The organism is uncultured Sphingomonas sp. (genome assembly GCF_937859915.1).
Lineage (GTDB): Bacteria > Pseudomonadota > Alphaproteobacteria > Sphingomonadales > Sphingomonadaceae > Solisphingomonas.
This window is the reverse complement of sequence record NZ_CALMAW010000001.1, coordinates 1-44287: the sequence shown is the minus strand read 5'-3', so window position 1 is coordinate 44287 and position 44287 is coordinate 1. Positions and strand designations below refer to the sequence as shown.

Here is a 44287-nt window from a genome sequence, read left to right as displayed (position 1 = left end):
CTGTCAAGCTAACCCACTGATACCACTCACCTTGGTTTCGGATCAGACACTCAGATAACCGCAAATGGGTCTTGCCGCCGCAAAGCGTCCCGCGGAGACCGCAGCAGCTGCGGCCGTTTCCGAGGTTTTCGTACGATGGACACGCCGTGTCTGCACTGGCCCCGAAGACACCGCGCACAGCCTATTTATATTAAGAGCGTTAGCTATTTCGACAGCGCAGGAATTAGTGACAGATAATAGGTGATCGCCGGCCGCAGGTTGAACAACGGGGTGCGCTCGTTGAGCCCATGGCTGAAATCTTCCGACGCCTTGATGAACACCGGGCTCGCGCCATAACTCGGCACATGATGATAGCGGAACCACATGCTATCGCTGGCCCCGGAGGATTGGGTTGGGAAGACCGGGACGCCCGGATAGACCTGATGGATGGCCGTCTCGACCGCGGCCGTAAAGTCGGACCTGAGCGGCGAGGCGTCGTTCGGTACCGAGCCTTCGGTGACGTCCGCAAACGCGATTGCGGGATCGGCGGCGGCGGCTTGAAGCTCAGCTATGATCGCGGACGGCGCGTGGCCCGGAAAGATCCGGCAGTTGATGTTGGCGGTCGCCCGCTGCGGCAAGGCATTCTCTGCATGGCCACCGCTGATCAGGGTGACGACGCAGGTCGTGCCGATCTTGCCGACGGTCGCCGGATTCGCGGTAAGCGTCGCGATGGCCTTTGCGTCGGCTGGGTCGGCTACGAAGGCGCGCAGCGCAGCGCTTGTTTGCGGATCCTCGAACCGCGCCTCCTGCGCGAGCGAAATCCGCGTTAGCGGGCTGAGCTCCGGCTTGAAGGGATGCGCCTTGATCCGCAGCAATGCGGCCGCCAGTTCGTCGATCGCGTTGACCGCGCGTGGTTCGGAGGAGTGACCGCCTGGGTTGGTGACGGTCAGCCGGAAGTCGGCATAGGTCTTCTCGGCCCCCGACCAGGTGAAGAAAGCGGGTTTACCCGTCGCTTCGTCCAATTGCCCGCCGCCGCCGTCGATGTTCAGCACGAGGTCGGCATCGGCCAGCTTGCCCGCGATGATCGCTCCGGTCTTCATCGCCGTCTCCTCGTCCCCCGAAAATTCGATGACGATATCGCGCCGCGGCTTGTACCCCTCTCGCCTGAGCTCGATCAGCGAGGCAATGGCGAGCGTCCCGTCCAGCTTCATATCGGTGGCGCCGCGGCCAAACAGATAGCCATTCTCGACCACCGGGGTGAAGGGATCGCGTTGCCAATCGGCCGGCTTGGCTTCGACGACGTCCATATGACCGGAGATTACCAGCGGCTTGAGCGACGGATCACTGCCGCGCCAGCGCGCGATCAGATAGGCGGTGTCGTCGACCGGCGTGATGGTTACGTCGGCATCGGAAAAGTCGCCGGCGACGAGCGCGGACTTGTAGAGGGCGGCGACCTGCGGCGTCTGATTGCCCGGCCCGCGAACAGATCGCAGCGCGATAGCCTGTTTTGCGAGATCGAGGGCCTGTGTTTCGGCCCGAGGGTGCGCGACCATCTCTGCCTGTGCTCCCGCCGTGGACGCGATTGTCAACGCCATTGCCATCGCGACGTGCATCAAACAATCTCCTTGCTGCATGTAACGGCGTAGAGCGCAATTTGCGCTATAGTCCAATCATTGCACGTCGATCCTTTCGAGACGATCCGGGTAGCGTGGCGCCCGACGAAATGGCGTAGCGCTTGTGCGGCGACCCATCGGACCGTTAGATCGCCCGCACCGAGGTGCCCGTTGGCGAGTCTCGCATCGCTGGAGTATGATGATGAAGCGCCTCGCTTTCTTGCTGACCTGCAGCACCCTGTCTGGCACCCCGGCGCTGGCCGCTGACAATCCCTTTGCCCAGCCCAGTACACTGCCCTTCCAAGCGCCGCCTTTCGACCGGATTACCGATGCGGATTACCAGCCGGGCTTCGATCAAGGTATGGCACAGCAGCTCGATGAAATGCGCGTGATCGCCGACACTGCTGCCGCACCGACTTTCGACAACACCATCGTTGGGATGGAGCGCTCGGGCATGATGCTGCGACGCGTATCGGCGGCGTTTGGCGCGGTCAATCAGGCCGACACCAATCCCGCGCGCCAGGCGGTGCAGAAGGCCGAGGCCACCAAGCTCGCTGCCCATAATGACGCGATTTATCTCGACGCGAAGCTTTTCGCGCGCGTCCACACCTTGTACCAGAACCGTGCGCGCCTCGGCCTTAATCCCGATCAGCTCCAGGCGCTGACGATCACGTACCAGCGCTTTATCCGTGCCGGCGCGCAACTGTCGGATGCCGAGAAGGCGAAGCTGCGCGACCTGAACGCGCAGCTTTCGACGCTGCAGACCGCGTTTGTCCAAAAGCTCCTCGCGGGCACCAAGGCGGGTGCGCTCGTCGTCGATGCCCCGAAGGCACTCGATGGTCTGAGCGAGGGTGGGATCGCCGCCGCGGCGCAGGCGGCGAAGGCGCGCGGGCTCGACGGCAAATGGGTAGTGCCGCTCCAGAACACGACGCAACAGCCGGCGCTTCAGTCGCTGTCCGATCGAGCAGTCCGGGAGCAGTTGTTCCAGCAGAGCTGGACGCGCAGCGAGAAGGGCGATGCCAACGACACGCGCGATATCGCCGCGAGCATTGCGCAGCTTCGCGCCCGGAAGGCGGCTTTGCTCGGCTTCCATGACTGGGCGAGCTACGTGCTCGAGGACCAGATGGCCAAGACGCCGCAGACCGCGGAGGTGTTCATGGCGAAGCTTATCCCGGCGACCACCGCACAGCAACACAAGGAGGCTGCGGAGATCGACGCGGTGATCAAGCAGCAGGGCGGCAACTTCACGGTGAAGCCTTGGGATTGGGATCGCTACGCAGAACAGGTTCGCAAGGCCAGGTTCGACCTCGACGAGAACGAGGTGAAGCCCTATTTCGAGATCGACGCGGTGCTGCAGAAGGGCGTGTTCTTCGCCGCCAACCAGCTTTACGGCCTGACCTTCAAGGAACGCCACGACATTCCGGTCTATAATCCGGACGTGCGCGTCTTCGAGGTCTTCGACCACGACGGCAAGCATCTGGCGCTCTGGTATTGCGACTATTTCAAGCGCGACAACAAGCAGGGCGGCGCCTGGAACAGCAGCTTCGTGAATGAGTCTGGTTTGCTTGGCACGAGCGCGGTGATCTACAATGTCGCCAACCTGCCCAAGCCCGCCCCGGGGCAACCCGCGCTCATAAGCTTCGACGACGTGACGACGATGTTTCACGAATTCGGCCATGCGCTACACGGCTTCTTCGGCCAGCTGGCTTACCCCTCGCTCGGCGCCTCGGCGCGCGACTTCGTGGAATTTCCATCGCAGTTCAACGAGCATTGGGCGCTCGATCCCAAGGTGTTCGCGAACTACGCGGTGAACTATAAAACAGGTGCACCGATGCCGCCGGCGCTCGTCGACAAGATCAAGCAGGCGGCCAAATTCAACCAGGGCTATGCGCTGGGCGAGCTTATTGCCGCGGCCGAACTCGACATGCAGTGGCATGCGCTGCCGGCTTCCGCGCCGAAGCAGGACGTCGACCTGTTCGAGGCCGCAGCATTGGCGAAAACGGGCCTCGATGTGACCGATGTGCCGCCGCGTTATCGCAGCAGCTATTTTCAGCACATCTGGTCGGGCGGCTATGCCGCCGGTTACTACGGCTATCTTTGGACGCAGATGCTCGAGAATGATGCGTTTGCGTGGTTCACAGCGCATGGCGGGCTGACGCGCGCCAATGGCGATCGTTTCCGCGCGCTCGTGCTGTCTCGCGGGCACGCGGAGGATTACGATACGATTTTCCGCAGCTTTTACGGCAAGGATCCTGATATCGGCCCAATGCTCCAGGATCGCGGGCTCATGCCGACGTCGAAGTGAATAGCCGTCACAGGACAAGCCTAAGAGCTTATCAAGCGACGGATCCAACCTGACGGCTGACCTTTCCGATAACCTGAATGGAGGTCGGGTTCCGGGAAGCCGTTCGCTGCCATTGAGTGTCTCTATGTGGGTCTTCGCCGCGGCCGAGCGGAGGCGGCTGTCGACCAGTTCTAGCCATTCTGCCCACAGCGCTTGAAGGTCAGCTAATGCCCGATCCGGTCGTTCGCACGCCGTGGTGGTGTGCGGATGGCAAAGCGACTAAATGTAAACCTGCACAGCATCCTTGGCAAAAGCCGCCGTCCGTTCATTCGTACCGCGGCGGAAGTGAGACGCAAATATCACAAGTGATGTCAGGCACACGGTCGGCGGCGCGGCGCAGTTTAAAGGTGGGAGTCGAACCAATTCAGAACGCGTCGCTGCACGTCCTCCTGGTGCGCCGGTTCGTGGAACCAGTGCGGCTCGCGCGGATAACGGATCATCTCGGCCTCCTTGCCGAGCATCTTGAGGCCGCGATAGAATTCGAGGCCCAGCGTCGGGGGCACCCGCGGATCCTGCTCGCCGTGCAGCACGAGCACCGGCGTCGTGACACCAGCGTCGAGCGCGCGCACCGAACTGGTCCGGTCGAGATCGGCGAGATGATCCTCGACCGCCCCGAAATAGCCGAGCGGGAAGTCGGGCGTGTCGGTGATCCGTGCCATCGCGGTCATGTCGGTCGGCCCGGCGCCGACCACCGCCGCCTTGAATCGGTGGTCGTGCGTCACCGCCCAGGCGGCGAGGAACCCGCCATAGCTCCAGCCGCCGATGCCAAGCCGCGCGGGGTCGGCAATCTTCTTTGCGACCAGCATGTCGATCCCGTCGACGACATCCTGATAGTCCATCCCGCCCCAGTCGTGGCCGACGGCACGCGCGAAGGCGGTGCCCTGACCGTCCGAGCCTCGTGGATTGGGGAGGAAGACGACATAGCCGTGCGTCGCCAGCATCTGTGCCCATTCGTGCCAGCTGCCAAGCCAGCCCGACCACCATGCCCATTCGGGACCACCATGGCCCTGCACGACCATCTTGGTCGGCGTGCCGGGCACGTAGCCCGGCGGCGTCACCAGCACGCCGTAGACGGTCTGGCCGTCCCTGCTGTTCTTCCAGGCGACTTGCTCGACCTTGCCGAGCGTCCAGCCGGCGACCTGCGGATTGATCCGCGTCACCGCCTTCGCCGTGTTCCCGGTTACCGTCCACACGTCGGCCGGACGATCCGGACTGGAGAGCGCGACCGCCAGATGCTTGCCGTCGTGGCTGGCGGTCACGTTCGACGCCTCGCCGTCGAGCGCGACGATCGGCGTCACGCGGCCGTCATGCGGATCGATGCGCACCAGTTTTGAGCGGGTCTGCTCGAACGACAGGGCGAGGATCGAGCGGCTGTTCGGCGCCCAGGCGGCCTGGGTAAGTTCGCCGGGATAGGTGTCTGCGAGCTTGGTTATGCGGCCCGTCGCGATGTCGATCGTCCGCACGCCGATGCCGATGAAGCCCGGCGTCAGTATCTCGGTGACGAGCAGCGAGCGACCGTCGGGCGACCATTTCGGACTGCCCGCGACATGATCGTACAGCGGCGCGCCCAGCGTGCCGGTGGCAGCGTCGAGAAGCTCGAGCTTGGCATGAGAGAAGGAGTCGTTGATGCGGGTGCTGTCGGTGACGGTGACCGCCAACCGCTTGCCGTCGGGCGACCAGTCCATCGCGCCGATGTTGACGCCATCGGACGAGATCCGGCGCGCGCTGTGGTTGGCGAGATCGAGGATCCACAGCCGCGTGAAATGGAGCGGTTTGTCGACCTCGACCCAGTCGCGCTTGGCAGCCTTGTCGGCCTTCTCCTTCGCGGTCGGCGGATCCGCGCTGAGAAAGGCGATGCGCGTGCCGTCGGGCGACCAGGCGATGTCGCCGACGTCTCCGGGCAGCGCCGTCAGCGGGATCGCCTCGCCGCCGGCGACGGACATCAGCCAGACCTGACGCGAGGGTTCGCCGGCGGCTTCGGTCTCGGCCGGTGGCGTTGCCTCGCTCGGTTTGCCGGGCTGCGAGGCGGTATCCGCCTTGAACTCGAAGCCGGTGTCGGCGCCGCCCGACAGCGGGTTCTTGCGGTTGGAGAGGAAGGCGATCCACTGACCGTCTGGCGACCAGCGCGGATTGTCGTCGGCACCCGCGCTGACGATGAACCGGCGCGCCGGCGCATGGCCGTCGGACGGCACCGACCAGATCGTCGAATGTTCGGGCGCGAAGGTCGAGATCTGCTGCTGAACGGTGAACAGGATCGTCTTGCCGTCGGGCGACATCTCTGCTTCGCGCATGTCATGCAGCTTCATGATGTCGGCGGGCGCGATCGGCCCGCCGAGATCGGCACTCGGTGCGACAGGTGTTTCCGGCTGCGGCGCCGCCGCGATGATGATCGTGGCGGCGGCCGCGAGCAGGAAAGCCTTCATCAGATGCTCCAATCGACCCGCAGACCGAAGGTGCGCGGCCGGATGATCGAATAGGCCGGCGTCGTCTGGGCTGAGAAGGGCCCGCTCAAGATGCCATATTTGTTGGTCAGATTGTCGATGAAGCCGGTGAGGCGGAGATGCTCGCGCGGCGTGACAGACACGCGGGCGTCGAAGATGTTGTACCGGCCGCGGTAGAAAGGCGTGTCGAGCGACGTGTAGAAGGCGACGGGCGCCTGCGACAGATAACGATGCGCCAGCTGCAGAGTCGGCTTGAGCGGCAGGTTGTCGAGCGAATAATCGATATTGTTCGAGATCGACCATTTCGACGAGCCGGGCAGGGTGGTGCCGGGGTAATAGCCGACGCCGTTGGCGGCGAAGGCATAAGGCAGGATCGAGGTCAGCTTGGCATCTTCATAGGTGATGCTGGTGCTGAGCGAGAGCTGCCGCGTCGGCCGGATCGTCGCCGCGATCTCGACGCCGGTGACGTCGGCCGAGCCCGCATTCTCGACATAGGAATAATATTCCGGTGCCGGGCCGAACTCGCGCGCCTGGATGTTCTTCCACACCATGTCGAAGATGTCGGCATCGAGGGTCAGGGCGCCGTTCCACAGCGTCGTCTTCACCCCGACCTCGTAATTGTCGACGCGGTCGCTCTTATAGCTGTTCTGGATGCTGGGCAGCAGGCCGGCATTGGGGTTGATGCCACCGACGCGGTAGCCGCGCGAATAGGTGAAATAGGCGAGCATGTGGCTGTTCGGCCGCACCGAAATCGTCGCCTTCGGCGTGAAGCCGCTTTCCTTCTGATTGACGTGGCCGGCAAGATCGACCGTGCTGCCACTCACATAGCCTGCGAGGTTGTCGACATCGCCCTCAGCGCGCGTCCGGTAATAGCGGCCGCCGGCGGTGAGTTCGAGCCCCTGCACCGGCTTCCACGTCGCTTCGCCGAAGACGCCGAAGTCGGTGTTCAGCGTGTTGGTCAGATAGCCGTAAATGCGGTTATTGGGTGCGAGCACATTGCTCGAATAAGCGAAGTCGCCCGGATTGGCGCTGATGAAGGCATCGGCGCCCGGGGCGTACATCTGGTCGAAGGAATATTTGGTCGAGCGGATGTAGCTGCTGCCGACCAGCCAGCGGAACGGCCCGTCATTGTCCTTGGAGGCGAGCCGCGCCTCGATCGTCTTGATGTTGGCGTGCGCATGGGTGTCGTCGAACGCAACATTGGGGCCGGCGACGACGCCGGTGACATAGCCATAGGGATCGGTGAAGCGCGTGAAGTTGGTCTTCTTGTCGACCGAACCCAGCACGCTCAGCGTCGCAAAATCCGAGACGTCCTGGTCGAGCCGCAGGCTGTTGAGGAAGAAGCTCGTATTCTGCGGCTCCTCGATGCCGGTCGAGCGCTGATAGGTGCGGTCGTAGGAAATATAGGTCTGATCGTCGAGCTTGGTGTCCTGATAGGCGCCGAGATAAGTGATCTTGGTGCCCTCGAACGGCGTGAAGACGACCGAGCCGCGGACCGCGCGCGTGCGGAAGTCGTTCGTCGCCTTCTTCTCCGGCGTCAGGCCGACATTGTCGATATAGCCCGCGTCGAAACGCTGCAGCGCCATCACGCGCACCGCAAGCTTGTCTTGGATGATCGGGATGTTGACCATCGCCTTGCCGGCATAGTTGAGCTGCCCGCTGGCATTCTTGGTCGAGCCGACCAGGCCTTCGCCGGCGAGATCGAATTTGGAGGCGTCCGCGGTCTTGGCGACGTAGTTGATCAAGCCGCCCAGCGCCGAGGAACCGAATAACGTCCCCTGCGGCCCGCGCAGCACCTCGACGCGATCGAGATCGAAGGTGTCGATGTCGGGAATCGCGATCGGGAAATTGGGCTCCTCGATGTCGAACTCGTTGAGATAATAGCCGACGGTGGTCTGGCCCTGCTCGTGATAGGTGGTCGCGCCGATGCCGCGGATCACGACCTCGGAAACGCCCGGCTGATAGTCGTTGAACACCACACCGGGCAGGCGGGTGATGTAATCCTCCAGGCTGTTCGCGTTCATCCGGGCCAACTGATCGCCCGAGACGGCGCTGATCGGCGCGGCGATCTGCATGATGCTCTCGTTGCGCTTGGTCGCGGTGACGACAATGTCGGCCTGGCCGCCGGCCGGAACGACGGCATCGGAATGGGTCGTATCCTGCGCCACGGCCGAACTGGCGAGCCCGATTGCAAGCGCGCCGGTAGCAGCGGCTGCAATCAGCCCATGTCGCGAAATACGCATCGATCAATTTCCCCAAACATCCGCCCGCAGCCCCGCGCCGCGTGCCGTATGGTCCTCCCCGCGCACGGCCGGGTCGCGTCGTGCACGTCCGGTCCGCCTAGCCGGCCGCTCGTGCGGCCGTGTCGGACAGGAGCCTGCCCGATCGCGGTGCTACCAAAACATCCAAAATACCGATGTCGAGGGGACCAAGGCGTTGGACCCTTCGATGGTCGCGGATTGGATGTTTCGTCAGGGCCGAGCTAGGCGGATCGTGTCCGTTTGTATGATGAGGAGACCGCCATGTTGAGCCGCCGCCTGTTCGTCGGAGGCGCGTCCGCCGCGGCCTTCGCCCTGGCCGGTCGGCTGGATGCGCTGGCCGCCGAGCGCGGGCTCGATATCGCGCTGATCAACGCCAATGTCTGGACGGGGCGGGTGGGCGCGCCGCGCACCGACGCGATCGGCATCCTCGGCGACCGTATCGTCGCACTGGGGGCGGGCGCGGTCCGTCAGCGGATCACCCGGTCGACGCGCGTGGTCGATCTCAAGGGTGCGTTCGCGATGCCCGCCTTCACCGACGGCCATACCCATTTCCTGCGCGGCGCCACCAACCTCATCCAGCCCGATCTGCTCGACGTCCGCTCGAAGGAGGAGTTTGTTGCGGCGGTCGGCGCCGCAGCGCACGCGCGGCCGGGCCAGTGGATGCTCGGGGGGCCGTGGGACGAACAGCGGATGGGCGGCGTGCTGCCGAGCCATGACTGGATCGATGCGGTCACCCCCGACACGCCCGTCGCCATCCCGCGCACCGATCTGCACAGCTATTTCCTCAACGCGGTCGCGCTCAAGCTCGCGGGCATCACCCGCGACACGCCCGATCCCGCCGGCGGCCAGATTGTGCGCGACGCGCAGGGCAATCCGACCGGCGTGGTTAAGGACAATGCCAAGCTGCTGATCGACCGGATCGTGCCACCGCTGAGCGACGCCGAGACCGACGCGATCATGCGCAAGGGGATCGCGCACGGTCTCAGCAAAGGCGTCGGCCAGGTCCACAATCCCGAGATCGACTGGACCGTCTATCCGTCGCTCCGCCGCCTACGCGCCGCGGGCGAGACCGACATGCGCTTCTACGCCTTCGTGCCGATCGACGGTTGGGCGCGGATGGCGAAGATCGTCGCCGAGGAGGGGCGCGGCGACGACTGGGTGCGCTGGGGGGCGTGCAAGGCACTTGCCGACGGCTCGCTCGGCGCGCGCACCGCGCTGCTCTACGATCCCTATACCGACGTGCCGAGCCAGCAAGGGGTGCGTGTCACGAGCCTCGCGAACCTGCGCGAGTGGATCGGGCAGGCTGACGCGCACGGTCTGCATGTCGCAACGCATGCGATCGGCGACCGCGCCAATGACGACATCCTCGACATCTATGCCTCGGTCGCCGCCGCCAACGGCGCCAAGGATCGCCGTTTCCGCATCGAGCATGCGCAGCATCTGCGGCCGTCGACGATCCCGCGCTTCGCCCGGCAGAAGGTGATCGCCTCGATGCAGCCCTATCATGCGATCGACGACGGGCGGTGGGCGGTCAAACGGATCGGCGAGAAGCGGCTCGACGGCACCTATGCGTTCAAGTCGATGATCGAGAGCGGGGCTATGGTGGCATTCGGCTCGGACTGGCCGGTCGCACCGCTCGATCCGCTGACCGGCGTCTATGCAGCGATCACGCGTCGCACGATCGACGGCGCCAACCCCGGCGGCTGGCTGCCCGGCCAGAAGATCACCGCCGAGCAGACGCTCCACGCCTACACCGCCGGCAACGCCTATTCGGGCTTCATGGAGGATCGCACCGGCTATTTGGCGCCTGGCTATTATGCCGACATCGCGGTGTTCGACGCTGACCTGACCGCGATAGATCCGCTCACGATCCCGAAGGTGCAGGCGCTGCATACGTTCGTCGGCGGCAAACAGCGGTTCACCGCCGGGATCTAGGCAAGCTCTACATCCGCGCGGCTTTGCCGAGCTTCGCCAGCGCCGCGCGTGCCTCGTCCTCACGCAGGCTGGCGAAGCCGAGCCGCAGCCCGCGGTCGCCCGCCTCGCCGACACGGAACGAGCGCGAGTCGGCGAAGCGCACACCCAGCGCGGGCGCGCGCGCCTCGATCCGGTCGAGCATCGCAGGATCAAGAAAACGCAGCCAGAAGGCGAGGCCACCGCCCGGCACACGGAATTCGGCGACGCCGTCGAGTTCCGCACGCAGGCCGTCGGCGAAGGCCAGGCGACGCTGAGCGTAGATCTGCGACACCTTGCGCGTGTGGCGACGAAGCTCGCCCTCGTCGATCAATTCGGCGGCGACCTCCTCGGTCAGCGTGTTGCCCATGCCGTCGATCAGAGAGACCCCATGCGCGAAAGCGTCGATCAGCGTCTCGGGTGCCGCGACATAGCCAATGCGCAGCGCCGGCAACATCAGCTTGGACAGCGAGCCGACATAGACGATCCGATCCGGCGCATAGCTCGCCATCGGCAATAGCGGCTGCGATTCGAAATGGAATTCGTGGTCGTAATCGTCCTCGATGATCGCGAAGTTGAATTGCTGGGCGAGCGCCAGCAGCCGCAACCGTCGCTCGGGCCGCAACGATACCGTGGTCGGGAACTGATGGTGCGGGGTCAGGAAGATCGCGCGGACGCGGTGCGCGCGACATTGGCGTTCGACGTCCTCGACGTCGATGCCCTGCTCGTCGATGCGGACCGGCACCACCTTGGCGCCGCACGCCTGGAAGGCGGCGACCGCCGGCTCGTAGGTCAGCGCCTCGACCAGCGCGACGTCGCCCGGCGCGATTAATGTGCGCACCGCGAGGAAGATGCCGTTCTGGCTGCCCCGCGTGATGCAAATGTTGTCGGCGGTGACGGCGAGGCCGCGCTCGGCCTTGAGCATCGTCGCGATGCTTTCACGCAGACGCGGGGCGCCGCGCGGATCGCGGTAGAGCAGGCGGTTGTCGCGCGTGGCGCGGCGGATCGCCGAGCGATAGGCCTGGGTCAGGATCTCGGCGGGGAAGATGCGCCCGTCGGGCGATCCCTCGTCGAGCTTGACGCCGGTGCCCCCTTGCAACGCGAGCGGACGTTCGGGCGGCGGCTGAAAACGGAAGGCGGGTTTGTCGAGCCGCTCGTCGGCAGCGCTCTGCGTGCTGCGCGGCGCGGCCGGCCGGCGATCGGGCAGGGTGTCCGACACCATCGTCCCGCGTGTTCCGTTCGAGACCAGCCAGCCCTGCGCAATCAGATCTTCATAGGCGAGCACGACCGTCTTGCGGTTGACGCCGAGCAGCTTCGCGAGCTCTCGGCTGCTCGGCAGGAAGGCGCCCGATGGCAGCCGGCCGCGCTCGATCTCGTGAATCAGCGCATGAACGATCTGCAGATAGATCGGCATCGATCGCGACGAATCGATCCGCTCGCCGAGCACGACTTTCCACGGACGCAACATGGTCCCCCCTTTGACTATGTTCCGCGAGCATAGGCGGGACCATTGCCGATCGCCATCCCGCCGCGTCGCATTCTCTTGGCCCCCGCCCCAAATCGAAACTGGCGCTTGCCCCGGCCGTGCGAGATGCGGATGTTGGCGACGACGTCATCGCGGCGTGGGGCCGCCACGGGGGCGATTTTGAACGACGACGCCATCGCCAACGACGCTCGCTCGCCGGACGGGGCGGGACGCCTCGACCAGGCGTCGCCCTTCGCTCGCTATCGCGATGCCGACGCGATCGACCTGATCGCGCAATATCCTTTGGCCTGGGTCTGCCCGTCGGATGCAGATCCGGCGCTGCCAGCGTTGTTGCCGCTGCTCGTCGAGAGCGATACGGCGGGGCGGCCGATCGCGCTGATCGGGCATATGGCACGCCGCAATCCGCTGTTCGCCGCGCTGCAGGCGAATGCCGAGATGCTCGCGCTGTTCACCGGGCCGCAGGCCTATGTATCCCCGGCGCACGTCTCCGATCCGGCCTGGGCGCCGACCTGGAACTATGCGCAGCTCCGGATCGCGACGCGGGTCGCGTTCCTGCCCGAGGGCGGTGGCGCTGCGATCCAGCAGCTGATCGATGCGATGGAGCGCGATCGGCCGATCGGCTGGACGACCGCGACGATGGGCGATCGCTATGCGCCGATGGTCGATGCAATCATCGCCTTCCGCGCCGAGATCCTCCGCATCGAAGGCCGCTTCAAGCTTGGGCAGGACGAGACGCCCGAGCGGCTGCGCGAGATCCTCGCCCGCCATCCGGACGCAGCGCTTGTCGATTGGATGCGGCGCTTCAACCATGGACGCTGCGAGGAGCGCGCCGCGCAGGACGGCGCATCCGGCGGCGCTTGAGCCAGAGATAGACGCCGGTTCCCGCCTGCTCGAGCGTGGCGAGCCCGAGCACGACATCGAGCGCGATGCCGGGCGCGCCGATCATCTGGCCGGTATGCAGCGGATAGAGTGCCCGCGCCACGCCGAGGCCGGCGCTGTCGTCATAGGGATTGTCCTCATATGCGAAGCGGCCGGTGGGCACGTCGAACCAGTAGGTGACCGGCCCGAGCCCGCGATAGGTCTCGCGCCCGGTCGCAGTGAAGCGGACGCCGGCCAGATCGCGATCGGGCTCGAACTGGTAGACCGCGGGCTGCCAGCCAAGCCGTCGTGCCCGCGCGCAATCGGTCGCGCGGCGCAGCACGGCGCGCATGTCCGGCGGCGCGGACGGCGCGGGGCGGATCGGCGGCCGGTCGAACGGTGAGGGGCGCGGTGGCGAAAGGCGCGCGATCGCCGGCATCAGCGCCTCACCGTAGAAGCTCATCGCCGCCGAGGTGAAGGCGAGCACGGCGATCGGCGCCAGCAGCCACAATCCGCTCGCCCGGTGGATATCGAGCAGCAGCCGGGGCAGCGGGCTCGAGCGCCTGAACTGCCAGCTTCGCTTCCAGCTCTTCCAGATCGGCGGACGCGTCGGCCAGGTGAGATAGACGCCGACCAGATTGCTCAGCAGCCACAGCACCGCTGCCGTCCCCATCAGCCAGCGGCCGATCGTCCCGGCCAGCAGATTGCAATGCAGCTCGTATATTCCGCGCACCAGATGCGCCCGGTCCCAGCCCGCACCCGATTGGCGCGCGCCTGCCCAATGCCCGTCTCCGGCGTCGAGCAGCACCTCGTCGAAGGCGAGCAGCATCGTCCCGCGCGGCGCGACCCGGACCGCGATGTTGCGGCCTGGCTCGGCGCGAACCGGATAATAGGTCGCGAGCAATTCCGGGTGCATGCGCTCCAGCGCCGCGACGGCGGTCAGCGGATCGGCGCGGCCTGGACGGCTGGGCGCGAACAGGTCGGGATTGAGCCAGGCGTCGAGCGGGCGATCGAAGCTCAGCACGCATCCGGTCAGCGCGGCCACACCCAGGAACAGCGTCATGGCGAGCCCGGCATAGCGGTGCAGCGCGATCCAGAATGGTCGCCCGGAGGGTTTCATCGTCCGTTTCTCCCTGGTCCATCACCAGATGGAGCACGAAGCGCCGGGCGTCGCCAACCAGTTCGACGAAAAGCCGGGTGCCAACCGGCTGCCACCGGATCGATTGCGGATCGATCGCAGACGACGCACAGCCGGTATCGCCCAGCAGAGGAGATCATGCGGTGAGGCCCGAACTCGATCCGGATATCGCGCGCTTCGTCACGCAGATGCAGGCGGCCTGGGCCCTCCATCCGCCGTTCGCCACGCTGCCGCTCGCCGAGGCGAGGGCGATCGCCGAAGAGGTCCGTCGGCCATGGCGAACCGGCGGCCCGGTGATGGTCGAGACGACCGAGCACCACGTGCCTGTAGGCGGGGTAGGCACGTTGCGCGTTCGCGTCTACGATCCCGGCGTCGCTTGCCCGGCGCCGGCGCTGATCTACCTCCACGGCGGCGGCTTCACGCTGTTCAGCCTCGACACGCACGACCGGCTGATGCGCGAATATGCCGCGGCGGGCGGGTTTGTAGTGATCGGGGCGGACTATCCGCTGTCGCCCGAGGCGCGCTACCCGGCCGCGCTAGACGCGATCGTTGCCCTCGTCGATTGGCTAGGTGGTGAGGGAGCCGTGATCGTCGGCTGCGATCCGGCCCGCGTCGCAGTTGACGGCGACTCCGCTGGCGCCAACCTCGCGCTCGCAACCGCACTCCGTCTGCGCGATCGCGGTGCGCCGGATCGGCTGCAAGCGTTACTGTTGAACTACGGCGCGTTCGGTGCGCGTTGCTCAGATGAGGCAGAGCAGCGTTTCGGTGGCCCGGGATCGGTGCTCGACCGCGCCGAGATGGAGTATTATTTTGACAGCTACACCGGCACCGAGGATCGCGTGCTCGACGATCCCTATGCCCGCCCTATCATCGCCGATCTCACAGGTGTGCCTCCGTGCTTTCTCGTCATTCCCGACTGCGACATTCTGTCCGAGCAGAGCCATGCCATCGCAAAGCGGATGCGCGTCGCGGGCGTCGAGGTGCTCGACGTGGTCTATGCCGGCGCGACGCACAGCTTCCTCGAGGCGATGTCGATCGCCGAGCTTGCAAGGCGTGCGATAGCCGACGGGGCCGCATGGTTGCGGACCAAGATCGTTTAAGCGCCTGCATGAGCGCTTCCGTTCTGCGCAAATTATCGGGCCGACCGACGCTACCATTGATCTATGCGGCGTTGCACCCTGTGCTTTGACGATGTCTCCATAAGATAAATGCTGCCGTTCGCCACTGCCGTCGGGAATGACTGGTAAGTCCCATTTCACGTCATCTCCTCGACCAGATCTGGTAGAAGCGAATCGACCAAAATGTTGCCGTTCTGCCTGATCTGGGAGTCGGTGCGAGTCCTGAAAAATCTTGGTGGCCAACTCGGGGCCACGTGACGAACGCACTGAATACTATGGTTCTATTTCAGCCGGTTAGAAAGCCGGGTCGAGTCCTGTAGGCGCACCATTAACCAGTCCATCTGGTTCCCAAAATCTTCGAAAAACGCCGGGGAATCGGGTTTCTTGCGCCGTCGACCGTCCGGTGCCGTCCACGCGTCTTTGTACCCGTCGGCACCAAAATGTGGGCCTCTTGGGGGCTTCATGAAGCCCTCAATATGACGAGGCGTAAAGCCGCCGACACCCAGCGACGTGTGCAAGCCGTCCCAAATTCGCAGCCTTACGAGTTGGCCGACGCAAAGGAGCTTGTGCCAAGACCCGACCGACCGGCGCAGATCCAGGACGCTTCGGTAGCGATTTGGTCGATTGGGAAGATGATCGCCGCTTGCCCAAATGGACGGCCGATCTCACCACCGACGACTGCCATCCGATCGGCGACAGCGTGACCGCCTTTGGCCTCGTCGACACGACCTGCGGACCAGGCAGACTTTGACGATCACGCTTGACCCGCGGGCGGAGGAAGGTGCCTATGCGCCGGTCAACGCCCGGCTTAACCCGCAGCTCATGCACGGCGGGCCGCACCTGCAGGCATGGGATCAGAAGCTCGTGAACCGGAGCTGTTGCATCAACCTTCCGGGCCTTACCACGTCGACGGGCGCCGCCTGGGCTATCCCGGCGATCCGCGCACCGTCGGCGGCACGGTGCGTGTCTTTATCTGAGGACGGACCTGGATGGTGATCGCACTGCTCGGTGCTGCGGTCGCGATCCTGTCGCTTCAGGCGAGCGAGCTGCGGCGCCTGCCGACACGCGATGCGGATCAGGGCGTCGCGTCGCGACGGCACGACCTCTATGCGGTCTCCAACCACGTCATCGCGCGGATCGACGCGGCCAGCGGGCGCGAGGCGACGCGCTGGCAAGGTGATCCCGCGCTGTTCCCGCATATCAACAGCTGCACCGCCGATCGCGCGACGCTGGTCTGCGCCGCGTCGAATTTTCCGGCCGTGCCGATGGACAGCCGGATCGAGCGCTTCGACGCGCGCACGCTGCGCCATCTGTCGACGCAGCCGCTTGGCCACGGCTACGGCTCGCTGACTTGGGCGATGCGTCACGGCGGCGCGTGGTGGGCGTGCTTTGCCAATTACGACAAGCATGGCGGCGAGCTCGGGCGCGACCATCGCTTCACGACGCTGGTCCGCTACGATCGCGACTGGCGCGAGCAGGCGCGGTTTCGCTTCCCCGACGACATTCTCGACCTGATGGCGCCCAAGAGCGCGTCGGGGGGCGCCTGGGGCCGTGACGGGCTGCTCTACGTCACCGGTCACGACCGTCCCGAACTCTATGTGCTGCGCGTGCCCGCCGAGAGCGGCGTGCTCGTGCATGTCGCCACCGTCGCGCTTCCCACCGACGGGCAGGCGATCGCCTGGGACGCGAAGGATCCGCGGTTGCTCTGGTCGGTCGAGCGATCGACGCGCGAACTCGTCGCCAGCCACATACCCGTCATCGACGCGCGATAGGCTGTAGGATCATCCGTGCGTGCCGGCAGGCGCGCGGCGAACGCATAGCGCAGAGGACCGGTCTCCATGTCCGACATCAACCGCCGCCATCTGATCGGAGCAGGCCTCGCCGCGCCCGCGCTGCTGAGCATCGGTAGTCGGGCGGATGCCGCCAGCGCCGCCGATCCGTTCACGCTCGGCGTGGCCTCGGGGGAGCCGGTGCCCGACGGCATGGTGCTGTGGACCCGGCTCGCGCCCAGGCCGCTCGAGGGCGACGGCGGGATGCCGCCGATCGCGGTGCCGGTTCGCTGGGAGATCGCCCAGGACGCGCGGTTTGCGAACATCGTGCGGCATGGCCAGGCGATCGCCGATCCGGACTGGGGGCATAGCGTCCATGTCGAGGTCGGCGGGCTCAGGCCCGATCGCCGCTATTGGTATCGCTTCATCAGCGGTGGTGTCGTCAGCCCGGTCGGCCGCACGCGTACTGCGCCGCTGCCCGGCGCGCCGGTCGACCGGCTTCGCATCGTCTTTTCGTCCTGCCAGAAATATGAGGCGGGCTATTATGCCGCCTGGCGCCACGCGGTCGCCGACGATCCCGACCTGATCTTCTTCCTCGGCGACTATATCTATGAGGCGGCGCCGGCCGACGGCGGCGTTCGCAGGCATCTCAATCCCGAGCCGTTCGACGTCCCCGGCTACCGCGTCCGCTATGCCACCTACAAGCTCGACCCGCTGCTGCAGGGTGCGCATGCCGCGGCGCCCTGGGTGGTGACCTGGGACGATCACGAGGTCGCCAACGACTATGCCGACGATCTCGACGAGCATAATGGCGACCGCGCCGCCTTCCTGCGCCGGCGCGCGGCGGCGTACAAAGTCTATTGGGAGCATATGCCGCTGCGCCGCTCGGCGCGCCCGGTCGGACCCTCGGCGCGGCTCTATCGCACGCTCGACTGGGGCCGGCTGGCGCAGTTCCAGATCGTCGACGACCGGCAATGGCGCTCGGGCCATCCCTGCCAGCCGCCCGAATTACTGGCACAGCATCGCGACTATAAGACGCTGGTCACCGATTGCGCCGAGCGCCACGATCCCGCGCGTACCATTCTCGGCGCCGAGCAGGAGGCGTGGTTGGGCGAGGCGCTGGGGGCTACGCGGGCGCGCTGGAACCTGCTCACCCAGCAGACGCTGATGACATCCTATGCGCGGATCGATCCGGCGCATCCCGACCAGGGCCCGCAATATTGGAGCGTCGACAGCTGGGGCGGCTATCCGGCGGCGCGCGAGCGGATCCTGCGGCGCTGGCGCGACGCCAGGACGCCCAATCCGCTGGTGCTGAGCGGCGACATCCACTCCTTCGCCGCCACCGACATGGCCGATCCCGACGCACCGGAGCGGCTGCTCGCCTCAGAGTTCGTCGGCGGCTCGATCACCTCGCTGTTCCACGACGCCGTGTTCAAACAGAGCACCATGCTCAACCCGGGTTTTCGCTTCGCCGAGAACGAGGTGCGCGGCTACGGCCTCGCCGAGCTCAGGCCCACGCATGCCACCATCGACTTCCGCGGCCTCCGCGACGCGCGCGATCCGAATTCGCCGATCTCGAGCATCGCCCGCTTCGCGGTCGAGGCCGGCAAGGCCGGCCTGTCGATCGCTTGACGATGCCATGATCGATCGCCTGGCGCGCGCCGCCCGATCAGCCTGGGCGATGTCCGCGTCGTCGATGCGCGGGGCTGAGCGGCGCCGGCCGCGGCCGCGATGTCGCTGACTGGACGGTAGGTATGGCTACGGACCGCGCCTTCGTCGTGGCCGGCCTCTAGGCGGCTAAGCGGCGGACGCGGTGACGGGCAGCGAGCGCAGCAGGCGGACCATGCCGTAGGCGGTGGCGAGCAGCCCGACGAGGCACGTCACATAGGCGACGTCGCACAGGAACGGCGTCCAGCGCAGCGAAACATGGGCGAAGTTGCGCACCAGCAGCAGCGCGACGCTGCCGACATAGCCGCAGGCGTCGGCGACATAGATCAGGAAGCCCGCATTGCCCGCGGATCCGGTCGCGGCGATCATGCGGTCGAACAGCAGCGCGTTGAACGGCGTGTAGGCGAAATACAGACCCGCGCCGACCGCGATCATCCAGGTCACCGGGCCCAGCCAGCCAAGCTGAAAGCCGAGCGTCGACAGCCCCATCACCGCCAGCCCGAAGGCGATCAGCACCAGGTTCCAGATCACCCCGCGACGATTGTCCTTCACCCGGATCAGCAAGGCGAGCGCGGCGAGCACGATCACCGCCGTCGGCAGCTCGGACCAGGTGAAGATCCCCGCTTCGCCGGCATAGCCGAGCTCGCCCCAGATCTCGGCGGCGAAATTGTCGCGGAAGTCGCGGAAGGCGGTGAGCATCACATAGACGCCGATCAGCGCGATCAGCCCGGCGGCGTGCTGGCGGAAGAAGCGGCGGCGATGCCATGATCGGCGACGATGACGAGGTCGGCATCGATATGCCGCGCGGCGAGGCCGGCGGTCAGCCGTCCGATCGCGGCATCGACATGCTGCGCGGCGGCGTCGACCGCGGCGCTGTCGGGCCCGTCCTTGTGCCCATTATGGTCTACCTCGTCGAAATAGAGGGTGAGGAATTCGGGGGGCTTGCGCCCGCCTAGCCAGGACAGCAGCCGGTCGACGCGCTTTTCGGCGGGCAGTGTGGCGTCGAAGCGGCGCCAGTGCGTGGGGCGGACGCCGTGGATCGCGGCCTCTGATCCTGGCCAGAACATCGTCGCGGTCGGGATGCGGTGTTTCTCGGCGGTCACCCAGATCGGCTCGGCCTGGTCCCACCAGCGGCGATCGCGCGTCGTCGTGCGATCGCTCAGCCTGAAGGTGACGCCCGGGATCGCGGCATCCTCCATCGTGTTGCCGACGATGCCGTGGCGATCGGGGCGCAAGCCGGTCACCAGCGTATAATGGTTGGGGAAGGTGATCGACGGGAAGGCGGGCGACATCGCGGCGCGCACGCCGCCGGCGGCCAATGCGCTCAGATGGGGCGTCACGCCGCGATCGAGATAATCCGCGCGAAAGCCGTCGATCGAGATCAGGATGACCGGCCGCCGGTGCGGCGCCGGATCGGGTTGCCGGACCGATGTCTCGCGAGCGGTGGAACAGCCGGCCAGCAGCAGCAGCGAGAGAAGCAGGATACGCAACGGGGTACCTTTACGCGGTCGAGGTCATGTCGGACGACCCGGTGCCACGCCTATGTTACGGTTCGTAGAGCGGCACTCGCAGCGCGCCTGGCGGATCGGGCGGCGTCGGTTTCCTCCCGGCGCACCGGTGCTGGCCGGTCGGATGCGCAGGGCGAGAGCGTGGTTGAGGGTCTGTTAACCGCCTAATTGTATAATGGGGCGCCCAACGAGTTGCGAGGCGTGCCCGTGTTGCAAGACGACCGTCCCAAGGTCTCTATTGCGCTGATCTCCGGATTCATTCTGATCCTGTGCTGCGCCGCTTTCACCTTCGTCCTCTCGCACGAACAGCGGGTCGCCGAAGGCTGGGTGCGGCACACCTCGGATGTCGAGGATCACCTCAGCCGCGCTCAAGTCTATACCGCCCGCGCCGAAATCCAGCGGCGCGGCTTCCTGCTGACCCGCGATCCGCATGCGCTGCAGATGCTCGGCGCGATGCGGCTGGCGGTGGTGCCCGAACTCGACCGGCTGCTGATCGCGGTCGCCGACAACCGCCCGCAGGAGGGCCGCGCCCGCGCGCTGCGCGCCGCCATCCTCGGCAAACTCGACGAGATGCAGGGCTCGATCGACCTCGAGACCGGGGGCGATCATGATGGCGCGGTCGGGATCGTCGCCAGTGCGCAGAGCCGCGCCGCGACCGCGCATCTGCTCGACCTGATCGACCGGATGCACGCCAACGAGGAGGATCTGCTCGCCCGCCGCCAGGCGCGTGCGGACCATCTCCAATCCGGCGGGCGCTACGCGCTCGTCCTCTGCGCATTGCTGATCGTCGCCTTCGCGCTGCTGGTCGCGCATGACCGGCGGCGCCGGCTGCTCGCGCTGGCCGATGCGAACCTCAAGCTCGAGGCCGATATCGCCGAGCGCAAGCTGCTCGAGCGCGAACTCGATCAGGCCCGCCGGCGCGCCGAGGCGCTGGGCGACGCCAAGTCCAGCTTCCTGGCGCAGATGAGCCACGAGATCCGCACCCCGATGAACGGCGTCATCGGCTTCACCAAGCTGATCCTCGACGGCGAGCTGAACGACTCGCAGCGGCGCCATGCCGAGCTCATCGCGGATTCGGGGCGCGCGATGATGCGGCTGCTCAACGACATCCTCGACCTGTCGAAGATCGAGGCGGGGCATCTGCGCGTGCTGTCCGAGCCGTTCGAACTGGCGCACGCGATCCGCGCCAGCGCCAAGCTGATGGCGCCCGCGGTCCAGCAGAAGGGGTTGCGCTTCGACTGTATCGTTGCCCCAGACGTGCCGCCGATGATGATCGGCGACGGCCTGCGGCTGCGCCAAATCCTGATCAACCTGATCGGCAACGCCGTCAAATTCACCAGCGAGGGCTCGATCTCGGTCCGCGCGACCGTCGAGGGTGCGATGGTCCATGTCGAGGTCGCCGACACGGGGATCGGCATCGTCCTCGAACGCCAGGCGGCGATCTTCCAGCGCTTCGTCCAGGCCGATGACGGCATCACGCCGAAATATGGCGGCACCGGGCTCGGCCTGGCGATCAGCATGCAGCTCGCGACGCTGATGGGGGGCACGCTCACCGTCAGCAGCGAGCCCGGTCGCGGCAGCCGCTTCCTGCTCGCGGTGCCGCTGCGTCTGCCCGAGGTGGCGCCCGAAGCCGCGCCGCTTGCCGAACCGGGCCGTATCGCGCTGCCCGAGCATCGCGCGGTGCATATTCTCGTCGCCGAGGATCACGACGTCAATCAGATGCTGATCCGCGAGCTGCTCGAGCGGCGCGGTCATCGCATCGATGTCGTCGACGACGGCGAAGCCGCGGTGGCGGCCGTCGCGGCGTCGGTCGCGGCGCACACGCCCTATGACCTGGTGCTGATGGACATGCAGATGCCGGTGATGGACGGGATCGAGGCGACCCGCCGCATCCGTGCCGCCGGCCACGATCCCGCGACGCTGCCGATCATCGCGCTCACCGCCAACGCCTATGCCGACGACATCGCCGCCTGCCTGAGCGCCGGCATGCAGGCGCATCTCTCCAAGCCGCTCGACGATGCCGACCTCGACGGCGCGATCCGGCGCTGGGCGCGCCGCGGCGATGCGGAGGCCAAGCCGACGGGTGCCGCGCGGTTCAGCGCACGGTTGCAGGAGCGCTATGGCGAGCGGCGGACGGAACTAATCGACCTCATCACGACTCTCTCCCTGGCAGAACGGGTGACGGACGAGGAGGTGACGAGCTTGGCGCATCAGCTTCACAAATTTCTGGGGTCGGCCGAGATGTTCGGCGATGCCGGTCTCGCCGCCGAGGCCCGGTCGCTCGAAGCCGCATTGGCGACAGGGGCCCGTGCCGATCGGACCGAGGCCCTGCGCCGCACCGCCGATATCATGGCACAGTCGGCCTGAGCCGCACAGACGGGATCGGAACACAGACATGGCCAGGATCATCATCGCGGACGACGACGAGATCGTCGGCGAAATCGCGCGCGACGCGCTGATCGCCGCGGGACACGGCGTCGGCCTGCTGCCCGACGGCAAGTCGGCCTTGGCGGTGATCAAGGCCAAGCGGCCGGACCTCGTCATCCTCGATTGCAACATGCCCGAACTGTCCGGGCTGCTCGTCCTGCGCGAGATGCGCAAATCGCTCGATCTGTTCAATATTCCGGTGATGATCCTGACCGGGCGGACCAGCGAACAGGATGTCGAACTCGCGCTCTACCAGGGCGCCAACGACTATCTCAAAAAGCCCTTCGATCCCGACGAGCTGGTGTTCCGCGTCGAGGAACTGCTCGCCGGTCGAAAGCGCACTTAACCATCTCTCTTACCGGGTCGTTGAGGATCGGCGCCTAGGACGGGGGGCAGGGGAGCGATGACTGAGACGCGCGATGCGCGTCGAGGGGGTCGCGTTGAGAATGAGCTTCTTCATCTACGCTCTGTGCTGCGCCCTATCATTGGGTGCCTGCAGTGCGACGCCCGTAGGGCCCACGACCGGGGACGGTCTGACCACGCATTGATCGGCGGCGGGCGGGACGGCCTTGCCGTGCACGATCGCCCGCGCGGCGATCGAACTTCCCGGCGCTCCGACGCGTTCATCGTCCAGAATTTGGATGGATCGCGTTGGGGGTCGGCATGGCGGCAAGAGAGACTCGAACGCGCCTGGCGCGTCCTGGCAGCGACGCGCACAGTCCATGGCATATGCCGTGGGCGGCGTGGAAGGCGGTGCTGACGCGAACCTGGACTGCGCTCAGTCGCGACAATATCAGCCTCGCCGCCGCCGGCGTGGCGTTCTACGGATTCGTCGCGTTGGTGCCGATGCTGGCCGCCCTGGTGCTCGGGTACGGGCTGGTCGCGGCGCCCGCGACCGTGATCCAGGACATGCAGAAGATGATGTCGGTGATGCCCGCCGACGCGGCGAAGCTGATCGCCGAGCAGCTGCTGTCGGTCGTCCACACCTCGTCGACCAAGAAGGGCTTCGGGCTGCTCGTCGCGCTGGTCTTGGCGCTCTATGGCGCGCGCAACGGGGCGAGCGCGATCATCACCGGTCTCGACATCGCCTATGAGGAGCAGGAGGGGCGCAGCTTCATCCGGCTCACGCTCCTGTCGCTGGCGATCACGGTCGGCGGCATCGGCGTCGCGATCGTGGCGATGATCGCGGTGGCGTCGCTCGGCCATCTCGACGACGCGCTCGCGCATGCGCCGTCGGTCGTGATCCTCGCCGGCAAGCTGCTGTCCTATGTCGTGCTCGTGCTCGCGGGGGCGGGGGGCGCCGCCACCCTCTATCGCTACGGGCCGGACCGCCGGAAGGCGAGATGGGTGTGGATCACGCCGGGCTCGCTGATCGCGGCGGTGCTCTGGCTCCTGCTGACGATCGGCTTCGGGCTCTACGTCGCCGACTTCGGCAATTACAACGCGACCTATGGCAGCCTCGGCGCGGTCGTCGTCTTCCTGACCTGGCTGTATCTGTCGGCCTATGTGCTGCTGCTCGGCGCCGAGATCAACGCCGAGCTCGAGCGCCAGACACTGCAGGACACCACCGAAGGCCCGCCAATGCCGATCGGGCAGCGCGGCGCCAGCGTCGCGGACCAGGTCGCCGAGACGACGGCACCGGCGCCGGCGGCGTTGCCGTCGGGGCCATCGCTGGGGTCGGAGCTCACGACCGCGGCTCTGACCAGCCGGGCGATGCCGATCCTGGATCTGGGGCGTGCCGGCAAGCTGCCGATCCTGCTCGCCACGGTCGGCCTCGCGGCGCTGCGCCGCGAGGGCCGAAGCGGGCTCGGCGCCACGCTTCTGGCGGCGGGTGGCACGCTTGCCTGGCTCGGTCGTCGGCGGACCGAGCGACCGTGATGGTCGGCCGCGGTGCCCCCCGCTCTAGCCGGGCGCGGCTGCCGCGCCTATTTGCCGCGTCCACGGTGACGCCCGACCGCGCGCACCGATCATGAAGCGAGGAAGATAGATGCCGAGCGTGCCTGTCGTCACCCCACCGACCGTCGCGATCGCCGGTTCGGCCGAGCGCTTTCCGGTGCGCCGCATCTTCTGCGTCGGGCAGAATTATGCCGAGCACGCCCGCGAGATGGGATCGGACCCGGATCGCGCGCCGCCCTTCTTCTTCGCCAAGCCGGCCGACGCGGTGGTCGCGAGCGGCACCACGCTCGTCTTTCCGTCGCGGACCGAGGATCTCCATCACGAGGTCGAGCTCGTCGTCGCGCTCGGCGGCGGCGGGCGGGACATCCCTGTCGAAGATGCGGCGGCGACGATCTTCGGCTGGACCGTCGGCCTCGACCTGACCCGGCGCGACCTGCAGGCGGCGGCGAAGACGGCGGGGCGGCCGTGGGACATGGCCAAGGGCTTCGACGCCTCCGCACCGATCGGCGCGCTGCGTCCCGGCATGCCGCCGACATCGGGCGCGATCACGCTCGATATCGACGGCCAGCGCCGCCAGGCCGGCGACCTCTCCGACATGATCTGGTCGGTCGCCGAGATCATCGCCACGCTGTCGACCTATGTCGCGCTGGCGCCCGGCGACCTGATCTTCACCGGAACGCCGGCCGGTGTCGGCCCGATCCGGCGCGGCGAGACGGTGACCGGCGCAATCGCCGGCGGCGCGGCGGTCGCGGTCTCGTTCGCCGGCTGATCCTCGGCTAAGATGCGGCGCGGCGGCGCGACCGCCGCCGTCACCGTCGTCAGAAGCCGAACCGCAGTCCGACATTGGCGCCGTTATAGGCGCTCGATTTGCCCGCGAAGCGGCCCTGATAGCCGATCGACGCCGTCACCCGCGGGCTGAACACCGCCGCGACCCCGGCCTGCGCCTCGCCCCAATTGCGGTCCGGCGCATAGCCGGGGATCGCGAACTCGCCGTTCATCGTCGACAGCCCGGTCAGCACGCCGTGCGCATGGGCGTCGTCGTCATGTGCATAGGCGACCTCGACATAGGGGTGGAGCTCGGCGCCCGCCCCGGCCAGCGTGCCCTGCAGCCGCGCGCCGGCCTCGCCGATCAGCGACTGGCGGGTCTGCCGCTCGAAGCGCATCGCGGTGCTGTCGCCGCTGTCTTCGTCATAGCCGCCGACGCGGACGCGCTCGTAAACGCCGCGCAGGAACGGCCCGGCGCGCAGGGTGCGGTCGCCGAACCAATAGCCGGCGGTCACATTCGCCGAGATCGTCGAGCCGTGCGTCGAGCCCTCTTCGGTGCGCGTCGACGGCCCGATCGCGAAGCGGCGCTCGATATCGTCGAACGACAGCCCGCCCGCGCCCGCCGCGGCGCTGAGATAGGCGGCGCCGCGCGCATATTGCGCGAACGCCGAGCCCATATAGCTGACCGTCTTGAAGTGGCGCAGCTGGCCGTTCAGGCTCTGATGCTGCGTGCCCGCGGTGCCGGCGATGCCGACGGTCAGCTCGGGGGTCATGCGATCGATCACGCCCGCGGTGATCAGCCAGTCGTCATGGTCGAGCGGACGGATCGCCTCGTCCGAATAGGTTTCGCGCGCGAAGCCGCCGGTGGTGAACAGGCGCACGCCGGTGCGGTCGGTCATCTGCTCCTCGAGCAGCTGCTGGTTGATCGCATTGCGTTCGGATTCGAGCGTGACCAGCGGCGCCTCGGCGAGCAGGCTCGCCTGCTGGCCCGCGGTGATCTCGCTTTCGACGACCTGTGCCAGCAGCATGTGCGCATAGGTGGTCGGGTGGACGCCGTCGGCGAACAGATAATTGCTGGCGGCCGTCGGCGTGACCAAAGTCTGCGGCGTGCACAGGATCGAGCTGGCGGTGGTGCAGGCCGGCACGGTCGTGTTGACGATGCCATATTGGGCGGGCGCGTTGAGCACTTCGGTCAGAAAGGCGAAGGTGTTGACCGGGATGATGCCGGTCTTGCCGAGCAGCTGGCCGCTGAGCGCCGAATTGAAGGTGGTCGACAGCGTGGTGAGGCTGGCGGCGGCGCCGGGCACCGTCGCGTTCTGCGCGATCGCCTGCGGCGTGCGGCCGATGTCGGGGAGGTTGAAGACCACGGTATAGCGCGCGCCGGCCTGATGGAGCTGGCTGATCAGCGTGCCCTCCTGGATCGCCGCGCTGACGATCGCGAGGCCGGCCTGCTGCGCCGTCTCGAACCCGGCAACGCCCTGCGATCGCGCGACCTGCGCGTTGATCGCGGCGGTGACGGCCGCCGCCTGTGCGGCCGGCAGCCCGGCGGTCCGTGCCGCGGCAAGCTGCGCTGCAGCCTGTCCGGCGGCCACTGCGGTGGCATGATAGAAGATGTCGTTGGCGCCGCCCCACACCGAATAGAGCCGGTTGGGGTCGAGCTTGGGATTGGCGGCGAGGTAGCCGGTGATCTGCTGGGTCTCGGTCGGGATGCCGGCAGGGGCGCCCGGGGTATTGGTCGAGATGCCCGCCGATCCAAAAGCGTAATCCTGCCCGCCCGCCAGCGAGGCGGTGAGCGGCAGGCCGTAATAGGCCGCGACATTCTCGATCGCGGTCAGCCCGGGGTTGGTGGTGAAGCGCTGGCTCGCCGGCAGGCCCGCGGCGATCGCATAGTTTCCGCCGTCGCTGAGGCTGTCACCGAACACGGTGGCGCCGGTGAACGGGCTCGGTGCGGCGGCCTGGACGATCGCGGCGCTGCTGACCGCGGCCATGAACGCACAGGCGCGGACGATATGCTTCGGCATCCCTTACTCCCCTAACATCTTATGTCTTTGGCCGCGATGTCTGCTCGATTGTCCTATGCGTCAAGCCGCTCCGCTTTTGGTCAGGTGCGATCGTTACCGGGTGTTGCAGATCGGTCGCGCTTCGTGGCGTGGCGCGGCAATGCGACCGGCGGGCCCATCCTTTCTTATGCTCGCCATCACCCGCGCACGGCTTCACACGCATCCGCCGACGCGGCAGACAGCGACACAGATTGGAGGCAGTATCGATGGCCCGTTCCGCCCAGCCCAACATCCTGATCCTGATGGCGGACCAGATGGCGCCGAGCGCGCTGCCGATCTACGGCCACGATCTGGTCCGCGCGCCAAACATGGCGCGGCTGGCGGCGCAGGGCGTGGTGTTCGACAGCGCCTATTGCAACAGCCCGCTGTGCGCGCCGTCGCGCTTCTCCTTCCTGTCGGGCCGGCTGCCGTCGCGGATCGGCGCCTATGACAATGCCTGCGAGTTCCCCGCCGACCAGCCGACGATCGCGCACGTTCTGCGCCAGCGCGGCTACCGCGCGATCCTGGCCGGCAAGATGCATTTCGTCGGGCCCGACCAGCTCCACGGCTTCGAGGAGCGGCTGACCACCGACATCTATCCCGCCGACTTCGGCTGGACGCCCGACTGGACGCGCTTCGCCGAGCGGCCGAGCTGGTATCATTCGATGGACTCGGTGATCAGCGCCGGGCCGTGCATCCGCACCAACCAGCTCGACTATGACGAGGAGGTGAGCTTCGTCACGCGGCGCAAGCTGTTCGAGATCGCGCGCGGTCGCGACGAACGCCCCTTCTTCCTGGTGATGTCGCTGACCCACCCGCACGATCCTTTCGCGATCCCGTGTCGCTATTGGGACCTCTATGACGATGCCGCCATCGCCCCGCCGCGCGTGCGCATCGCCAAGGCGGACCAGGACCCGCACGCGCTCCGGCTGCGCCATGTCTGCGGCCTCGATCTCGACGATGTCACCGATGCCCAAGTCCGCGCGGCGCGGCACGCCTATTATGGCGCGATCAGCTTCGTCGACGAGCAGATCGGGACGGTGCTCGAGGCGCTCGACGACAGCGGTATGGCCGACGACACGATCATCCTGCTGATCGGCGACCATGGCGAGATGCTCGGCGAGCGCGACCTCTGGTACAAGATGAACTTCTTCGAGGGCGGCGCGCGCATCCCGATGATCGTCCACGCGCCGGGCCGCTTCGCACCGCATCGGGTCGCGGCCAGCGTGTCGCTGCTCGATCTGTTGCCGACGCTGGCGGATCTCGCCGGCGGCGCGATGTCCGACGACATGATGCCTGCGCATGACGGCACCAGCCTGCTGCCACATCTGCTGGGCGAAGCCGGGTCGGACGAGGTGATCGGCGAATATCTCGGCGAGGCGGCGATCGCGCCGATCGTGATGATCCGCCGCGACCGCTGGAAGTTCATCCACTGCCCGGCCGACCCCGACCAGCTGTTCGATCTCGTCGCCGATCCCGACGAGCTCGCCAATCTGGCCTCCGATCCCGCTCATGCCGCGACCGTCGCGGCGTTCCGGCGCGAGGTCGGCGACCGCTGGGACCTGCCGCGGATCGAGGCCGAGGTGCTGGCGAGCCAGAGTCGCCGCCGCCTGGTCGCGGCGGCCACCGCCAAGGGCACGACCAAGGCCTGGGACTATCAGCCGTTCCGCGACGCCGCGCAGGACTATGTCCGCGGGCATATGGACCTGGAGGACTTGGAGGCGTCCGCGCGCTTCCCGCGGGTGCGGGGCGAATAGGGGACGCCGGCGCGAAGAGCCCGGCTATTGTCATCCTGACGAAGGTCAGGATCCAGACACGCCGCGTCTGGCGAAGGAACGCTTCGCGTCTGGATCCCAGACCAAGTCCGGGATGACGAAAAGTGTCATCGCGTTTCGCAGCCGACGTTAGACCATGCTGCTCGTATCGAGCGCCTTCAATACGTCCTGCCCGCCGCACACGCCGACCAGCCGGTCGCCGTCGGTGAGCAGCACGGGATGGCCCGAGACCGACAGGATGCGGATCAGCGTCTTGACCGAGACGCCGGCCGGGCAGGCGATGACCCCGGCCGGGAAGCGGTCCTGCGCGTCCGGATCGACAACCGGCGTGACGGCGTGCGGCACATTGTCGATCCGCACGTCGTCATAGCCCGCGCCGATGCCCACGCAGTAGCGCTGGGCGTCGTCGAGCAGGTGGCGGCCGCCCCGCGCCGCCAGCGCGTGCATCGGCCGCATCACCGTCGCGCCGGTCATCACGTTGAGCGGGTTCATGTGGCGGACGAAGCTCGCCACATAAGGCGTCGCCGGGCGCAGCACGATGTCCTCGCCGCTGCCGCTCTGGATGATCCGCCCGCCCTCGAGGATCGTCACCTGATCGCCGAGCTTGAGCGCCTCGTCGAGATCGTGGCTGACGAAGACGATCGTCTTCTGCACCTTCTGCTGGAGGTCGAGCAGCTCGTCCTGCAGCTTGGCGCGGATCAGCGGATCGAGCGCCGAGAAGGGCTCGTCCATCAGCAGGATGTCGGCATCGGTCGCAAAGGCGCGCGCGAGCCCGACGCGCTGCTGCATGCCCCCCGATAGCTCGCCGGCATAGCGGTCCGCCCAGGCGTCGAGCCCGACCAGCGCCAGCCGCTCGTCGACGATGCGCGCGATCTCGGGCCGCGGCGTGCCGCGCAGCTCGAGCCCGAAGGCGACATTCTCGCGCACCGTCCGCCAGGGCAGCAGCCCGAACTGCTGGAACACCATCGCGACGCGGGTGCGGCGGATGTGGCGGAGCACGCCCTCGGGGCAATGCGCGACATCCTTCGAGCCCAGGCCGTCGCGCACCAGCACATGGCCGCGCGTCACCCGGTTGAGGCCGTTGGCGGCGCGCAGCAGCGTCGACTTGCCCGAGCCCGACAGGCCCATCAACACCGAGATCGTGCCCTGCTCGACCGCCAGACTGGCGCCGGTGACGCCGAGCACGACGCCGGTCTGGCGCGCGATCTCGCTGCGATCGGCGCCACTGTCGAGCAGCGCCTGCGCGGCGGCGAGATCGGCGGCACGCCGCCGGCCGCCGCTGTTGCAGAACAGGATGTCGACATCGCGGAACTCGAGCGCGACCGTCATGGCTTGCCCTTTACCGCACCGCTGCGCGTCATCCGGTCGAGGATGATCGCGACCAGCACGATTGCGAACCCCGCCTCGAAGCCCATTCCGACCTGCACCGTGTTGAGCGCGCGCACCACCGGCACGCCGAGCCCGCCCGCGCCGACCAGCGCCGCGATCACCACCATCGACAGGCTGAGCATGATGCACTGGGTGACTCCCGCGATGATCGACGGCGCGGCGGCGGGCAGCTCGACCTTGACGAGCAGCTGCCAGGGGGTCGCGCCGAACGACTGGCCCGCCTCGATCAGCGGCGTCGGCACCGAGAGGATGCCGAGCTGCGTCATCCGGATCGGCGCGGGCAGCGCGAAGATGATCGTCGAGATGAGCCCGGGCACCACCCCGAGCCCGAACAGCACCAGCGTCGGGATCAGATAGACGAAGGTGGGGAGCGTCTGCATCAGGTCGAGCACGGGCTGGATGAACTGGAAGGCGCGCGGCCGGTGGCCCGCCCAGATGCCGATCGGCACCCCGATCAGCGCGGAGACGAAGGCGGCGAACAGGACAAGCGACAGCGTCTCCATCGTCGCTGCCCAATAGCCCTGGTTGATGATGAACAGCTGCGCCAGCGCAACGAAGATCGTCAGCGGGATCGATCGCCGCAGATAATAGGCGAGGCCCGCCACGATCGCGACGAACAGCAGCGGCGGGATCGCCGCGAGCAGCCAGGTCAGCCCATTGATCGCCGAGCCGAGCACCAGCGTGACGGCGTCGAACAGGCCGTGATGCGCCTTGATCACGTCGACCAGGCTGCTCATCCAGACGCCGACGGGAATTTTGTTCTCGGTGAGGAAGCCGCTGCCGCCGGCGGGCCTGAGCGCGGCGAGCATCGCGGGCTCGCCGGGCTTGCCATCGATCGTCTGCACCCCGTCGAGCCAGGCGTGAAGCCGGTCGGGATGCGCGCGCAGCCACAGGCGCGCCGCGATCGCCGGGTCGCCGCTGTCGTGGACGCTCTGCATCAGCGCATTCTCGTCGCCGACGGCGAAGGCCAGATTGTGCAGCAGCCGGCCGATATTGGGGCATTGCTGCAGATAGCCGGCGCGGACGTCGGTCGACACGGTCGCGCTGCCGAAATTGGGGCCGAAGACGCTGTCGCCGCCCATCAGATACCGCATCTTGAAACGGTCGTTCATCGGGTGCGGCTGCCAGCCGAGGAAGACGATCGGCCGCTTCTCGCGCACCGCGCGCTCGACCTCGGCGAGCATGCCCTGCTCGCTGCTCTCGATCAGCTTGAAGTCGCCGAGGCCGAAGGTGTTGGCGCGGATCATGCCGAGCACCAGCCGGTTGCCGTCATTGCCGGACTCGATCCCGTAGATCTTGTGGTCGAGCGGCTCGGCGAATTTCTGGATCGACGGGAAGTCGCGCAGGCCCTGGTCGTAGAGATAGGCGGGGACAGCGAGGGTATAGCGCGCGTCGGCCAGATTGACGCGCACCACCTCGACCGAATGATCGTCGAGGAAGGGTTTGCGGTCGGCGGTCTGCATCGGCATCCAGTTGCCGAGGAACACGTCGACGTCCTTGCCGCGCATGCCGTTGAAGGTGACGGGGACCGACAGGACGGTGATCTTGGGATTGTAACCAAGCCCGGCGACGAGCTGCCCGGCGAGCCCGGTGGTCGCGGTGACGTCCGCCCAGCCGACGTCGGCGAAGCGCACCGTGCGACAGGCGGGCGGATCGGCCGTCGCGGGTGCGACCCCGACAAAGCCGAGCAACAACGACGCGAGCGCGGCCGCAATGTCGTATAGTCTTCGTCGCGTCATCGGCGAAGCCCCCACTTCGAGGGCCAAGTTGACGGGAAGATGCCTCGCGGCGCAAGCCATTAGAACATCTAATGCAGGAGCGGTGGCGGCAAGCCCTTATGGAGACGGGCGTGATTGTCCGAGAGCCGGTTCGGGAGAGATAGAGTGCGCCTGAACGCGTCGACAGCGTCGGATATCTTGTCGCCGATCAACCCGGCGACCGGCGAGACCCTGGCGTCGCTGCCGGTCACCACGCCCGCCCAACTCGACGCGGCGGTGGCACGTGCTAAGGCCGCACAGGGCGACTGGGCCGCGCTGATGCCGGTCGAACGCGGCCGCGTTCTGCGCAAGGCCGCCGATATCCTGCGCGCGCGCAATGCCGAACTGGCGCGGCTGGAGACGCAGAATACCGGCAAGCCGATTCAGGAGACCGAGGCGGTCGACGTGCTGTCGGGCGCGGACTGTCTCGAATATTATGCCGGTGTCGCCGCCACGATCGCGGGCCAGCATCTCGATCTCGGCACGGGCGCGTTCGGCTATACGCGGCGCGAGCCGCTGGGGGTGGTCGCGGGGATCGGCGCGTGGAACTATCCGCTGCAGATTGCCTGCTGGAAGGCGGCCCCCGCGCTCGCCTGCGGCAATGCGATGATCTTCAAGCCCGCCGAGCAGACGCCGCTGACTGCGATCGCGCTCGCCGAGATCTTCCGCGAGGCGGGGCTGCCCGAGGGTGTGTTCCAGGTCGTGCAGGGCCAGGGCGACCTCGGCCGCGCGCTGGTCGCGCATCCCGACATCGCCAAGGTGTCGCTGACCGGATCGGTGCCGACCGGCCGCGCGGTGATGGCGGCCGCGGCGCCGGGGCTGAAGGCGGTGACGTTGGAGCTGGGTGGCAAGTCGCCGCTGATCATCTTCGCCGACGCCGATGTCGACAATGCGGTGTCGGGCGCGATGCTCGCCAATTTCTATTCCTCGGGCCAGGTCTGTTCGAACGGCACGCGGGTGTTCGTCCAGCGCCCGATCCTCGCGGCCTTCCTCGACGCGCTGGCCGCGCGCACCGCCAGGCTGCGCGTCGGCGACCCGCTCGACCCCGACACGCAGATCGGCCCGCTGGTGTCCGAGGCGCAGATGGACCTGGTGCTCGGCCATATCGCGCGCGCCAAGACCGAGGCCGTGCGGCTGGTGGCGGGCGGGCGGCGGCTGACCGAGGGCGCGCTGGCGGATGGTTTCTACGTCGAGCCCACGATCTTCGAGGCGGCCGACGACGGCGCGGCGATCGTGCGCGACGAGGTGTTCGGCCCGGTGATGACGGTGCTCGGCTTCGACGACGAGGCCGAGGTGATCGCGCGCGCCAACGATACCGAATTCGGGCTGGCGGCCGGCGTCTTCACCCAGGATCTGACGCGCGCCCACCGCGTGATCGCCAGGCTCGATGCTGGGACGTGCTGGATCAACCAATATAATGTGACCCCGGTCGAACTGCCGTTCGGCGGGGTCAAGGCGTCGGGCATCGGCCGCGAGAACGGCGCGGCGGCGATCGATCATTATACCCGGATCAAGAGCGTCTATGTCGCGATGACGCCGATCGACTGCCCGTATTGATGGTGGAGTGCGGCACGGTTCCCCTCCCTGAAAGGGAGGGGTTAGGGGTGGGTCGCTCGCCGGATCGCGGTTGCGCCCGCCCCGGACGAACCCACCCCCGACCCCTCCCTTTCAGGGAGGGGGGAGCCTTTGTCGGAGCGTGATCAGCATTCATGGACGACTATGACTACATCATCGTCGGCGCAGGCTCCGCCGGGTGCGTGCTCGCCGACCGGCTGAGCGCCGACGGCCAGGCGACGGTGCTGCTGCTCGAATATGGCGGCTCGGATCGGTCGGTGGTGATCCAGATGCCCAGCGCGCTGTCGATCCCGATGAACCGCGACCGCTATAATTGGCGCTACGAGACCGAGCCCGAGCCGCATCTCGGCGGGCGACGGATGCACACGCCGCGCGGCAAGGTGCTGGGCGGCTCGTCCTCGATCAACGGCATGGTCTATGTGCGCGGCAACCCGATGGACTTCGAGCGCTGGCGCGAGGAGGGCGCGGCCGGCTGGGGCTATGCCGACGTGCTCCCCTATTTTAGGCGCGCCGAGACGCGCGAGGAGGGCGGCGACGCGCATCGCGGCGATGCCGGCAAGCTGCACACCAAATATGGCCCGCTCAGCAATCCGCTCCACGCCGCCTTCCTCGGGGCGGCCGAGCAGGCCGGCTATCCGCTGACCGACGACATCAACGGCGGCCAGCAAGAGGGATTCGGCCGGATGGACATGACCGTCCACAAGGGCCGCCGCTGGAGCGCCGCCAACGCCTATCTCACGCCGGCGATGACGCGGCCCAACCTCGCGGTCGTCACGCACGCGCTGGCGAGCCGCATCCTGTTCGAGGGCAGGCGCGCGGTCGGCGTCGTCTATCGGCGGGGCGGGAGCGAGCATCGCGCGACCGCGCGGCGCGAGGTGATCCTGTCGGGCGGACCGATCAATTCGCCGCAGCTGCTCAAATTGTCGGGTATCGGCCCGGCAGACGAGTTGCGCGCGCTGGACATTCCGGTCGTCCACGATCTGCCCGGTGTCGGCGAGAATCTGCAGGACCATCTCGAATTCTACTTCCAGATGGAATGCACCCAGCCGGTCACGCTGTTTTCGGTGATGAACCCGCTGGCCAAGGCGGCGATCGGCGCGCGCTGGCTGCTGACCAAAAGCGGGCTCGGCGCCACCAATCATTTCGAGAGCTGCGGCTTCATCCGCAGCCGCGCCGGCATCGCCTATCCCGACATCCAGTTCCACTTCCTGCCGCTCGCGGTCGCCTATGACGGCAGCACGATGGCCGAGGGGCACGGCTTCCAGGCGCATGTCGGCCCGATGCGCTCGAAGAGCCGCGGGCACGTCCGGCTGCGCAGCCCCGATCCCGCCGACAAGCCGATCATCCGCTTCAACTATATGAGCCACCCCGACGACTGGACCGAGATGCGCGCCTGCGTCCGGCTGACCCGCGAGATCTTTGCGCAGGCGGCGCTGGCCCCGTTCGCCGGGCGCGAGCTGCAACCGGGCGCGGAGGTCGTCACCGACGCCGCGATCGACGCGTTCGTGCGCGACAAGGTCGAGAGCGCCTACCACCCCTCCTGCAGCTGCCGGATCGGGCGCGCCGACGATCCGCTGGCGGTGGTCGACAGCGAACTGCGCGTGCACGGGATCGCGGGGCTGCGCGTTGTCGACTCGTCGGTGATGCCGTCGGTGACGACGGGCAATCTCAACGCGCCGACGATCATGATCGGCGAGAAGGGCGCGGATCACATATTGGTGCGCGGGATGATGGCGGCGTCCAACGCGCCCTATCACCGCGCGACCGGGTGGGAAGACGCGCAGCGCTGACGCGACGGCGCCCGCTGTTCTGCGCTATGGGGTCGGGAGCGGGGCGGCATCATGCGGAATCGCCGTCGTCCCGGCGGAAGCCGGGACCCATGGATGCGGTCGGCTGACGGACGGGGGCACTTTTCGCCGCTCTGTGGGGCACCCCGGCGATGACCAAACGCCCGGATATCGCGGTGCAGCCGTCCAGGGATCCCGGCTTTTGCCGGGACGACGAAGGCATCCGCATCTCGTCCCGCGCTAAGCGATCGCCATCGTTCCGATCGCGGGATCGGAGCGGCTCGGCCGGCCCGTCTCGACATGGCCGGCGAAGCGGCGGCGCCAGGCGGATCCGGGGCGCTCGATCGCGAAATCATACCAATGGTCGCTGGCGGCGACCGGATAGCGGAGCGCGCGGCTGGCACCCGGCGCGAGCGTAAGCGTCTTGCCCTCGCCATGATAGGCGAGCGGCCGCAGCGCGACGGCGACCGGCGGCGCGCCGCGGTTGGTGAGGCGGACCAGGACGACGTCGCCGCCCGGCGCATAGTCGATCGTGGCGGAGAGCCCGGCCGGGTCGGTCGCACCATCGCCCTCGAAGCTGCGCAGAAATCCGTTCGGGCCGTGCACCGCGACGGCATAGGCGCCGCGGGTCGGCAGCCCCGGCAAGGTCTGGCGCAGCGACTGGCCGGCCGCGACGCTGTAGGTCCACGGGCCGGCCTGCCCCGGTGCATAGGCGGTGAACACCGCGCCGGCCTCGCCCGCATTGACGAAGGCGAGCGTCAGTCCTGCCTCGCTGGTCCCCGTCTCATGGACGTGCAGCCGATAGGGCAGCGCGCGCGCGGGGCGTTGTCCCGCCTCCTGCTGCGGCAGTGCGCCGGTTGCGGGCACGGTCGGCGCGGGCAGCCGCGATTCCGCGATCACCCGCGCCATCGCGTCGGCGGTGGCGGGCAGCGCGGCGAGCGCGGCGCCGTCGGGATCGTCGAAATCGAACAGCGTGGTGAGGTCGCCGGTCACCATCCGCCGCCACGCGCTGATATTGGGCTCCATCACGCCGAAGCGGCGCTCGAGGAAGCGGATCACCGAGGTGTGATCGAAGATCTGCGAATTGACCCAGCCGCCGCGCGACCAGGGCGACACCGCGATCATCGGCACGCGCACGCCGAGGCCGACCGCCTGGCCCCGATAGGCTTCGCCCTGCGGTGCGACGCTGCTCAGCCCCTGCGCCGGCGCGAGCGCCGGAACGGCGCCCGGCATATGGTCGAAGAAGCCGTCATTCTCGTCGTAATTGAGCAGGAAGACGGTCTTCGCCCACACCGCGGGGTTGGCGACCAGCGCCGCGATCAGCCGCGCGGTCAGCGACTTGCCGAGCGCGGGTGGCGCTTCGGGATGTTCGGAATATTTGGTCGGCGCGACGATCCACGACACCTGGGGCAGCCGGTCCGCGGCGACGTCCGCCGCGAAGGCCGCGACGAGATGGTTGGCGCCGCTCTGCTCGGCGTTGGCCGCGGTCGAGCCGGGCACGATCGCGCGGCCACGCTGGTAGAGACTGTCGCTCGGCGCGAGGCCGCGGAACGCCTTGAAAAAGGCGAGCGAGTTGTCGCCGAAATTGTCATATTCCTGGTAGAGCGTCCAGGAGATGCCCGAGGCCTGCAGCCGCTCGGCATAGGTCGTCCAGCCCGCGCCCGGAAAATCGGGCTTGTCGCGTGCCGCGTCGCCCGTCCAGTTCGCGTCGTCTGCGTTCGATACCGCCTGCGGACCGGCGTCGCCCACCGACAGCCCGCTGGTGCCGCTGAACAGGAACATCCGGTTGGGGTTGGTCGGCCCGTGCAGCGAAGCGTGATAGCCGTCGGCGATCGTGAAGGCATCGGCGAGCGCGTGATAATAGGGAATGTCGGCGCGGCGGAAGTGGCCCATCGTCAGCGGCGTCTTATGCTTCACCCAGACGTCGTAGGACGCCCACTCGGCGGCGCTCCCCTTCCAGCTGTGGTCGAGGCTCTTGATCAGCTGGCCGCTGGTGGTGGCGCTGTCCATGTGGAAGGGCAGGATCTCGCCGCGGCCATCGGCACCCGGTTGGTGGAAGACGCTCCTGCCGCTCGGTAGCGTCACCGGGCGCGGATCGCCAAAGCCGCGGACGCCGCGCAGCATGCCGAAATAATGGTCGAACGATCGGTTCTCCTGCATCAGGATCACGACATGCTCGACGTCGCGGATCGAGCCGGTGCGGCGATTGGCGGGCAGCGTCAGCGCGCGCGCGATCGAGGCGGGCAGCGTGCCCGCCGCTGCCGCCGCGGCGATCGCCTTCAGTGCGTCACGACGATCCGCCATCGAGTCCGGTCTCCGGTGCTGTTCGCATCGCGCAATCCGCTATCAACGTTACAGATTCAATCGAGCCTTGCCAGAGACCGAACTTATCGCTGCTATCGCGATCGTCCTGATGGCGATCGCGGAAGGTGGATGCACGATGCCGACCTATCACAGCGATTGCGGCGGCACGCGCTACCGGTTCGACGATCTCGCCCGCCTGCTCGCCGCCGCGACGCCGCTGCGGTCCGGCGACATGCTCGCGGGGCTCGCCGCCGCCAGCGAGGCCGAGCGCGTCGCGGCGCGCTGGGCGCTCGCCGACCTGCCGCTTGCCGTTTTTCTCGACGATCTCGTCATTCCCTATGAGGCGGACGAGATCAGCCGGCTGATCGTCGACCGCCACGACCGCGCCGCCTTCGCGCCGGTCGCGCATCTGACGGTCGGGGGCCTGCGCGACTGGCTGCTCGCCGAGGAGGACGGCGCGCGCATCGCTGCCCTCGCGGCAGGGCTGACCCCCGAGATGGTCGCCGCGGTCTCCAAGCTGATGCGCAACCAGGATCTGGTGACGGTCGCGCGCAAGATCCGCGTCGTCTCGGCCTTCCGCACCACGATCGGGCTGCCGCAGCGGCTGTCGGTGCGGCTGCAGCCCAACCACCCCGCCGACGACCCGACCGGGGTCGCCGCCGCGGTGCTCGACGGGTTGCTGATGGGCGCGGGCGACGCGGTGATCGGGATCAACCCGGCGGGGGACGACATCGGCACGGTCGCGACGCTGCTGGCGATGCTCGACGAGATCCGGCAGGGCCTCGGCATCCCGACGCAGAGCTGCGTGCTCACCCACATCACCAACACGATCGAGCTGGTGCGGCGCGGCGCCCCGGTCGACCTGTGCTTCCAGTCGATCGCGGGGACGGAAGGCGCGAACCGCGGCTTCGGCATCGATCTCGCGCTGCTGCGCGAAGGCGCGGACGCGACGCTGGCGCTGGACCGCGGGACGGTGGGCGGCGACGTCATGTATTTCGAGACCGGGCAGGGCTCCTGCCTGTCGGCGGAGGCGCATCACGGCGTCGACCAGCAGACGCTCGAATGCCGCGCCTATGCGGTCGCGCGCCAGTTCCGCCCGCTGCTGGTCAATTCGGTGGTGGGCTTCATCGGCCCCGAATATCTCTACGACGGCAAGCAGATCCTGCGCGCCGCGCTCGAGGATCATTGCTGCGGCAAGCTGCTCGGCCTGCCGATGGGGCTCGACATCTGCTACACCAACCATGCCGAGGCCGATCAGGACGATATGGACACGATCCTGACCATGGTCGGCGTCGCGGGCGTCAATTTCATCATGGGCGTGCCCGGCGCCGACGACATCATGCTCGGCTATCAATCGACCAGCTTCCACGACGCGCTCTACATCCGCGAGGCGCTGGGGCTGCGGCCCGCGCCCGAGTTCGAGGCGTGGCTCGGCCGGACCGGTCTGCTCGACGCGCGCGGGCGGCCGACCGACCGACCGATCCTGCCCGGGCCCGCGGTCGGCGTGCTGGCGCCCTTCCATGACTGACCTGCCGGCACGGCCCGATCTTGCGGCACGGTTGCGGCAGCTGACGCCCGCGCGGGTGGCGCTGGGGCGGGTCGGGGTCGGACTGCCGACGCGGCCGATGCTCGACTTCGAGCTCGCCCACGCCCGCGCCCGCGACGCGGTGCATGCCGAACTGGGTGACGGCGCGTTCGGCGCGACGATGGCCGGCCTGCCCGTGATCGCCGTGCAGAGCCAGGCGCCCGATCGCGCCACCTATCTGCGCCGCCCCGATCTCGGGCGGCGGCTGGATCCGGCGAGCGCCGAGCGGCTGTCGCCCGCCGGTGCCGATCTCGCGATCGTGATCGCCGACGGGCTGTCGGCCGCGGCAGTGCTCGCGCACGGCGCCGCGATCGTCGCCGCCATCCTTGCGCGGATGTCCGACTGGTCGGTAAGCCCGATCGTCGTCGCGCATCAGGCGCGCGTCGCGATCGGCGACGAGATCGGCGCGGCGCTCGGCGCCCGGCTGGCGATCGTGCTGATCGGGGAGCGGCCGGGCTTGAGCGCCGCCGACAGCGTCGGCGCCTATCTCACCTGGGGCCCGCGCCCCGGTCGGCGCGACAGCGAACGCAATTGCGTCTCGAACATCCGCCCCGGCGGACTCGCGATCGACCGCGCCGCGGCGCTGATCGCGGCGATCGCCGAGGGCGCGCGCGATCTCGGCGAAACCGGCGTGCGGCTCAAGATCGCCGAACCGTCGCTTGCGCTCGGGCAGGATGGCATCGAGTTGATCCGTTCGTCCTAAGTTCGTCGAAGGACTGCTCTTCTTCTTCATTGGCGGAAGAAGGACGATGCTTCGACAGGCTCAGCACGACCGTGGAACGGACGGGTCCGCTTCCGGGGCGTGCTGCCCTACAGATCGCCCGCGGCGAGGCGCAGCGCGGCGTGGAGATGCCCGGCGAACGAGCGCCACGCCTCAATCCGGAACGCGGTCTCGCCGGTCCGCCAGAGGATGATCTCGACGCCGTCGTGAACGGTGCGCGTCGCCTTGCTGACCGGAAAGGTGTCGAGCGACAGGTCGAGCGCGACGCCGCCCTGAATCAGCGTCGCCGCGGCGGGGCCCTCGACGAGCAGGGCGAGGTTGCGATGGCCGATGTCGGTGAGCGCGTGCAGCCCGTCGATGACCGGCGGCGGCGTGCCGTCGGGCAGGAGCAGCAGCCATTCGTCCGGCCCGAGCCCGAGCGCATGCCCGTCCGCGAAGGGCGCGCTGGCGAGGATCGGCGGCAGGCCCTGCGGTGCGCGCGTCCGCAGGCTGTAGCGCGCGGCTGGGGGCGCCCAGGCGATCGTCACCGGATCAGCCATCGAGCCGGGTTCCTTCGCGATCGTAGAACAGCGTGTCGGTCACGGTCACGCGGTGCGTCTTGCCCGGCATCGGCACGAACAGCGTCTCGCCCACCCGCGCACGTCCGCCCGCGACCACCGCCAGCGCGATCGAGCGCCCCAAGGTGCTGCTGTGATAGGCGGAGGTGACGTGGCCGATCATCGGCATCGGGATCGGCGCGTCGGGATCGGCGACGATCTGCGCGCCCTCCTCGAGCACAGTGTCCGCATCCTCGGTCAGCAACCCGACCAGCTGCTTGCGATCGGGCAGGTGCATGTCGGGCCGCGCGAGCGAGCGGCGGCCGACGAAATCGGGCTTCTTCTTGCCTACCGCCCAGCCGATCCCGGCATCGTCGGGGGTGAGCGTGCCGTCGGTGTCCTGGCCGACGATGATATAGCCCTTCTCGGCGCGCAGCACGTGCATCGTCTCGGTGCCATAGGCGGTGATGCCGTGCTTCTGCCCTTCCGCCCACAATGTCTCCCACACCGCGAGGCCGTGGCCGGCGGGGACGTTGACCTCGAAGCCGAGTTCGCCCGTGAAGCTGACCCGGAACAGTCGCAGCGGCACGCCGCAGATGCGGCCCTCGGCATAGGCCATGTGCGGCAGCGCCTCGGGCGACAGGTCGATACCCTCGACGAACGGCGCGATCAGGTCGCGCGCGCGCGGGCCCTGGAGCGCGATGACCGCATATTGTTCGGTGGTGGAGGTCAGCCAGACGTCGAGATCGGGCCATTCGGTCTGGAGATAATCCTCCATCATGCCGAGCACGCGCGCGGCGCCACCCGTGGTGGTGGTGACGTGGAAGCGATCGTCGGCGAGCCTTGCCGCCACACCGTCATCGCGAATGAAACCGTCCTCGCCGAGCAGCAGGCCGTAGCGGCAGCGGCCGGGTGCCAGCATCTTCCACGGGTTGGTGTACATGCGGTTGAGGAATTCGGCGGCGTCGGGCCCGACCACCTCGATCTTGCCGAGCGTCGAGGCATCGAAGATGCCGACCGCCGCGCGCACCGCCTTGCACTCGCGCGCGACCGCGGCGTCCATGTCTTCGCCGCCTTGTGGGAAATAGCGCGCGCGGCGCCACTGCGCGACATTCTCGAACACCGCGCCCTGCCGCTCCGCCCAGCCGTCGATCACGGTCATTCGCGTCGGCTGGAACAGCGCGTCCTTGGCGATGCCGGCGAGCGCGCCGAAGGTGGTCGGCGTGTAGGGCGGGCGGAAGGTGGTGAGCCCGACCTGCGGCGCGGCGGTGCCGAGCGCGCCGGCGGCGACCTGCAGCCCGTTGAGGTTGGAGGTCTTGCCCTGGTCGGTCGCCATGCCGTTGGTGGTATAGCGTTTGATATGCTCGATCGAGCGGAAGCCCTCGCGCACCGCGAGGCGGATGTCGCGCGCGGTGACGTCGTTCTGCAGGTCGACGAACGCCTTGAACGTCGTCGGGTCGCGCGGGCTCCATAGCGCCTCGGCATGGACGCCATGGCCGGGATCGATCGCGCCCGCGCACGCGCCGACGCAGGTCACCTGCTCCATCGCGCCCTCGGGCACGAACGCGCCGAGCGCGGCATCCCAGCTCAGCGCGCCCTTGCCGTGGCTCCACAGATGGACGGTCGGGGTCCAGCCGCCGGCCATCAGCAGCGTGTCGCAGACGATGCGCCGCTCGGTCTTCGCGCCGATCGCCGCGACGCCGATCCCGACGAGCCGCTTGGCGCCGTGCGTGGCGGAGACGACGTGGTGGGTCAGCAATTCGATCCCGAGCGCCTTGGCGCGCGCCAGGAGGGTGCGATCGACGGTCTCGCGGATGTCGACGATCGCGGCGACCGCGACGCCGGCCTCGGCGAGATCGAAGGCCGCCCGATAGCCGCTGTCGTGCGATGCGATCAGCGCCGCCCTGCGCCCGACCGCGACGCCGTAGCGGTGCAGATAGGTGCGCGCCGCGCTCGCCAGCATGATGCCGGGGCGGTCGTTGTCGGCGAACACCAGCGGGCGCTCGATCGCCCCTGTCGCGAGAACGATCCGCCCGGCGCGGATGCGGTGCAGTCTTTCGCGCGGTCCCGTCGCCCGTGCCGGGGGCAGGTGGTCGGTCAGCCGCTCGACCGCGCCGACGAAGCCGTCATGATAGAGGCCGATCGCGGTGGTGCGCGGCAGGCAGGTGACGCCGGCCGCCGCGAGTGTCTGCAGCGCGTCCGTGAGCCACGGCCAGCGCGCCGGCTCGCCGAGCTGCTTGCCGCCGAGCTCGGCCTGCTCGTCGATCAGCAGCACGCGTTCGCCGCTGGCCGAGGCCGCCAGCGCCGCCTCGATCCCGGCACGCCCCGCGCCGACCACGAGCAGGTCGACGAAGGCGTAGGTCGCGGCATAGCGATCGGGGTCGATCGTGTCGGGCGCCTTGCCGAGCCCCGCCATGCGCCGGATCGCGGGCTCGTACAGCCTCTCCCAGGCGGCGCGCGGCCACATGAAGGTCTTGTTGTAGAAGCCCGCCGGGAACAGCGGCGACAGCAGGTTGGTCGCCGCGCCAAGGTCGAAGCCGAGCGAGGGCCAGCGGTTCTGCGTCTCGACCGCGAGATCGTCGTGCAGCTCGATCGTCGTCGCGCGGACGTTGGCGGTAGTGCGACCGGCGCCGCGATCAACCCCCATCAGCGCGTTGGGCTCCTCGACGCCCGCGCCGAGCAGGCCGCGCGGCCGGTGATATTTGAACGAGCGGCCGACCAGATGCACGCCGTTGGCGAGCAGCGCGGAGGCGAGCGTGTCGCCGGCGGCACCGGTCAGCGGCGTGCCGTCGAAGCGGAAGGCGACGGGGCGCGCGGTGTCGATCCGGCCGCGGCCGGGCAGGCGGAAGCCGCTCATACGATCCCGCCCGTCTCGCCGGTCCAGCCGTCGGCCTCGCCGGGGCGCGGGACGCCGGCCTTGTAGGTTCGCTCGAAGCGGTCGGTGACGGTGTCGCGAACCGCGTTGAAGAAGCGGCCGCAGCCGTGGATGTGGCGCCAGCGCTCGAAATGCCGGCCGCGCGCGTTGGTGCGGACGAACAGGTAGGTTTCCCACTCGGCGTCGGTCATGTCGTCGGGCTTGGGCGGGCGCGCGATATGCGCCTCGCCGGCATAGCCGAACTCGAGCTCGGGGCGGCGCTCGTCGCAATAGGGGCAGTGGATCAGCAGCATCTCAGTGCGCCACCGCGGCAGCCGCCGCTTCGTCGATCAACCGGCCGCTGCGGAAGCGGTCGAGGTTGAACGGCGCGTTGATCGGGTGCGGCTCGTCCCGGGCGATCGTGTACGCCAGCAGGTCGGCGGCGCCCGGCGTCGCCTTGAAGCCGCCGGTGCCCCAGCCGCAATTGACGTAGAGCCCTTTGACCGGCGTCTTGCCGAGGATCGGCGAGCGATCGGGGGTGACGTCGACGATCCCGCCCCAGTTGCGCAGCATCCGCATCCGCCGCACCACCGGGAAGATCTCGCAGATCGCCGCCAGCGTATGCTCGACGATGTGGAGCGCGCCGCGCTGCGAATAGGAGACGTACGCGTCGGTGCCCGCGCCGATCACCAGCTCGCCCTTGTCCGACTGGCTCATATAGGCGTGGACCGTGTTGGACATGAC

The 44287-nt window shown here is 67.9% G+C and carries 29 protein-coding genes and 1 pseudogene; 15 read left to right on the top strand and 15 right to left on the bottom strand.

Annotated elements, in window-relative coordinates; all coding sequences use genetic code 11:
- Positions 1-203 precede the first annotated feature (203 nt).
- A complete protein-coding gene (locus tag Q0326_RS00150) occupies positions 204-1592 on the bottom strand; it encodes a M20/M25/M40 family metallo-hydrolase (protein ID WP_298685747.1) in 1389 nt (462 codons plus the stop codon).
- Positions 1593-1794: 202 nt separating this feature from the next.
- On the opposite strand from Q0326_RS00150, the gene Q0326_RS00145 reads away from it, so the two are divergent.
- Positions 1795-3897: a M3 family metallopeptidase gene (locus tag Q0326_RS00145; protein WP_298685744.1), complete on the top strand. Its 2103-nt coding sequence runs from the start codon at positions 1795-1797 to the stop codon at positions 3895-3897.
- Between the two features lie 380 nt (positions 3898-4277).
- On the opposite strand, the gene Q0326_RS00140 is transcribed toward Q0326_RS00145, so the two are convergent.
- Together Q0326_RS00140 and Q0326_RS00135 are read right to left on the bottom strand one after the other, a co-directional pair.
- A complete protein-coding gene (locus Q0326_RS00140) occupies positions 4278-6359 on the bottom strand; it encodes a S9 family peptidase (RefSeq protein WP_298685742.1) in 2082 nt (693 codons plus the stop codon).
- Positions 6359-8620 (bottom strand): TonB-dependent receptor, encoded by a 2262-nt coding sequence (locus Q0326_RS00135; RefSeq protein ID WP_298685738.1) that lies wholly within the window; start codon positions 8618-8620, stop codon positions 6359-6361. The genes Q0326_RS00140 and Q0326_RS00135 overlap by 1 nt, the downstream gene beginning before the upstream one ends.
- A 279-nt stretch (positions 8621-8899) precedes the next feature.
- On the opposite strand from Q0326_RS00135, the gene Q0326_RS00130 reads away from it, so the two are divergent.
- Positions 8900-10573: an amidohydrolase gene (locus Q0326_RS00130; RefSeq protein ID WP_298685735.1), complete on the top strand. Its 1674-nt coding sequence runs from the start codon at positions 8900-8902 to the stop codon at positions 10571-10573.
- Positions 10574-10580: 7 nt separating this feature from the next.
- On the opposite strand, the gene Q0326_RS00125 is transcribed toward Q0326_RS00130, so the two are convergent.
- The gene (locus tag Q0326_RS00125) at positions 10581-12056 is read right to left on the bottom strand and encodes a PLP-dependent aminotransferase family protein (RefSeq protein WP_298685732.1); all 1476 of its coding nucleotides are present in this window, start codon (positions 12054-12056) and stop codon (positions 10581-10583) included.
- Positions 12057-12233: 177 nt separating this feature from the next.
- Between Q0326_RS00125 and Q0326_RS00120 the strand changes: the two genes are divergently transcribed.
- Positions 12234-12935, top strand: coding sequence for an FMN-binding negative transcriptional regulator (locus tag Q0326_RS00120; RefSeq protein WP_298685728.1), 702 nt, complete (start codon positions 12234-12236; stop codon positions 12933-12935).
- Here the strand turns inward: Q0326_RS00120 and Q0326_RS00115 are convergent.
- Positions 12877-14052: a PepSY-associated TM helix domain-containing protein gene (locus tag Q0326_RS00115; protein WP_298685725.1), complete on the bottom strand. Its 1176-nt coding sequence runs from the start codon at positions 14050-14052 to the stop codon at positions 12877-12879. The genes Q0326_RS00120 and Q0326_RS00115 overlap by 59 nt on opposite strands.
- A 161-nt stretch (positions 14053-14213) precedes the next feature.
- On the opposite strand from Q0326_RS00115, the gene Q0326_RS00110 reads away from it, so the two are divergent.
- From Q0326_RS00110 to Q0326_RS00100, 3 genes are all read left to right on the top strand, one after another.
- Positions 14214-15170, top strand: a complete 957-nt coding sequence (locus Q0326_RS00110; RefSeq protein WP_298685722.1) for an alpha/beta hydrolase fold domain-containing protein — start codon at positions 14214-14216, stop codon at positions 15168-15170.
- A gap of 1007 nt (positions 15171-16177) precedes the next feature.
- A complete protein-coding gene (locus Q0326_RS00105; protein ID WP_298685717.1) occupies positions 16178-16960 on the top strand; it encodes a hypothetical protein in 783 nt (260 codons plus the stop codon).
- A 66-nt stretch (positions 16961-17026) separates the two neighbouring features.
- The gene (locus Q0326_RS00100) at positions 17027-18589 is read left to right on the top strand and encodes an alkaline phosphatase D family protein (RefSeq protein ID WP_298685714.1); all 1563 of its coding nucleotides are present in this window, start codon (positions 17027-17029) and stop codon (positions 18587-18589) included.
- Positions 18590-18754: 165 nt separating this feature from the next.
- On the opposite strand, the gene Q0326_RS00095 is transcribed toward Q0326_RS00100, so the two are convergent.
- Together Q0326_RS00095 and Q0326_RS00090 are read right to left on the bottom strand one after the other, a co-directional pair.
- Entirely contained in the window at positions 18755-19339 is a 585-nt protein-coding gene (locus tag Q0326_RS00095; protein ID WP_298685750.1) for a DUF5690 family protein, read from the bottom strand.
- 29 nt (positions 19340-19368) lie between these two features.
- Positions 19369-20025 (bottom strand): annotated as a pseudogene (locus tag Q0326_RS00090) (ectonucleotide pyrophosphatase/phosphodiesterase); the annotation flags it as partial.
- Between the two features lie 309 nt (positions 20026-20334).
- On the opposite strand from Q0326_RS00090, the gene Q0326_RS00085 reads away from it, so the two are divergent.
- The 4 genes from Q0326_RS00085 (at position 20335) to Q0326_RS00070 (ending at position 25225) form a co-directional block, all read left to right on the top strand.
- Positions 20335-22500, top strand: coding sequence for an ATP-binding protein (locus Q0326_RS00085; RefSeq protein ID WP_298685711.1), 2166 nt, complete (start codon positions 20335-20337; stop codon positions 22498-22500).
- Between the two features lie 28 nt (positions 22501-22528).
- A complete protein-coding gene (locus tag Q0326_RS00080) occupies positions 22529-22906 on the top strand; it encodes a response regulator transcription factor (RefSeq protein WP_298685708.1) in 378 nt (125 codons plus the stop codon).
- A 407-nt stretch (positions 22907-23313) separates the two neighbouring features.
- Positions 23314-24438: a YihY/virulence factor BrkB family protein gene (locus Q0326_RS00075; protein WP_298685705.1), complete on the top strand. Its 1125-nt coding sequence runs from the start codon at positions 23314-23316 to the stop codon at positions 24436-24438.
- A gap of 109 nt (positions 24439-24547) precedes the next feature.
- The gene (locus Q0326_RS00070; RefSeq protein WP_298685702.1) at positions 24548-25225 is read left to right on the top strand and encodes a fumarylacetoacetate hydrolase family protein; all 678 of its coding nucleotides are present in this window, start codon (positions 24548-24550) and stop codon (positions 25223-25225) included.
- 49 nt (positions 25226-25274) lie between these two features.
- On the opposite strand, the gene Q0326_RS00065 is transcribed toward Q0326_RS00070, so the two are convergent.
- On the bottom strand, positions 25275-27242 hold the full coding sequence (locus Q0326_RS00065; protein ID WP_298685699.1) for an autotransporter domain-containing protein: 1968 nt from the start codon (positions 27240-27242) through the stop codon (positions 25275-25277).
- Between the two features lie 245 nt (positions 27243-27487).
- Between Q0326_RS00065 and betC the strand changes: the two genes are divergently transcribed.
- The gene (betC, locus tag Q0326_RS00060) at positions 27488-29017 is read left to right on the top strand and encodes a choline-sulfatase (protein ID WP_298685696.1); all 1530 of its coding nucleotides are present in this window, start codon (positions 27488-27490) and stop codon (positions 29015-29017) included.
- A 147-nt stretch (positions 29018-29164) separates the two neighbouring features.
- On the opposite strand, the gene choV is transcribed toward betC, so the two are convergent.
- Positions 29165-30364 (bottom strand): choline ABC transporter ATP-binding protein, encoded by a 1200-nt coding sequence (choV, locus tag Q0326_RS00055; protein ID WP_298685694.1) that lies wholly within the window; start codon positions 30362-30364, stop codon positions 29165-29167.
- Positions 30361-32163, bottom strand: coding sequence for a choline ABC transporter permease subunit (choW, locus tag Q0326_RS00050; RefSeq protein WP_298685691.1), 1803 nt, complete (start codon positions 32161-32163; stop codon positions 30361-30363). Before choW ends, choV begins: the two co-directional genes overlap by 4 nt.
- Positions 32164-32307: 144 nt before the next feature.
- On the opposite strand from choW, the gene betB reads away from it, so the two are divergent.
- Positions 32308-33738 (top strand): betaine-aldehyde dehydrogenase, encoded by a 1431-nt coding sequence (gene betB, locus Q0326_RS00045; RefSeq protein ID WP_298685688.1) that lies wholly within the window; start codon positions 32308-32310, stop codon positions 33736-33738.
- A 152-nt stretch (positions 33739-33890) separates the two neighbouring features.
- The gene (betA, locus tag Q0326_RS00040; RefSeq protein WP_298685685.1) at positions 33891-35546 is read left to right on the top strand and encodes a choline dehydrogenase; all 1656 of its coding nucleotides are present in this window, start codon (positions 33891-33893) and stop codon (positions 35544-35546) included.
- A 237-nt stretch (positions 35547-35783) separates the two neighbouring features.
- Here betA and Q0326_RS00035 read toward each other — a convergent pair whose 3' ends face one another.
- Positions 35784-37847, bottom strand: a complete 2064-nt coding sequence (locus Q0326_RS00035) for a phosphocholine-specific phospholipase C (protein ID WP_298685683.1) — start codon at positions 37845-37847, stop codon at positions 35784-35786.
- A 109-nt stretch (positions 37848-37956) separates the two neighbouring features.
- Here Q0326_RS00035 and Q0326_RS00030 point away from each other — a divergent pair, with 109 nt between their 5' ends.
- Both Q0326_RS00030 and eutC read left to right on the top strand, forming a co-directional pair.
- A complete protein-coding gene (locus tag Q0326_RS00030; RefSeq protein WP_298685680.1) occupies positions 37957-39375 on the top strand; it encodes an ethanolamine ammonia-lyase subunit EutB in 1419 nt (472 codons plus the stop codon).
- Positions 39368-40135, top strand: a complete 768-nt coding sequence (eutC, locus tag Q0326_RS00025) for an ethanolamine ammonia-lyase subunit EutC (protein ID WP_298685677.1) — start codon at positions 39368-39370, stop codon at positions 40133-40135. The genes Q0326_RS00030 and eutC overlap by 8 nt, the downstream gene beginning before the upstream one ends.
- Positions 40136-40242: 107 nt before the next feature.
- On the opposite strand, the gene Q0326_RS00020 is transcribed toward eutC, so the two are convergent.
- The 4 genes from Q0326_RS00020 to Q0326_RS00005 form a co-directional block, all read right to left on the bottom strand.
- A complete protein-coding gene (locus Q0326_RS00020; RefSeq protein ID WP_298685674.1) occupies positions 40243-40692 on the bottom strand; it encodes a sarcosine oxidase, gamma subunit in 450 nt (149 codons plus the stop codon).
- Complete coding sequence (locus tag Q0326_RS00015) at positions 40685-43546, bottom strand: 2Fe-2S iron-sulfur cluster-binding protein (protein WP_298685672.1); 2862 nt, start codon at positions 43544-43546, stop codon at positions 40685-40687. The genes Q0326_RS00020 and Q0326_RS00015 overlap by 8 nt, the downstream gene beginning before the upstream one ends.
- Positions 43543-43857 carry a sarcosine oxidase subunit delta gene (locus Q0326_RS00010; protein ID WP_298685668.1) on the bottom strand — a complete coding sequence of 105 codons (315 nt, stop codon included), beginning with the start codon at positions 43855-43857 and terminating at the stop codon, positions 43543-43545. Before Q0326_RS00010 ends, Q0326_RS00015 begins: the two co-directional genes overlap by 4 nt.
- 1 nt (position 43858) lies before the next feature.
- The coding region (locus Q0326_RS00005) for an FAD-dependent oxidoreductase (protein ID WP_298685664.1) at positions 43859-44287 on the bottom strand (429 nt) is incomplete at its 5' end.

Coding starts and splice junctions, on each gene's coding strand:
- Q0326_RS00150 (WP_298685747.1), bottom strand. CDS start 1,592: ATGCACGTCGCGATGGCAATGGCGTTGACAATCGCGTCCACGGCGGGA.
- Q0326_RS00145 (WP_298685744.1), top strand. CDS start 1,795: ATGAAGCGCCTCGCTTTCTTGCTGACCTGCAGCACCCTGTCTGGCACC.
- Q0326_RS00140 (WP_298685742.1), bottom strand. CDS start 6,359: ATGAAGGCTTTCCTGCTCGCGGCCGCCGCCACGATCATCATCGCGGCG.
- Q0326_RS00135 (WP_298685738.1), bottom strand. CDS start 8,620: ATGCGTATTTCGCGACATGGGCTGATTGCAGCCGCTGCTACCGGCGCG.
- Q0326_RS00130 (WP_298685735.1), top strand. CDS start 8,900: ATGTTGAGCCGCCGCCTGTTCGTCGGAGGCGCGTCCGCCGCGGCCTTC.
- Q0326_RS00125 (WP_298685732.1), bottom strand. CDS start 12,056: ATGTTGCGTCCGTGGAAAGTCGTGCTCGGCGAGCGGATCGATTCGTCG.
- Q0326_RS00115 (WP_298685725.1), bottom strand. CDS start 14,052: ATGAAACCCTCCGGGCGACCATTCTGGATCGCGCTGCACCGCTATGCC.
- Q0326_RS00105 (WP_298685717.1), top strand. CDS start 16,178: ATGGTGATCGCACTGCTCGGTGCTGCGGTCGCGATCCTGTCGCTTCAG.
- Q0326_RS00100 (WP_298685714.1), top strand. CDS start 17,027: ATGTCCGACATCAACCGCCGCCATCTGATCGGAGCAGGCCTCGCCGCG.
- Q0326_RS00080 (WP_298685708.1), top strand. CDS start 22,529: ATGGCCAGGATCATCATCGCGGACGACGACGAGATCGTCGGCGAAATC.
- Q0326_RS00070 (WP_298685702.1), top strand. CDS start 24,548: ATGCCGAGCGTGCCTGTCGTCACCCCACCGACCGTCGCGATCGCCGGT.
- Q0326_RS00065 (WP_298685699.1), bottom strand. CDS start 27,242: ATGCCGAAGCATATCGTCCGCGCCTGTGCGTTCATGGCCGCGGTCAGC.
- betC (WP_298685696.1), top strand. CDS start 27,488: ATGGCCCGTTCCGCCCAGCCCAACATCCTGATCCTGATGGCGGACCAG.
- choV (WP_298685694.1), bottom strand. CDS start 30,364: ATGACGGTCGCGCTCGAGTTCCGCGATGTCGACATCCTGTTCTGCAAC.
- choW (WP_298685691.1), bottom strand. CDS start 32,163: ATGACGCGACGAAGACTATACGACATTGCGGCCGCGCTCGCGTCGTTG.
- betA (WP_298685685.1), top strand. CDS start 33,891: ATGGACGACTATGACTACATCATCGTCGGCGCAGGCTCCGCCGGGTGC.
- Q0326_RS00035 (WP_298685683.1), bottom strand. CDS start 37,847: ATGGCGGATCGTCGTGACGCACTGAAGGCGATCGCCGCGGCGGCAGCG.
- Q0326_RS00030 (WP_298685680.1), top strand. CDS start 37,957: ATGGCGATCGCGGAAGGTGGATGCACGATGCCGACCTATCACAGCGAT.
- eutC (WP_298685677.1), top strand. CDS start 39,368: ATGACTGACCTGCCGGCACGGCCCGATCTTGCGGCACGGTTGCGGCAG.
- Q0326_RS00020 (WP_298685674.1), bottom strand. CDS start 40,692: ATGGCTGATCCGGTGACGATCGCCTGGGCGCCCCCAGCCGCGCGCTAC.
- Q0326_RS00015 (WP_298685672.1), bottom strand. CDS start 43,546: ATGAGCGGCTTCCGCCTGCCCGGCCGCGGCCGGATCGACACCGCGCGC.
- Q0326_RS00010 (WP_298685668.1), bottom strand. CDS start 43,857: ATGCTGCTGATCCACTGCCCCTATTGCGACGAGCGCCGCCCCGAGCTC.